Below are 41,581 nucleotides of genomic sequence, written 5' to 3'. Positions count from 1 at the left end.
TTCCGACGTCTTTCTGTTGACTCTTCTCAGTCGCCCGCTTGAGCGCTTTTTCTGCTTCGGGGTTCAGCGATAGTTCTGCCTCGTGGTACTGCTCCCGTGCTTCTTCATCCACGACCCGGCCAATGTCTTCCGGAGCATCGCGAGCGGCAGTCGTTGGGTCCCTCGTCCGGGAGGGCTCTTCATACGCGGTCGCTGCTTGTTCGCGCAACTCTCGGATATCTTCCCGATCCATCTCCAACTCTGCGCGCTCGCCAGTCGCCGCGATGTGTGCGTGGGGAAACTCTGTGTCTCGGTGGACCCCATACACGTAGTCAGTCGTCGGCTGCTGGGCAAACTCACTGTTCATGAAGTCCCGAGTGTTGGCACGGACTTCTTCTGGCGAATATTGTCCCGTAGGATCAGGGGAGACGATCATGTGCCGCTGGAATCCGAACTCACGGCTCTTGTCGACAAACCGATTCACCTTTGAATCGGACAGTTCTCGACCAGCGGGATTCCGTAGGTCAACTGTCGCGCCGGCGTCCTGGTCCCGGTCGCGCCGGATGTAATCAACGAGATTCCCTGCACCACCTTCTCGGTAATCTGTTTTCAGCATCATGCACTCTCACCTGCCGATTCAGCAGCAGTCGAGGCATCTGACTCAGAGTCGCCTTCGGCTCTCGATTCAAGACCCGGATCTTGTCCGACGTGTTCACCAGCAAATTTCAGCGCAAGCCGTCGCTGCTCAGCTGAGTAGTCATCTTGAAGCAGTTTCCAGATCGCAATGGTGTATGCTGTTCTGACCTCCTGAATGGTCTTCACCTCCTCCATTGTTCCAGACTCAAACTCCGCTACCAGCTCTTTCACCTCGCGCTGTGCCTCTTCCAGCAGTAGCTCTATGCTCGTGTCAGTGTTGTACCGACGATACTGGTTCTCCCCAGTTTCCCGGTCAATGTGTTCCTCAATAACCTCGTGTCCGTATTTCGAGGTAGATGTCCCCTCATCGTCAGCCAACTGGTCAAACCATTCTTTGTACGCTTCGGTGGTGTAAATCTGGAGTAGAGTGTCTCTCTCAGTCATTCCTGACCCTCCTTGTTTCGGATGTTTTCAACCTCTTCTTGGACTTTCTCCGACGCTCCTTCCATCGCAGCAGCGCGCTTGTCTGCCGGGAACTCAGAGGAAATTAAGTCCCACAGAGCGACCGAGTAGAACAGTTCCTGATCCGTGTCAATGTCTGTTGCTCCGTCAACCTCTGCTGCGACAATATCTGCTAAATCATCAAGTTCCGACTCAAGATTCAATTCGTTGGCTCGTTGCTCTTTCAACTCACGGTCAATGCGCTGTTCCGTAGCCTTCAGAACGTACTCCGATAGCTTTTCATCTGCTTTCTGCGCCTGCTTTACAACCTGTTCTCCCTGTTCTGGGTTCAATCGAATCGAGATGACGTTACTCATTTGAATTCTCCGTAGTGTCGAACTCCGCATCAGTCTCTGTCTCGATACCACCGTCAGCGACAACTGCTTCTGGCTGTGTCTGGTCAAGTGCTACAGACACCACGTCCACCAACTCGTCTTCGCTGAGTCCGTTGAGGACGTGTTCAGCCTTCTCCGGGGACAATCCACGATTCGCTAACTCTTGCTCGACTGCCTTCGAGCGTACGAACTCTTCGAAGTCAGCAGCGCGGGAGTCAGCCTCGTGAGCAACAACGTCGAGCGCATCTTCCGCGTCAGCGTCGAGGTCAATGATCTGCTTTTCCTCCCACGACGTCTTGATCGTCAGCGGGTAGTCTCCGTGTTCGTCGACGCGAACCAGTGCTTGCGAGTAGCCCTGACCGTCACCCAGTGACTCCTTGCCGGCTTCGGCGTGCTGGATGTAAGACTGCTGTTCGTCCGTCAGTCCAGCGCTTGTTGCTGTCTCGTCGCCTAGCTCTGGCTCGCGGTGATGCACCTTGATCGGGCACATTCCTGCGATTTCCTCGGCTGCGCCCTTGTCCTCGAACTCCGAGAGCGTCTGGGACAGCATCACCAGTCGCAGTCCGGCGTGGCGCTGGTGGCGAGCAATCTGGTTCAGCGACTCCAGATTTGCGTCGTCGTTGAACAGGTAGTGAGCTTCGTCGATGATGATCTCGACCTTCTGCTGCATATTCTTGGCCTGCTGGTACAGCGTCGACAACAGCAGTTGCATGATGAACGACTGCTTGCCGAGGCCACTGCCCGAGCCTTCGACCTGCTGGAGGTCCAGATAGACGGCCTTGCTGCTGTCGTCGATCAGCCGCAGGTCCGACTCTTTCGAGAGGTTGCCGAACGTACTCCCCGGTCGGAACGGATGCAGCGCAATCGAGAGTTCGTTTGCGTACTGCTGGATTTTCTGCTGGGAGGACTCCGTCGTCGCTCCGGGGAACATTTCTGGCTCTTCCTGGAGACGGTCGACCACTTCGAGGAAGTCACTCAGGTCCGGCGAGTTCTCCGGCGTGTGCGTCGACGGGTCCGCTGGGTCGATATCCGATTCAGTGAATATCTTGTCGATCAGGAACGTGATGAGGCCGCTGTGCATCTCCAGATCGACATCCCGGGATTGCAGGAAGTTCTCGATGACCCCGTACACTTCGTCTTTCTTGGCGGAGACGGGCTGCATATCCGGGGACTGTTCGAGGACATGCGGCGGCGTCGGATGCATCTCACACGGGTTCAGCGGCGTCTCGCCGCTGATCGTGATTGTCTTTGCATCCAGCATCTTCGCGCTGCCATGCATATCCCCGACCGGGTCGATGTAGATCTGCTTGACGTCCGACCGCTTTTTCAGCATCCGCATCGCCCGAGCCTGCGTACCGTGCGTCTTCCCGCCACCGGGCATCCCAGTGACCAGCTCCGAGTGACCGGTTTCCAGTTCCCACGGGTCGATCAACAGCGAGGAATCGTTGTGTCCGTGCAGTCCGTACTCGATGCCGTCCTCCATCCGGAGGTAGTTCGACGAGAACGGGAACAGCGACCCGAGTGCTTCCCCGGTCATTGAGGAGAGTCGGTTTTGTCCGAGTTCGTTGGCCCCGATCGGCGAGACAGTCACCAGTCCTGCTTCCTGCCGGCGGGTCGTTCGCTTGACCCCGCAGTTCGACGGTGAGTCTCGCAGGAGCGTTTCGAGCCGGTTCGTTTGCTTCCGGAGGTCTTCTTCGGTCTCAGCGGTCAGTCGGATGAACGCCCCGACACGGAACAACGACGTGTGGTTGCGCCGGACCATTTGCCGGATGTACTTCGCTTGGTTGACCTCCTGTTCGATATCCTCCGCTTCCAGCTCCCCCTTGTCGTTTTGCAGCATCTTCAGCGAGGAGATCCACTCCTTCATCACCGACACTGCTGTATCAGCGTCGTATGGGTCGATGTGGATTGAGACGTCGACGGCAAGGTCCGTATCCAATAGCAGTTGCTCCAGCATTCCACTGGTCGGATGCTCGGGATACGTCTCGATCCAGAAGCACCGGGTGTACGTCTCTTGGTCGATGAGGGCGTGGTCGGCTTCCCACTCGATATCTGTTGGCGCAACCAGTGACCGATGGTTCTCTCCCGGCCTATGCAACTGGGAGACGAAGTCGGTCTCGTCAACCTCGTAGTCGGTCCCACCGACGTCGTCGGTGTCCATGCCCTCCGCAGCGTCATGGGCTGTGGCACCCTTGCCGTGCTTGATGAGTTCCCGAGCGGAGTACGTCACCGGAGAGACGGAGGCCGCCTCTTCGTACTCCCGCTCGGACCGCGTTTCACAGGCCCAGTAGTCCTCAGTCAAGTGCGCCAGTTCGTGGGGGCTGACCGACCGGCTACGGCACCGAAACATATTGTTGACTGCTCTGTCGACGGTTTCGAGCCGGTCGTGGAGCTTCTTCGCCTTGAATTCCTCTCGCTCAGCGTCAGTGAGCGTGTCACTGTCGAATCGAGTGAACAGCCGCCCAATGACCGGTATCCCAGTCAGGTAATCCGCGATGGAGTCGCTGTTCATCTGGAGGTCGTGAATGTCGTCGTCAGTCACCCAAACGACGATGTAGTACTTGCGTTGGAGTTCAGTCTCAGTCTCGACATTCCCGCTGTCGTCGATGTAGCGGTTGACGAACTCCATGAGGACGCCCCGGAAGATCGAATGGCTCTCCGCGTCGGGGTCGTCGAGTCGGTCGACGTGTGCCTGTATGTGAGACTCGTTGTCGACCTCGGCCGTCGTGACGTGGAGTTTCGCCCGGCCAGTCAGCGATTCAGACAGGCGTGTGAGCGATGTGACGGCTTTGTCCCATTTCTCGTCGTCCTGCAGCGACATATTGGCGGGCTCGACCTCGACCGCGCCGACATACGCTCCGTCGACGCGCTCAATGCCGTGGGGCATGACCCGCTCTAGTCGCGTGACCTGCCGGGTATCCTGATTCCCTTGGCCGTGAGTGTACTGCTTCTTTTTGACGAGCCAGAACAGTTTGACCCGCAGCCACTCAGTCAGGCGATAGTGATCTGGCCGGACTTTGTGCAGGATGTAGAGGAACACTTCCACAACCGCTGTGAGAGCCAACGTTGGGAAGAACAGCGCCGCTGGCACGAACGGCATTCCCATCGCGACGAGGAAGCCAAACGGCGGGATGAGGAACAGGATGAGTTCCCCCAGCGTGTAGTCACCCCAGAAGTTGGTCGAATCTCCGAGGGATTCGTGGATGATGTTCGTATTGTATTCTTCTTCTTCTGAGTCAGCCATTAGTCGTCATCCTCCTTGTGAGGCAGGCCGTCGCGGTACACATCCGGCCCTAATATATCGTCATCAGTCGCAAACACATCCTTGAGCGAGTCGTACGACTCGGACTCATCGGACTCCGTGGTCTCGGTATCGTTCTCGTCGAAGTCGTCGTCGGAGAACGGCGGGTCAACCTCAGATTCGAACACTCTGGTATCGCCAGAGTTGATCTGTGTTTGGCGCTCCATCTTCGTCTGGCGTTCACTAATCGGGGTGTCGTCGCTCTCGGAGTCGCCAGACGAGCCAGACGAGCTGGACGAACCACCGTTGGTGAATCGGCTGTTGAGGGGACTTCCGGTAGATGAGCTACTGGACCCGCCAGAGGGTGGTGAGCCACCAGAGCCACCAGACCCGCTGCTGCCACTGCCGCCGCCAGAAGGCGGAGCGGAACCGCCTGACCCACCGGAGCCACCGCCGCCGGAGCCACTGTTGCCGCCACCTCCGGAGCCGTTGGGGCCGCTGCTGGAACCCCTCTTCATGCCAGCGGGGTTGGCTGCCATCTGGCGGTGGACCATCTGAGCACCCGTGGCAGCACTGCCGACACGCCCTTTTGCAGCGCCTGAGGCAGCTCGAATCGTGCCACCCGTCGCCATTGCTGCGCCGGGGCCACCGACCGCGCCAGCGCCGGCTGTCGCCGCTGCACCACCAGCCGCCGCACCGATCTTGAGTGGCTTTTTGCCGCCGGCGAGTGCCTGTTCGCTGACTTGGATTGCCACGCGGCTACTCCGCTGGATGAGGACCTTCTGGGACTTCGCCGCCAAGTACAGCGTCACGAGGCTGATGAACAGCGATAACTTAGAGGGAAGTCCCCAGTTTGTCGCTTCAAAGCTCATGCGGATCAGGATCGCAGGCGGGATGCCCGCAGCGAGGACGCCCGGGTACGCGCCGGCGACCTGTTTCGCCAGTCCCGAGAAGCGATTCAGCGGCCAGACCTCCACTGCCCAGAATGTCGCGACCAGTGGCATCGACAGCGTCAGCAGGAAGACCAGCAGCCATCTGGTGATGAAGATGAACGCCGCCTTGAGGTAGACGTACAGTCCGACAATGATGAGGACGACGAATATCCCAAGGCTGAACGAAGCGATTTCTTGAACTGAACCGATCATTGCGGCGATCTCAGTCCTCGACTGACCGGAGCGGTAGATTGCTTTTCCGATAGCATCGAAGAATTGCGTCCCCAGTGAGGCCACTGGGAGCCAGAAGAACAGCGAAAGGAAGGCAACTCCGAGTCGGCGAAGAAGCTTCTTCCGAATAACCGGGTTCATCGACCCGTACCTGAGCCCGATCATCGCCAAGACGATGAACTGCAGTCCGAGTGCCAACCCAACGATTCCGTCGAAGTAGATGCCCGATATTAACGAGTTCCACGGGGTATTACTCGCAGATTCGAACGCAATGTCGACGGGGGCTGCTGAATTCGGCCCTTCAGGAGCAGGCGTCCGCACCATCGGGTCGATAATGCTCTCGAAAAACCCCTCCAAATACCCGACTATATCTGTTCTGAGGTTATCGAGGAAGCCGCGGATACCGGACGCGATTGCCGATGAGAGTTCTCCAACCAGCCTCTCAGCGATTTCCTTCACGACATCTCCAGCAAATCCCGACTGCATTGCTACGCCTCCGTCTCCGTCTTTGTCGGGGTTGTGGTGACCTCTTCTGGCTCACCAGCTAGGGTTCGTTTGCACCCGTTACCGGTGCTGTCAAACCTGTCAGTATACTTGATAGGTTGGATGACGATAACCGGGTCACTCCAGAGGAATCCAACAGTCAATTCCTCCTCTCTTAGAGTCGTTTCTTCGACTTTTACGCATTGTGAGCCGTTGGCGAGGAGAAAAGTAAATTCAACAATACCGGTTTCACCCGGCTCTATTGGTTCGAACGGATCGCTGTCTTTGTTTTCTCCATTGAGGATTGTCCGGGTTGCTGCGCCGGTTCGCTGGCCCACATTCCGGATAACTACCCCTAAGCTATCGTCGCGGATCTCTTCATGCTCAGTCCCGGGAACGGCTTCTTCAAATTCAAACGTGGTGCCAAGTTCGAGTGGGAGTTTAGTTTCGACGTCGTCACCACGGAGATAGAGCGTGTGCTGGCCCCGAGGCAGCGGTTCATTCGAGTCCTCGCCCTCTGTTAGCGAAAGGCGTGTCCGGGTTTCACCGGGGCTGAAATAGTCGCTGACGAACTCCCGACCGGACTCTGTGATGATGCTGACCGATGAGGGCTCGATCTCATCGGTCACAGCCACGTCCAGAGCCAATTGGCGGCCGTTCTTGACAATCTCAATCGACGTCTCTTCGATGTAGTCGGACTGCTCTTCTGGCGGGCCGGCGCTTCCACCGTCTCCGCCGCTGTCATCAGACAGCCCGCCACTGCAGCCTGCAAGCGCGGCAAGACCCCCGCTAAGGAGTCCAAGCACTGTTCTGCGGTCGATACTGCTGTTTCGTGGTATAGTCTTGTGTGTCATGGATTATACCAACCAACAAATTTGCCTCTCGTCCAGACGTCGTAGCCATACAGCGCCAGCACAGCTGGAAACAACGTCAGGAGCGTCACTACAGCGAGGTCGATGAACTCCGCAAAGTCTGGGAGGTTCACTTCGTAGGCCACCCGCTCTTGGGTGTCTCGTACCGGGACAGCACGCCCTTGCTCCCACCAGATCTGAGCCGGGCGATACGTGACTATCGCAGAGGAGACCTCACCCTGGTCGACGGTGACCGTAATCTCATCATCGCCAGACAGTGACCGTTCGACTCGGGACTGACCCGTTGCGACGGTAACGTTCCCTGCCGCAATCGGGAAGCCAGCCGTCGGTTCGACCCGGACCAGCAGGTCTGTCGAGTTGTCGGTCGAGTTGACGACCTCAGAGGTGATATTGACCTCGCGGATTAGCGTCGGGTTCGTCGAGTCCGCTGGCTGTTCGATGCTGTTCCCACGGACGAGCCCGTTGATTTCGAAGTTCTCCGTCCGGAGTTGTTCCGCACTCCGTATCGTGAACCGATCTGCCGTCGTGAACGTCTCCGAACGGTTGATCCGAATCTCCGGCGGGAGCGTCGTCCTATTGGTCGCGTTTGCCGTCGTGTTTGCAGTCGCATTCACCGGATACGTCGCTTCGAGCGATGGGACGAACCGCCAGCCGTCGGAACTCTCGTTTTGGACGCGGTTGACCGTGACTGCCGGGCCTTCCGTCGTTCGGACAGCGTGGGTTTCGAGCGGTCGCACTGGCGTCGTCGTGTTCTCCGACCAGTTTTCCCACCCGGGCGGTGAGCGAGTATAGAACCGCCACTTGCTCTGGACTTCGTATCCGCCATCGAACTGGACGCTCTGCCAGCTGCCGGGGATTACAGTCCCGATGCGATAGTCGTCGGTCGTGGCCCCTCTGCCGTTGGGGACGACACCGGGTTCGACGACCATCTCCCGCTCGGAGAGGTTTTCCACCTGGACCGTCCGCGAGTCCGTGACCGTCAGTTCGTACTCGTCAATCTCGTCATCGCCTATCTCCGAGAGATTCGTCGAGATCGTCGTGACCAACTGGAGTTCGGTGGTCCCGTTGATCTCCGTGTAGTTGAGCGTGGGCTGGGCGGCAGTGCTGTTATCCATCGCAGTGCCGTTGGCGTACAGCGTCGTGTTCGTCGACGTGTTCAGGACGCGGAAGTCGTCCTCGAAGAACTCCGAGATGAATACTCGATAGTCGTGGATGGCACGAACGGTTCCGTTCGGGCGGACCAGACGCTCCGTACCCGACTTTTTATGGACGACCGTCGATGGCTCGATGCTGAAGACCGCGACGTAGGCGTCACGAATCCAGAGTCCAGAGCGAGTGTCCGTGACGTTTACTGGGTAGGAGGCGTTCTCGATGCCAGTCCGGAACGAGTCGTGTTCGGGCCGGTTCCACAGCGTTGTGTTCGATGGCTCGCGAGACACCATATCTCCCGTGCATGAGGGGAGGACGGCCAGCGTGCCGTTCTCAGCCTCGGCCCGGTCAGCCCGTGTGAGATTCGGATGGTCAGGGTCGCCGGACCACAGCGCACGGAAGAACGTGTGGTTGTGGTTGTAGGACCGGTTCGGGGGCACAACGCCTGCTGTCGCGTTGTCCCCGACAGAGGCATTGGCCGGCGGGTCCGAGGCGTTCTCGTAGCACGAGACTTTCGCGCTGAGGTTCTGCCTTGCTCCGAGTTCGACGGACCTATTCACGCCTGTCTGGTTCGCTGCTGGCCCTCGATCAACGGACTCGTTGCCCTCGGTTCCGTTGCCTGCTGTCTCGTTGCCTACTGAGTCTCGGACGCTGGAGTCGTTGTTGTCAGTGCGATTCGTCTGTGTTCTCTCCCTACTGGAGCCATTCGGCGCGGTGGCGTTTTGTTGGAGTATCCCCACGCCACCGTGACTCGCGTCGGTGTAGGAGTGTGCCGTCCCCCGCTCAATCTGGGCTGGGTTGCTGCCAGTGGACGCCGGCCCCGCAGCTGCGGCTGTCGAGAGCAGCGAGCAAAGGGCCGCGATCATCAGCAGTGAGCGGAGTGGTGGCATCGTATCTTCAGAATGGCGTCACGCAGTCCGAGAAGCCGAAGCCGACGTTGTCCCCGAACTTCGTGATGAGTTCCGGAGCCACGATTGCCAGTACGACGACGCCGAGGCCAACCAGCGAGAGGATGAGGTCCCGGCGAGCCTCGTTTTGCTGGTTCGGGTTGCCAGAAGCCCGCATATACGACAGGCCACTGCGACCGACGAACACCATCGTCGCTGGCAGGCCAAGACCAGCCAGCGCGCCAAAGACGACGTTGACGCCATCCTCGACAGCAGTATCACAGTAGATGTTCCCGACGTCGGTCTGGCCCATCGCCGAGCCAGCAAATAGCGTGAGGATCAACAGCAGTTGGGTCGCCTGTCGCACGCCGGGCGTGAGCCACGCGTCAGCGAATCGCCGCTTCGCGTGAGTGTAGAGTGTTGGTTGTGTGTTCGATGCGTTCGATGCGTTGGTTTGAGTTGACATGGATGTCTCTGGTTCTGGTTTCTTGCTTGCCCACCGATGCCCCACCGGTAATCCGCTACCGATTCTGTGTTAGATTTCTAATACTATTGTTGAACCCTATCTTGGATTTGGCAGCAGATTATGACATTGGAGTTAACTAAAAACTTGTGAGACAAACAAACTCTATCTCTATATAATACTTTCGTATTATATCGGGCGCTTTGTGCCCTCGCCATTGCTTGATTTTTAATGCATCCTCAGGATAGAAGAAGGACGGCAAATCGGAGATAATATAGGATTTCTTATATCATACAAATCTAGACAATATAGTCTATATAGCTGGTAACTAAATCGAAAGTAGTACCACTTTGCTTACATGATAAGATATATAAGGTAGACCTAGATTTTGTCTTTGGAATAGGTGAACAGCTCAACGGGGCCCTACGAGACGGGGACCTCTCCCCGTCGACAGCTGGGGAGGGCAAAGCCCACGAAGCCGAAGTTGAATAGAATCCAGGTGGGAAGCTGACGAGCAGTCGAATGACCTCACGGACAATGTCTCGTCGAAAGCAACGATCACGAAGCAGATCAACGGCAGACGCTGCTACTGGGAACTGGGGACAAGAAATGAAGTCGAAGTATGATGTGCCGGCCAATCCGGAAAACTACTACCTGTCTGGATAGAGTATTCAGTATTGGTCGGCCCGCCCCCGGGTGTTTCCGCGTAAATTGAAAGATGGGCAAATAGGGCCGAATGTTGGGCGTTAATAGCGTAATTCGCCTTCCAGACTAACGACTCCGCAAACTACACCCCCGGGTGTTTCCGCGTAGTCTTATCAGTCAAGATATTCTTCGATTGACCGGTTCGTCGTGATGAGATCAATAGCGTCGCCAAGTCGAGAGTCTTCGGAGAGGATATCCAGTGTCATCCCGAGGTCGGAGCCAAGTTCGAAAACATAGTGAGGGCCACCACGATTGCCGGTTTGTTTCTTTGTCGCGTTGACAACCCCCATCAGATCAAGTTCAAGCAGGTGGTCGCGGACGCTCCGTTGGGTTCGAATGTCCGCCTTGATCTCCGTAGCGATATCCTTGTATCGAGCGTAGAGTTCGGTCGTCTTCGCTGGGTTCTGGCCCTCTACCTCTAGTGCGACGACAGCTGTTAGCGACAGTTGATCCTGCATCGTCATCTCGCGAATTCCCTTTTCGATGTTTTTTCGATCAATGCGTTCCTGTGCCGTCCTCACATGCTCTTCGGTGACGACATCACTCCCGGTGTTCGACGCCAGTTCACCGGCTTTGTACAGGTATCGCAGTGCCTGCCTCGCCGAACCCTTATCTTGTGCTGCATGCGCGGCACAGAGCGGAATGACGTCACCCTCTAAAACACCCTCTTTGAATGCCTGATCGGCGCGCCGCTCTAAGATAGATCGCAGTTGATTCGCGTCATACGGTGCGAAGTGAATTTCCTCATCAAACAGGGTATCCTTGACTTTTGGAGAGAGATTGTCACGGAATTTAAAATTATTCGAAATGCCGATAACACTCAGATGCATATCATCGGGGATATTACCGTTGGACTTAGCGCGAGGGATTGAGTACAAGATTTCATCTGAGGTCCCGATGTTATCGATTTCGTCCAATACGATGATAACCGTTCCACCAATGTCACTCACAGCATCGAAGAATGCATCGGTGATTTTACTCATTGGATGCCCGTTCAGATTCTCACCAGTGAGACGCTCAACAAGGTTGATCAATACGTGGTATGAAGATGAGTCACCGGCACAATTGTATTGAGTTGTTGTGATATTCAGTCCTGCGTCATCGGCAGCTGCGACGAGATCCTCAAGTTTGTACTCGACACCTGCTGTTTTCCCTTGTCCCGTTTTACCGAAGAGAAACATATTGTGTGGACCGACACCGGTATTGCGAATCGCAGGTGCGAGCGCATTATGGATCTGCCCTAGTTCTTCATCACGCTCGGGCAGTTCCTCTGGATCCCAATCATCTGTGAGAGGACGTTCATCCTCGAATATCGGAGAGCCGCGCTCAAACGTCCGTGACATACGGTGCTTCTTTCACCCCAAGCACATAAGACTAAGTGTTCGGACGTATCGGTTGGTTCGCCTACTACGGTCGGTACAGGTATTTCTGCAACCCCCGGGTGCTTCCGCGTAAATCTGGTCAAGCAGATCAACCACGACAAAGATAAGATATCCTCCCCGGGGGCCCGGGTGTTTCCGCGTAATTCTATAGATGGTGTGAGGTGCGGAAGAGCATAATGAGTCTCGGCAGGAGAGGATTATTGGCGATACTGCGATTAAGAATGCCCTCTAACGCGGGTTTTCCTATCAGCATAAACTGAATCAGCTCCTGTTTCTTACGTTTATTATATCTCTTTCTTTCTAGCTAGTTATTGCCTAGAGTAGAAGAAAGAGAGAAACGGTCTGCTATCCGTTTCAAACCTCTGTATCAGCTTTCTGCTCTCTCTAGAATTAAATATCTCTTCTAGTATTTTCCTGTATTTATATGTGTATCTTGTTTATTCTCATTTAGCCTGTCTTGCCTATCTAGAGTTTACGCGGAAACACCCGGGGGCGGGGGTCCCAAATCATAAGGATGGATTTAGCTGCCATTCGGTGGCGAGGGCAGCAGTTCGCAGGCTCTACCCCCAGCGCTGACGTGGACATCGACGCCTACGGACTGGTGTTCTCCGATGAAATGGCTGTCATCGCCGAAGTTCTCTATGATCTGGGGCATCGGAAGATCAACTACGGCGATGAATTGACGCTGGCTGTGACTGGACGCGCTGATCGACTTGAGGAGTGGCTGGCGTTGCATCCAGATGTCAGGCCGGTGCTGTCGCTGATCGCTCACTTGCGGGGGACGACGCTGGAACGGCTGACCGACGGGGCCGAATCAGTGCGTTACCAACCCCCCAAATCGGTCGTGCTGGAGATTGATCCCGACCCGATGACGACCCAGACTTCGCTCGTCAATTCTGCAAACTAGAGAGCAACCCGTCGATCTGGATGATTCCCTCTACGCGGTTGTGATTAGCGCGATAATCACGACCATTCTAAAGCGTCAGCGTCGAAGACAGAACCGATCAATTACTATCGACTGCAACATATGACATCTCAGATGTGCCAAACTGATGTACGACGGTAGTATGTGATTTTATAACTGTCCATTAGAAGTTATATGTAAATGGTTACTACTTCTGACGATACGTACTCAGTTGATGATGCGAAAGAAGAAATAGACATTCTACGGCGTGTTGAAGATGATGTCGTCGACGCTATCAACCATGCAAAGAATGAAGAGGTACTCAAGTACCTCATCGAAAAAGAAAAGCTGGACACCCGTCATGACGGGCAGCGAGGACTTGGTGCGGTCCGACGTGCAGTCCTGCAGTCTCCGATTGCCTCCGACCGTCTCAAACGCGTGGTCAGTCTCCGTGGCGACGAAACGCCGGAAGACATCCTAGTTCCAAAAGACGTGATGCGGAACGCCAAAGTAGCTCTCGAAGCGGGGAAGCCGGTTGTTCTCTATGGTCCGACAGGGACGGGCAAGACGACGTTTGCCAAACAACTTGCGCGTGAGACTGGAATCGGTTACGCACTTCACACGACCACTCCGTCTTGGACGCCCTCAGACATTATTGGGGGTATCAGTCCCGACTATACTGGCGACTCGCTGAGCTATCGAACCAAACTTGGCTGTGTCTCTGAAGCCGTCCAACGCGCTCGGGAGTTCAATGTTGAGTATGGCGTTATTTTGGATGAAATCACCCGAGCAGATATCTCCAAAATCTTCGGCCCACTCTACACTGCCATCGAGAACCCTCACCAAACGATATTTGAGACCGATGAGGGCGACACCATCGAACTCGACGAGCGGGTCAACATCATCTGCACGATGAATATGTCCGATCGGACAGTCAATGAGCTTGACAACGCCATCACCCGTCGGTTTGCGATGATTGAACTCGACGAGTATGAGGAGGGCAAGCGCAGGCAACTGTTCAAAGACTGGATCACCACGCACGTCAGCGAGCAGACCGACTTAGAGGATAGCGAAATCCTCCGGTTGTTCGAACGTGACTATGAAGGTATCAACCACGGACACGAATCGACCTCTCAGGGCTCAATCATGCGATTCGGACCAATGCATTACCGTGATGTCGCCGTGTTCCTCGGTGTCGGGTGCCGAGAGGGCGGGGAGTACGAACATGACCAGACTGACGCCGTCGCGCAAGCCTTCAGGACGTATATTGTCCCTCGGTTACTGAATTCCGCAGCCTTCCCACAGGTCGAGCGAATTGCAGAACACTACCGTGCACTGAACGGAGAGTTCGAAGACTTCGACCTCTCGCCGGCGGCGGAGCTCGCAGAGCGCGAACTTGAACAGGAACGTCGGCAGATGGGGTCCTACGAATCATGAGCACTGTCGACGAGGTGTATCAGTACGGGCAGGACACATTCAACGTCCCCGAGCGCGGCGAAATTCGGATAGAGGGGTGTCCATCATCCATCACTGACCAGCTTCGTCGAGCGTCGTTCACGCGCGAGAGTCCGGGTGTCTACACCAAGAGTCAGGCAGCCCTCGATGACGATCAAGAGTATCAGGTCGTGACTGTAACGGTCGACGGAGAAGAAGACGAGGTTCTCCACGTCGAAGCCACAGACATCATCGGTGTGGTGAGCCTGACGCCGTCGTCGAAGGTTCAGGTTGACCCCAAGATCGATTGGGAGTACATCTTCGATATGCTGCTGGCGGTCTACGACCAGAACCGTTCTATTGAATACCACGGCATCCCGTTGCAGGATTTCCTCTCGGACGATATTCACCTCGACGACGTGTTCGTCGTGCTGGCAATCAACTATCTCGATGGATTGGAGACGATCCAGCGCAACGGGTACATTCGGGATCTCATCATCCGTCGGATCGACAGTCTCGATGGCCGTGGCGAAATCGATGTCGAACAGACCCTCATGAACCACGCACGAGGGAATCTGGAGCCACATTGGATACGTAACGAGACCGAGTACAACAATGCCGCAAACTCTCTGCTTCATTATGCAGGGAAGACGCTCCTCCGGCTGTTCCGGGAGAACGCCGCTGAGCACGACCACCCTGCACACGACCGTATCTTCTCGGAAGTTCACCGGGAGGTCGAGCGCTTAGAGAGTATGGGCGTTGGGAGCGGGCTGGACCGGATGGGCGAGTATCGACAACTCTCACTGTACGACTTACCGAAGCAGCGTCGGTACTATCGGAAGGCATTCGACGTCTCCAAAGCTATCCTGTCGTCCTCGCTCGGCCAGCAGCTCCGGGACGGACCGCGAGAGCTCGTCGTCGACTACGTACTCAACATGGAGTCGCTGTTCGAGCAGTACTCGCAGGTCGTTATCGAGCGTGAGCTCTCGTACATCAAGTCCTACGATCACCTCAACGAACTCGACGACGTGACGCCGGTCAGGTCGCCGTCAGTCAATCCGTTCAAGGATGAGGGGAAAGTCTCTCACCAGCCCGACCACGCGCTGCAGGAGGGCGACGAGACGCTCAGCGTACTTGACTCGAAGTACTATGCGGAAGGACACGACCCGGTGAAAGACTCGTCGTCGCGGTCGCGGCTATTCAGCTATGCTTATCTTCTCCATGCTGATCGGCTTGCATTCCTGTGTCCGCTATTGGAGCCGAAGCGTCGTCGCGTCGTACAGACAGGTGCTGAACTACAGATACTCTCACCTGAAGAGTTCTCCCTGGAGGCGTACGACGGCGTCATCCACGAGTATCTCCACGAGGTACTCGTCAAGGAAGTCCCCGAACTGGAAGCGTTCCGAGCCGTTGCCGAAAACAAACTGTGTCTTGATGGTGTCGATGAATCGGATCTTCACAAGGCAAAGCAGTTGAGCGGCCCATTCACGTTCAAAGATACTCGGGACTTCTCGCTTCGCGTGCTCAAAGCTGCCGCTGACGAACACTCCTTCAACGTTCGGAATCGATACGACCTAGAGCAAGAGGGCGATTGGACGCGAGAGCAAATAGAACTCAAGTGTGACGACCGATACGAACACGCCACAACGTGTGTTCCCGTGTTCTGTCGGGAAGATGGGCAGGAATGGATTGACCTCTACTTCTTAGTGAATGGTTCGGGTGAAGTGGAGAAGGAAGGCCCATTCAAACTGTTATAACGGGAGTATACGGAATGGGGAAACTCTACCCACGGTTTGTTTATCAGCGTGGGAACTGACCCACAGCCTATTTATCGACGTGGGTGCCGAACCCACATCTATTTCAGCGTGTGTCTACAACGTTGTAGTAATGAGTCAGCACAAGCCGGGGCCTGATGGGGAAGACGGTTCCCATGCTGATGAACTAGAAGAGCGCGTTGATGACTGTTTAGACGGTGATGTTGCCGACGCCGACGATGTTGTAGGCGCGTTCCTCTCCTCGTAGCGTAACAATACGTTTACTGTACCGTAGGTTGCAGTATTTTCCACTGTGGTCCGAGAGCATTCGTTGTCTACTGACGATACAGCTGTTGCGATTTTTCACTCAGAAGCGGAGAGAGAAATCGGTCGGTTGGATGCTACTGATTCAAATGATGCCCTGACCGCAATCATCAACTGTCTTTCACACCCGGTCCCCGAGTCCGTCATAGAGAAGGGCTACGAAAACTGTAAAGAACTACAACAACTCAGACAGGGAGATCTGCGGCTGTACGTGACTCTAGTAACCGACATACTGGACTATACTGTGCTGTGGGTCTTCGCGGTCAAGAAACACAGATATCGGAACCTACAGAAATTCGATGCACGAGCCTGTGGGAAAGTCCGAGCGCTTCGAGAGATTTCCTCTGACGAGATTGAGGGATACCTCCAACGAAACGAGGCCTTGACTCTTGAAAAACTCCGGCAGACGAGAGAAAAACTATAGAGCAACTCCTGTCGACAACGGCCACCCTGAGCAGTCAAAACGGCGCGAGAAGCCAATTCCCGTCTTCCTTTCGTTCCAACTGCGGACCAAACACTTCCTGTAGTGAGTGTAGTTCCTCGCCGTCGCGAAGGTCGTAGGTCTTCCCACTCCGGTGGAATGACCCGTCGACGACGAACTGTACGGTCGGACTCTGGTACTCAAGATCGTTCGCTCGGCGGTCCATCTCTTGGGCAAGGTTCACGGCGAGATCACCATCTCGGAAGGCGTCGGCGAGACCAACGACGCTCACCTCATTGGGGACGTTGTCGTCTTTGAGTCGCTGGAGGAACTCCTCGACCGGTATCTGGTGGTCAAACGCCTCGTACTCATCGGCAATGATGAGATTGTAGCGGCCGGGGATTTGGCCTGGACCTGCCATTGCTTAGTTGTAGTCTCTTATTCACGCATATAGTAGTTTGTCACACGTTTTTCCACCATTTCGAAGTGGCTACAGTCAGCCCCACCCCAATAGTGATAGTATGCGATATTGCTACGCTCTTCCGTAGAAGATTGTTGGTGAGTTGGAGCAGTAGCTGGAAGTCACAGCGGGCAAGGGTGGCGCGGCCGCGCCACCCGACGAAGCATGATTCCACTCAAGACGTTCGTCTCGGAGCGTCGGGCCGCGAATCTGCTGGCACAGATTCGCTGGCGTGACGGCGTCTATTGCCCGCGCTGCCGTGCCGAATCCGCGATTCGGTACGGCAGCTATCGGGTGTTTCAACGGTATCTGTGTAAGGATTGCGGCCGGACGTTCAACGACAAGACTGGCACGGTTTTCGAACACTCAACGATACCGCTCAGGAAGTGGTATCTCGCCGTCTACACGTATATCCGGCTGAACACGAGTATTCGGCAACTCGATGCAGAACTCGCCGTTTCGTACAAGACGGTCTACCGGCGCGTCCAGCGCTTCCTGCGGGCGCTGGACGCGCCTCGGCCACAACTCGAAGGGCCAGTCGAAATCGACGAACTGTACGTCTCTGCCGGACTGAAGGGCCGCGAGCGCGACGGCTGGTCGCGCTCGCGTGGCCTGTCCACGCGCGGCCGTGGAACGTATCACGAGGACAAGCCACCAGTGTTCATCCTCGCTGACCGTGGCACGGGAGAAACGTACGTTCATCCGGCGAAAGCCGCGGGTGAGTCAACGATTCGACTCCTGCTTGACGACCGCAAAGAGGAGTCGCTGACAGTCTATACTGACGGCTTTCGAGCGTACGAGCCACTCGACGAGGACGACGCATTCGACCGCCAGTACGTCGTCCACGGAGAGGGTGAATACGCTGATGGAGACGTGCACGTGAACACCTGCGAGAGCCACGCGTCGCTGGCGCGACGGTGGCTCTCGCCTCATCGAGGTGTCTCCAAAGACAAACTCACACCCTATCTCAGAGCGTTACAGCTTCGAAAACGCGTCCGCCGAAAACCCGGCGACGAAGCGCTCAAAACCATCCTTGAAACAGCGCTATGACGCCACCAACAATCGCTTACCCAAGAGCGTATTGCTAATTCGACCAGGGTTTCAGCAAGCAGTATTTCATCAAGCGGCCAAGGAACGACCCGGCTGATATAAAACTCGAAAACGACGCTAATCGCTGTCGCCACTGAACCTGAGGTCAACAGACCCAATAGAAAAGTTAGCAGCGAGAGGACGGTGCCGCCGTAGATATACATATTCACTAATCCTACCCGAGAAGTAGCCATTCCACCTGCGTACTTCACAGCACCCCTATTTCGCCGCATAACTATATTTGAGATCTAACTAACAAATAACCCTAGTCAGTTAATGATATACTGATTGAATTGAGAAGGGTATATGAGATGCAGGACACCGCTGAAATTCTTGCCGCTCGATGGGAAATAATGGCCGAACTCGAAAGGCAGGGAGAGCTACAGCCAATTAGTGTCCGGACGACAGATGCGACAATTGCTGAGTATGCTGAAATTCTGATTACGTCTATCAAGATATTCCAAACAGCTCGGCAAGCAATTTTCGCCGCTGAAGAGCAATATAACCGAGATATTGAGAGACGGATAGAAACAGATGGCAGGGTCATCGACCCCTCCATGCCAGTACGTTTTAGCGGTGCTATCACTGATATTGCTGCTATCATAGAAAGAGCAGGATGTGAACTAAATGAACTAAATCAGCGTATGGAACAGCTGAGTGATTCTGCCACCTTCGGCCAATCTTCATACTACGAAGAACAAGCGCGGAGTGCGCTAACGAATGCCAGAAAAATAATCGAGATTGCCGAGTTACATCCTCAAACGCATCTTTGGCTGGTCTGGATTAACGAAAGCCTGAGTCAGGCTTCACAGATTCACTACAAAACGATGGAACAGAATAGATTTGAAAATCACAATGACGGTGTGTTCACATATGTGGCACACCCACCCCTCGTCGTAGCAACAGTGGGCTGCACAGCAACTATCGAGGAAGTTGGTGCTTTTTATTTGAATAAATTCACTGACCGAAGTCACGAACCAGACAACACCAGCAGCAAGGAAGTACTTCGAGATCTCAAAGCAACGTACGAACGCGCTGAACCCGAATTGGTAGACGAAATCATCGAGACAGTTGTCAATGCACGGAATGACCTGTCCCACTATGTTACTAGGAGAGAGGGAGCGGTTCCGATTGATGATATGGGGCGGTATATTGAAATCTGTCAAGCGTGTGTTAAGATGACCGGAATATTAGTCAGAGAGATGGCTGATTTGAGACTTGAGCAATTTCATCAGCAGGTAATTTCGTCCCAATAATCGGCAAAATCGAATTTGTCTTCAGGAGAAAGAGCCGTAAGCTGCTTCGACAGCCTCAGTAGCTCGTGATATCCCGGTCCCCGAGCACTCGCGTGTAAGTGTCGTCGCCGGTCACGTCGGCGAGTCGGCCGGCGAGCTCACGCATATCGTCGTCGACATCCCATTTCTCGACATAGTTCTGGACGGCCCGGCCCTTCTCGTAGCGGTAGCGAAGGAACTGGAGCTTATCGAGGTTCGAGAGATGGTCGTCGCCGTCGCCGTTGACACGCTCCTGGATGTACGCCTGGCGCTTCTCGTTGTCCCACGTGCCGAGTTCGAAGTCGTCGTTCTGGTTGTACAGGCGCATCTCCTTGAGGTCCTCCGGATTGGCGTTGGTCCCTCGTGAGAGCTTGTTCACGTCGTCGTAGGAGACGTTCCCCGTGTCCAGCAGGTCGATGAACACGTCCTCGACACCGATGTCGCTAGCCTCTTGGATGATGCCGTAGATTTCTTGGACGACCTCTTTGGCGGACATGATCTCGCCGTCGCGCTGGACCTTCCCGTGGTGCTTGGAGTACTCGCGGAAACACGCGCCCATCTCCATCACGCCGATGTCGCCTCGCGAGAGGTCGCGGTTCTCTTCGAGTTGCTTGCGGGTCCGTCGTGCTGTGCGGTAGATATCCCGACGGAGGGACTTCCACGAAGCAGGGTCAGTGTCGTCGATAGGTCGGGCGACGACAACGATGTCAAAGGAGACTGATTCTCCACCAATGAATTTGCTAATATCTGCTGTAACAGGATAGGTAGCAGTCACTTCAAAGCCAACATCGCAGAGGGATTCCAGAAGTTCGCCCCATGAGTCTGAGTCGCTATGATGGTAGGTGAACGACAGAGTCCCATTCTCTTTCAGAGCCTTTCTAATCACGGTGAACGCCTCATGCAACTCTGATTCGAAATCTTCTGAATCCTTCTCTAAATACGGGTTAGCAACGATACTTTCTGCTCTAGGAGTCTTCTCCTGATCAAAGCCATCATAACGGTCTTTGAGCAACGTCTTCAACCAGACATAAAAGTAGTCAGCTACCTCAGAATAGATAATATTGTCATAGTATGGAGGGTCTGTGATAACTGCATCAAATTCGTTCTCCCTGTTCAGTTTGCGCATGTCTCCCAAATGGATTGAGGAGTTTTCCCCGATTGGCTTAGAAAACGGTTCAGTTTCTACTGTCTCGCCATTGGAGACATACCGCTCGGTCGGTGCAGCAGCATATTTTACACCACTTCTCATCATATCAAATGAAGACTGGAAAGTGCCGCGTCCAAATTCTGTCCCCCAAACGTTGTTCTCTACCGGATACATCGGTGGATCAAATGAATTTGTCCTGAAGAAGTCTCCAATCTTGTTGTAGCCCATATCATACGAGACCATCATCGTATTCGTACGGAGAGAATCTGAAAACGCTAGTAGGAGGTATTCGGCAGCATTCTGACTTTCTAAGTTCTCAATAGCTCTTAAAATCTTAGAGAAAGCCAACAATTGCCGCTCATTATACATGTCTGTCCACTTGGTGTACCCGTGTTTGAATACGTCATTTCCGCTAATAGATGATGCAGCAGTAATCGCTCCTTCGGGGATATCTTCTTTTGGCACATAGTCATGGAGATTAGAACTTTGTTGCCACTCCTCTTTTGCCTCGGAGAATAATTCTATATCCGCTTGTTCCACTTGCTTGTAACCCTTGTGTACACTCTTTGGTTCGCCAGCTTCGTCACAATGGTCACAATAGTATTCGACAGCATACAGTCGGACTTCTGGTGGCCCTTGTTCCTTTACTGCATCAACGATTCCGTACTTTTGGCCACAGTCAGGACAGTTGTATTTCCCACCGCGAGAGACGTTGCCTTCCTTCGGCACAAATCCATGACCACAGTCGTTACAGATGCTTTCTGACTGCCAGTCGTCTACCAGAGTGATCGATTCACAACTTGGGCAAAGGACGTTATATTTATCATCATTCTCATAGCGCCCTCTGGCAATTCTGTAGTCCTTGAATAGCGGAACGGTGTGTCCACAGGAGACGCAGTCCAGTTCCTTCACCCAAAAGTTGTACATCACGTCAGCTTCGTGGTCGCCATTCGGACACGGTGTCTTGTAGTATTGCGTAATCTCGTCGGCGACCTCTGCTTCCACCTGCTCAAAGGCTGCTTCGAGCTCTTCGACGTCGGTCTGGCCGGCTTCGAGTTCCTTCTTGGTGACGAACCACGCGACAGGGTTGAGATCGTTGCCGACTACCTCCGCGCCGAAACGGGAAGCTTCAACGAGCGACGTACCGCCGCCCATGAACGGGTCGAGCACCTTCTTGTCTTCAACGCGCACGTCCTTGGGGTACAGCTCCCACAAGCTCTCCGGGTCGGACATGTCCACGCGCTCAAGCAGCGATGCGATGTCCATCTCTGCGGTTCCGTCGGCGTCGTCGCCGTAATCCGCCAGCGTCCCGCCTTCGTGGCCGGGTTCGAACACGGAGACCTTTTCGGGGTCGTCCAGCAGAGTGTAGAGAGAGATAGTGCGGAAGACACAGCCAAGCCGTCGCGCCCACCATTTGTGCATCGTGTAGATGGGGCGATAGTGCATCTTCGCCCGCCCCTCTTTCGCAGCGATCTCGTTAACGCGCTCGATGGGGAACCCACGTTCGATGGGGAGTTCCGTCCGCTCGCGCTGGCCCGATGAAGATCCGGATTGCTCAGACATGAGTCAGTATGTAACAGGGATTACCGACGACCCCCATAAGTGTGCGTTCTCCCGGTCAGGATAGTTTTCCTAATTACAGGGCAGTACGGGTAATCTTCATACCTTAAACTCAGTATTGTAAGAATATGAGTGATGAGTCAGAATCGGCAGGCGAAGGGTCGACGGATGATAGAACTGAATCCCCCTCAGGTGACGATGAAACAGATTTGCCGCCCGGCCTCCCTTATCCAGTCGCCTATCGGAATACCGTATGGACAATGCCGTCAAATCAGATGGTGATCCGACGCTACACTGGATTCAAGTGGTTCAAAAAAACAGCGGAGGAAGGAGAATTGTACTTTGGTCCCGCAGCGAGTTATGCCGATGATGATCCCAATGAGGGGCAGGTGACAGACGAAGTTCGCTCCAGAGAACAGACCCAATCTGCAGGTGATCAAGTCACGCTGCAGGATGGGAGTGAAATGAATATTTCGAAGGGTATGGAGAGGTTCCGTCAGAATACTCAATCACAGTATTTTCTTTCCTGCTGGCGACTCGGGACAGATGAGAACCGAGATCATTGGGAAAAGTTTGGTTCTGATAATCTGACCGTTGCTATCGAAACAACTGTCGGACAGATATGGAATCATCTACAGTCTGAGAGAGAAGTTCACATGGGAATGGTACGGTATATTGATCGCCAACAGGATACGATTCCCAATGCTCCACCGGAGACGTACTTTTTCAAGGGTTTGGACTATTCTTGGGAGAAGGAATTTCGGTTGGCACTAATCGGTGGTGGTAATCCAATAATGGACATACGCGACGACCCCGACGAAGAATTTCAGCTTCCAGATTATCAGGAACAGGAGTTCGCGTCGTTTGATCAAGATGCTGTAATCAACCGAGTACTGATTGAGCCGGAAGCTACAGATGAAGACCTGCAACGGGTAGAAGAGATTCTATCAGAGAACTCGATTCAAGCTGAGGTTGAACATTCTCGATTGGATAGCGATTCACAGCAGTGTCCAAGCCGGTTCGTATACGGAAATGCAAATCTCCAAACCTCAGAGGAAGAACTGAATAGGCGATTGAAACAGGAAATTGAGTCAACGGACTGGTCAACCTACGATACTGTAGATTGGATACAAATACTACCACTATGGGCGGCAGATAGAGCTGAAATAGTCGGGTCGCATTTTGAAGTCTACCAATACCGTCCAGAAGAGACGCCTCCAGAGCCCGAAGAATACGGACATTCGCGTCTAAAACAGTTCAGGAGAGTATCTCGCTTCAATGACGGAGAGCACATACAGACTTGGGACATAGACCCTCAGGATGAATCGTCCAGTGGCGATTAGACCAATTTGTTGCTTTCCTTAATTATATGTCTGCGAAAGCAAATTACGAAGTCACCCAATGGTGACATACGATACCGCTGGCGGCGCTGGTTTCTACAAAGCTGACCTCCACGTTCACACACCCGGCTCGTATGATTATGCTGACAGCGATGCGGAGCCTGAAGATCTCATTGAGCGGTTTGAGGAAGAAGGTATAGAGCTCGTCGCGGTCACCGACCACAATACTGTAGAGTACTATGAAATGCTCCAGGGAGCCGCAGAGGATTCCAATGTAACAGTTCTACCTGGTGTAGAGATAACGACGGGCCAAAGTGGAGAGCATCAAATACACATGACGGCTATCTTCCCCCCTGAGAAGGCTCAGTCGATCACATCGGGTTAGAGTAAGCGTCTGCTTGGAGAGGATGTGCAGTCAACCCAAGCAGACAGCGAGATAGAGGAAGAGCACCTGCTTAATTTTGTCGTCAACAGTCTCGAAGAGGAGCTCACGGTAGACCTCGACGAGAACGTAGAGGTCACGACAGAGACATTGTGCGAGGTCCTCGCCGGCGCCAGCGCCGGCGGGACCTCAATCAACCACGTCTGCGAAACGACTGACGACTCACCGCACGCCAATACCGTGCGTGGACATCTTACCGATCAGTTTGAGCTTGATTCGGTTGAGGCGGTTGGAGACACACTGTTACAACGAGATGCGCTTGCGACACTGCCAGATCGACCGGTGGAGGTCTGCGCAGACCTCCACCTCGATCCCTACTACGGTGATGAGGACGAAACTGAGGCTCTGTACTCCTCACAGGCCAAGCGTGGAACAACGACGTTTCACGCCTATGCGACGCTCTACGTGCGCGTACGCAACAAGCGGTACACGCTGGCGGTTCGCCAGCTCGTCGCTGGCGAAACCACCAGCGATGTCCTCGCCGAGTTCCTGGAACTCCTTGACGGCCTTGACCTCGGCGTCAAGGCCGTCTACCTTGATCGGGGTTTCTACAACAGCACCTGTCTCAAGCTGCTGTACGCGCACAATTACGCCTATGTGATGCCGATCGTCAAGTGGGGTGAGACGATTCAAAACAAACTCAGCGAAGGCTGGAGCCGCGAGATCGAACACGATCTCGCTGGCGAGGTGGAGTTCCCTGTGTTCATCGACTGCGTGTACCAGCAGGGACGGTACGACGAACACGGGGTGGCGCGTCACGGCTACGCCGCTGACGCGCCCTTTATCGACACGCCACGAGATGCACGAGAGCACTACAGCAAGCGCTTCGGCATCGAATCAAGCTACCGATTAGCCAAGCAGAGCCTCGCTTTCACTAGTTCTCAGGATGCTGGACTGCGGTTGGTAATGTTTGTAGTGAGCCTACTGCTTCAGAACAGTTGGCGATATCTCCACTGGAGGTACGTGGCGGCGCCCCGCCGTGGGGGCCGCCGCCTCTTGCAGTGGTCGTTCACGGAGTTTTGCGAAATGACGCTCCGCGCAGCTTGGACAGCACTTGGTGTCCGCAGGACTGTTCCAGCGAACCAGCCACTTGACGACCGGTTCTTCCGGTAGCTGTCCATCTGTCCGGACAGCGGTCGTCAGTGGTGACACTGTCGCGTCGGCGGCAGTCCGCCGCCGACAGCGACGGTCCATCCCGAAAATCATGCTCACTAGCGGTTCGAAGATGCTCCACAGCTAGTTCGGTTTGGTTCACCGTCATCAAACGGGGTTACGCGGCTGTCGATGTGATCGACTGAGGCTGATTCTTTGGTTCCGTTTCTCCATGATATCGGTATCACGGAAGACCCTGAACACGCAATTGCAAAAGATACAATTCCAAAAATATGCGATAAGACGAAAGAATACGGTGGTCTTCCAATCTTAGCACATATTGACGCCCATGCGGGCGCTGACTACGAGTTAGAAGATCGTAGAAATCCAACTCGGGAAAATGTGTTTGACGATGAGAGGGTTGCCGCACTGGAGGTAGTGGATGAAGAGACTGCTGAAGACTTTGAGGACTACGCTCATATACGCTCTTCTGATTCCCACTCACTGGCAGATATTGGAGACCGCTACACCTTCGTCAAAATGGATTCTCCGTCATTTGAAGGGCTTAGGACCGCATTTGCAGATCCCACTTCTCGGCTATCACTGACTGAGGAGCCTACTACTCATCCGAGTGTGGATGGACTGCTGGCTCATAACGGCTTCCTGCAAGAAAGACACCTTCAGTTTAACAAGAATCTCAACTGCCTCATCGGTGGCAAAGGCACGGGTAAGTCTACAGTCATCGAGCATATCCGTTATGCTCTGGATATTGAGCCACGTTCGGACGGTATCAAGGAAGATTACAACGCGCTCATTGAGAATACGCTCCGGCCCGATGGAAGTGTCGAACTGATCGTCACTGCCTCAAATGGAGACCAATATCGAATTACGAGAGATTATGATGAGATGCCAGAAATCGAACGCTTGCCGGCGGATAGTTCAGGTACACCTCAAGTAGTCGATATCCCAATCGAACAGTTCAAAGCTGAATTCTTTGATGTCGAAATCCACAGCCAGCGAGAGCTGATCGAATTAGCCCGAGACCAAATCGACCAGCTTGATCTTCTGGATTCGTACTTTGATATCACTGACGAGCTTGATACCCGAGAAGACATCAAACAGGACATTCAGACGAAGAACCGTGAGATAGCAGATTTACGTGACCAAGTGTCATCACTGAAGGCCGAAGAAGAACGGTTTGAAGCACTGAAACAGCAGGTGGAGGTGATGGAACAGAAGGGTGTCGGTGAGTACGTAGAGGGTCAAGAAGAGTGGGAACAAGAACGAACTGCTCTCAGTAATCTTATTGAAGATGTAGAGACGGTAGAACAAGCAGTCTCTTCGCTCAGTTTAGCAGACCAGCTCTCGACTACTGATATTGATGATGGACCGAATGCAGATCTGCTTGATGAGGCTGATGAAGCCGCTTCGGAGCTAAAAACCGAACTCGCGGAATTTGAAGAAGAGTTAGAAGATGCAGTCGATGAAGGACGTAGAGAGATAGAGGATATACGACAGCGATGGAATAAGGAAAATGAACAGCGTGAGGATGAACACGAAGCTCTCGCCGACGAAATTGAGCAAGAGATTGGTGTCGACATCGAGGAATTCTTCGATAAAAAGGCTAATTTAGAGGATCTGAGAGGGGTTTCTGAAGAGCTGGAAGAGAAAAGAGACGAATTGGAGACTGCAAAAGAAGAGAAGACTGAACTCTTAGATAACCTCCAAGCGGCTCGTCAAAACCTAAGTGATGCTCGTAACGATGGCATAGAGGAGCTGAATACCCATCTCGGGAACGTCCGCGTGGCACTACACAGCCAGTCTAACAGGAGTGAGTACACTGACTGGATAAACCATGTATTAGAGGGGTCTGGTGTTTGGACCGAACACAAGGAACAAATCACGGAGGCTGTTGACCCACCGAAATTAGCCGAAATAGTGCGTAACGATGATACAGAAGCCTTGACAGAGATAGCAGATGTCACCCCGACCACTGCGGAGAACTTTGTTTCACATGACGATTTGAACGAACAATTGACCAAGTTAGAACTATTCGAGATTCATGACCGCCCTGTTATTGAATTGAACGACGGTGGGTGGAAAGATCTCACAGAGATGTCGGACGGCCAGCAATGTACTGCCCTCCTGTCTATTGCTATGATTGAGCGGGATGTTCCATTGATTATCGACCAGCCGGAGGATATGCTCGATAACAAGTTCATTTTCACGGACGTTGTCGATATCATCCGCTCAATCAAACAGGATCGGCAAGTCGTTGCGGCAACGCACAACGCGAATATTCCTATCTTAGGTGACGCAGAGCAAATCGTCGTGATGCGGTCTAACGGACGTGCTGGTTTCTATCGTGATTGTGGCTCAATAGACGACGAAGCAATCAAATCGCTAGCTCAAGAAATTCTTGAGGGTGGTGAGTTAGCCTTCCAGAGGCGGCGAGAGATGTATCGGCTGGCCGTCTGAAGCCAACTCCGGGTAATTTCCTCTATCTATTAACTACTGGAACCGAGCAAACAACTTATCCCGTACTCACAGAAAGATTGAGTCATCGATGAAAGCGGACACACTGGACCTGAAGGACATCTTTCGGAAGGACACCCGATACGTCGTCCCGCGCTTCCAGCGCCCGTATGTCTGGAACCAAGAGGAACACTGGCAGTTGCTGTGGGAGGACCTTCGACTCGTCGTCGACGAGCTGATGGAGCGCCAAGCAGAGGCCGCGGACCAGTTCGAACGCGACGAAGCACAACTGGAAACCTCGCCCCACTTCCTTGGAGCCATCGTCCTCGACCAGCAGTCGACGCCGACACAGAAGCTTGAAACCCGCGAAATCATCGACGGCCAGCAGCGACTCATCACGCTGCAAGTGCTCCTCTCTGCGGCGCACTCTGTGTCTACGGAGCTCGGCAGTGATGAATCGGCGTCGATGTTCGAGAAGTTGATGTACAACGATTCGGACCTGATTCGGGACGAAACGGACCGCCTGAAGGTGTGGCCCATCGAAGCCGATCAGGTAGCCTTCACCGACGTCATGTCTCTCTCTGACCCCGAGTCGGACGTCACCGAGATCGACGGCGACGAAATTCTGCACGAGTGTTTCGAGTTCTTCAGCAAGCAAATCCACGAATGGGCCGAGGATGGACCGGAATCGCCCGGGGAGCACCTCGACGCGCTCGTGACGACGATGTGGAAGCTGCTTCGTGTAGTCGTCATCGATCTCGAATCGAACGACGACGCACAGGTCATCTTCGAGACGCTGAACGCTCGTGGGACGCCGCTGCTCGCCGCCGACCTGATCAAGAACTACCTCTTCCGGGAGGCGACGCTCGAACAGAACGACCCCGGAGAACTCCACGACAAGTACTGGAAGCAGTTCGACGAGGACGAATGGCGTGTCGAAGTCTCGCAGGGACGGCTCGAACGCCCGAAGATTGACGTGTTCATCATGCACTGGCTCACGATGCAGATGGGGCAGCAGGTCCGAGCGAAGAAACTCTTCCCCGCGTTCCGGAAATATCTCGACCGGACAGACCTGAGTACCGAGGAGATACTCCAGCGCTTCGATTACTACGCCTCGATATACGAGGAGCTCACCGAGCCCGACGACCAGTCACGTGAAGGTGTGTTTCTCCACCGCTTGGACGTACTCGACACGACGACGCCGTTCCCGGTTCTCCTGTACCTCTTTGGGCAGGAAGACGTTCCGAATGACCAGCTGGTGAAGGCCGTCGAAGCAATCGAGAGCTGGTTGATGCGTCGGATGCTCTGCCGCCTCACCTCGAAGAACTACAACAAGATCTTCATCGAACTGCTTGAAGAGCTGAAACAGACTCCTGACGAGGAAGTCGGTGACACGGTCGTAGAATTCTTCCAGAACAAGGACGGCGAGAGCGATTACTGGCCCACAGACGACGATCTCTCGAACGCGATGGTCGAACTCCAGTACTGGTCCAGAATCAACCAACGCCGCTTGAAGATGGTGTTCTCCGCTATTGAGCGCGAGCTCCGTGATACGGGCTACAGCGAGACGCTGGAGTTTACACAGGACCTCGAAATCGAACACATACTGCCACAGGAGTGGTCTCACCACTGGTCGCTCCCCGGTGAGCGGCCCGCCGAAGCTGAGCGTATCGAACGGGACGAAGTGAAGAATACGGTCGGGAACCTGACGATACTCACCGACAAACTGAACCCCTCGATTTCGAATGCAGCATGGGATGACAAACGCGAAGCCATTCAGGACCACACTGTCCTGCTCCTTAACAAGCACCTCATCGACACGTGGCCCGGTGAGTGGAATGAAGAAACCATCGCCGAGCGAGGGGCATGGTTGGCAGACCAAGCGAGCGATATCTGGTTCGCGCCGGACTCCTCGCGCTGGTCTTGAGAACTTAATTCTGCGATTTTCTCTAGTTATACTCCTTATTCCACCCATTGCCGACTGTCTGTCCGTAGTGTTATTACGGTGCATTACATAAATTTACATCGTAATGCCGGTCGATTTCGAGAGCTATCACCCGACGGACCTTCCCGACGAGGACACGAACGGTCGTCGCATACTCGAATTTCTCGCTGATGACCCGGACCTCGGTTTCCGTCCCGGCGAACTGGCCGAGGAGCTCAATATCCCGAAGGGGAGTGTCGGAACAACCCTCCGCCGGCTCGAACAGCGAGGATTCGTTCGTCACAAGGGCGAATATTGGGCGATAAACGTGGAAGCGTACGACGCTCACACCGCGAGCGAAATCGGGCTGCACGCGGTGGCCCAACGGTTTGAGGGCGATTACTACGACCAGAATCCCGATTGGGACGACGACCTTCCAGATATCGACGACCAAGCTCGGACCGAGTGATGTATCAACGCGGAACCGTCGTTGTCGCGTCGGACCCGTTCGGAAACACGCCTCGACGCCCGTATCTACTGGTCAGCGACGAGACCCATCCCTTCACCGGAGAGCAGTACATCGCCGTCGGTATCTCGACCAAGGAGTACGATGATTCGATTCCGCTCGCCGAGTCATTTACCTCAGGAGAACTGACCCGAGAGTCGTTTGTCTCGCCGTGGGCAGTCGTCTCACTGCTTGAGAGCGACATCGAACGGGCCGTGGCACAGGTCGAAGATACAGTAACTGATGAGGTAGCAGAACGACTGACAGCGTACGTCGAGTGAACGGTCGCTACTTTTGGAAGCTAATCTCGACCTTCAGACTCGACGCCTCGTCCGGCATCCGTTCGAAGAGGTCCTGGACCTTCGCGTAGTCTTGCTCGGACCGCAGGGTCAGGCTCACCTGTGTCCGGTCGACATCGGCAGTGCCCTGCAGCGCGCCGGGAATTCCCTCCTTGTCGGGAAGCATGAAGGTGACGTCACCGTACTCGACGGAGCCGCTCTTGTGGTTGTTACGCCACTTGGTCCGCATCGCGGCGACGTCGTCGCCATTGTACTCGAAGCGCCACGTCTCGGCGTCGGCATCGGCCTTGCGGAACGGGTAGCCAGGCACCCAATCGGAGGCCTTGTCCGAGCCCGTCGTGTTGACGACATACTCAGGATCGTCTTCCTTGCCGATGTTCTCCAGCAGGAACGTTCGGACCATGTACTCGGTGACGCTGCTGTCGAATCGGTCGGTGACCTTGTTGACGGTGAACTGTTCGCCGGCGTCCAGTCCTTCGATGTATTCCAGAATCTGGTCGCCAATGCGGTCCGAGACAGTCGGGACAATCTTGACCGTCGTCGGGTCGCGGTCACCGAGTGAGTCCAGATACCGGCCGCCAGCTTCGAGGACGTACTCGTCGATGAGGAACTCGTTGACTGCCTCTCGGGCTGCGGCTTGCGTCTCGTCCGGTGGGAGGAACACCGTCTCGTCGGCACGAACCTCGCCGATGATGGTGTCGAGATTCGCGTACCCGTTCTCCTCTATCTCTTCGGCGATACGGTCAGTCAAATAGGACGCCCCGACGACTGTCGCACTGCCCACATCGCGGAGCGTCGCGTCGGACTGTGGCTTGTCGAGTATCCCGTTCCCGTGGACGATGACGTACTGGTCCTCCCGGTTCAGTCGACCGATGGCCCGCATGACTACGTCGAGTGTGTCGCCGTCGATCCAGATTTCGCCGTCTTCAACGAGGTCAACCTGGAAATCACCGATGTCGATGGCGGTGGTCCCGCTCCCGAATCGCTGTCGGAGTTCCTCTTCGACGTCGTCGACGCCCCACACATCCACAGCGTCCGTCTGGACGAGCACCGTATCGAGTGAACTCCCGGCGAGATCATCTCGGAAGCCTTTGGAGTCTCGTGCGAGGACTGGCTTGCCTTCCAGCGCTTCTACAGTCGCGTTCAACACGTCGTTCGCACTCCCGGGGATGGGAAGCTCAGGGTCACGAAGGAATTGCTCGTAGATGTCCTCAACGGAAATCTCGCCGCGACGTTCGAGCAGGTCCTCAGCGATATCCCAAATATGCGGCTGGAGGTCTAGCGAGTCAGCAGCTGCGGAGTCAGCGATGTTCGCCGCGTCGAGTTCAGCCCCATCCATTACGTAGACGTCGAGGTCCATTGGTTCCATCCTGTCCCACTCATCCTCGTCCAGTAGATTGTCTCCGTCAACGGCTTCGCCATAGAGTAGCTGTAGCTCCTCGCGGAGTTCGTTCTCCTCCTGATCCTTCATCCCGCTAATAGACTCGCGGATTTCGTCGTCCAATGACTCGTCGGCAAGAACCTGCCGTGCACCCTCGATATAGCGAGCCTTGTCGATGTACCTGGTCCCGGACTCGATGGCCTTGTCGCCCGATGGCTGGACAAACACGAGGGTGTTACGCCACTCGCGGCCGCGCCCGTCGTTCGTGATGACCTGCTCGACCTCCTCCTGCGTCCACTGATCGTCCTTCACCACGACCTTGATATCGCGGTCGTCGGGGATATCTCGCATATCGTTCGTCCGGAACCCGACAGGCGAAGCGTTCGAACCGAAGATGTCGGTGATGAAGTCGGCTATCTCGGCTTTCGAAGCTGTCTCGGAGACGTCGACCGCGGCGTTGCGAATCAGCGCATTCGGGTTCTGGCGGTCACGGATGGCGTACTTCCCGTTGAGCTTGTGGAGGTGCCACGCGACGCCGTGGAGCCGTTCAAGATTGAGCACCACGTCGGAGACGAGGTCGCCGGTCTGGTACGCGCCCATGACGATTTCTGAAACCTCGGCACCTTCGCCTTCACTCGGCTTTAGCGAGTAGAGCAGAATCGTGTTCAGGATGCGGCGGCCGTGAGGGACCTCGTCGGTATCAATACGGCTCTTGATGTCCCCCGTCGCGGCGTTGAGTCGCTCGTAGTTGATCTTCGCCAGCTCGTCCTCGAACTCGATGGCGTCGATGTCACCGTGGGTAATGAGGTCCGTCTGGTCCTGCATCTCTAGCAGAACCTTCGAGAAGAGGTAAATCATCCCCCGAGTGTTCTGGTTGTCCTCGTCGGCGTAGTACCGCGTTTCGAGGGCATCGAGAAGCACAGGATGGAACGGATAGAGGTCGTGCATCTCCGACAGCAAGTCGTCAGGCAGAGAGACGTGGTCGGACTGGTCGTAGGCATCAAAGTATCCGTTAACAATCTCTCGGGCTGGCTTCTCCTCAACAGAATCAATCAGGCGGTGGCGGAGGACCTCGCGCTTGTCCACCTGGTTGTTCATGTTTACCTCGACTGCCTGCTCTCGGTTCAGAATATCGTGGACCTCAGAGCCCTCTCGGAGCACAGAGACGATGGTGTAGAGTTCGAGGTCCGAGAGCGCTGTCGATTCGAGCAACGACTGGAGGAAGGCCTTGTTCGCGCTTTTGCGGTCTCCCTGGAGGGTATCGAACCAGTCCTCAAGCTCGTCGACGAAGAACCCGACCGTCTCGTCGCCGACGGCATCCTGAATCGTTTGCATATCTGGGTAGCCGCCAGACTCGAACGTTCCGGGGTCGTAGTCCAGCGCCTCGAAGAACGGTTCCCACAGGTGCTCGTACTGCTCATTGTGCATGGCGACCGTGATGGGAATCGCAGACTCCGGGAGCGAATCCTCAAACCCTTCGATGGAATCGGCAGCCCACGTCCCGGCTGCACTGGGGTCGTCGAAACAGTGATACAGTGCCACCATCTGGTGGGACTTCCCGCTCCCGTATGGTCCATAGAGAATATGCGTCCCACGGGGATCTTCACCGGTCAGTGAATCGCGAAGAATCGACAGAGCCTCTCTCAGCCCCTGTGTCATCAGCGTCCGCTCAAAGAAGAGATCGGCGTCGGACTCGAACTCCCCATCGTCGTCGACGTTGTAGAGTTTCACCTGCCCGTCGATTTGCCCTTCCTCTCGTAACTCACGGCTCAGGGTGACCGTATCGGCGAGAGTCTGGGACAGCGCCGTTGTTTCTGCCATCTTGATACTCAAATACACATCAGTATGGCGCAATAAACACTATGGTCGTGATTTCGGCTGCAGATACTGACTTGACCGACTCGGCGGGATACTCACAAAACGTATTTGACAGTCACTGGACTTTGAGTGACCATGGATGGCTACGACCTCGTCGATGTCGAGGTCACCCACGAGTCTGCGGACGATATTCTTGATAGCTTGTCCCAAGACGCTACCGACCACATACAGAGCGTCCAAGCCACTCGCCTCCAGGCCGGCCAGCCGGACTCTGAACTCCGTGCACTGAAGCAGTTAGACGAGAACTCGGTGAAGATGCTCGAACACCAGGTAGATGCTGCGTATCGAGCACTTTTCGAGATGGACGGGAAAGCGCTGCTCGCCGACGAAGTCGGTTTGGGCAAGACCATCGAGGTCGGGATGATTCTGAAGGAGATGCACTTCCGGGAGACGAACGACTCAGTCCTCATCCTGACGCCAGCACAGTTGGCCAAACAGTGGCAGGCCGAACTCAGAGAGAAGTTCGGTCTCGACTTCGTCTGCAACTACGACGACGAGTTCAGCGGTTTCGACGACCACGACTACATCATCGCCAGCATCGATACCGCAAAAAGCGACCGGCAGCGCTCGACGGTCCTCAAGCGGGATTGGGACGTGCTTGTCCTTGACGAGGCTCACTATGTCAAGAATGAGGATACGGACCGCTACGATCTCATCGACCGACTTACCTACAATTACGCGTTCTTCTTGACGGCGACGCCGATTCAGAACGAACTCACCGACCTCTACAATGTCGTCTCATTACTCCGCCCTGGCCTCTTCGGAACGCGAGATGTCTTCCACCAGTACTTCATCGATAGTAGTCAGGAGACGCTCGTCAACCGGGACGAGCTACACGAGCGGTTGCACAAGGTGATGATTCGGAACAGACGAGCCGAAACAGACATCGACTTCACCGACCGAACAGTCGATACGCGAACGTTCGATCCATCGCCGGCAGAGCGAGAACTCTACCAAGCAGTCTCGGACTATGTGAAGGGTGCGTACGGGCAAGAGCAGGGTCAAAAGTTGGTCCTGATGCTATTGCAGAAAGAGGTCGTCAGTAGTCCTGCTGCGCTCAAACATACTATCGAGAAGCGGCTGGACGAACAGACAGAACTCACCCACGCCGATGAGCTGGAGTCGATTCTTGACCTCATTGAGGGGATTGAGACGGTAACCAAGCAGGAACGCCTCCTCGACATCGTCGAAGAGGCCCGCAATAACGTCGAGAAGGGTCGTGTCATCGTCTTCACTCAGTTCCGGGCGACACAGCGCCAAGTACTCGACAGACTCACTTCAGAGGGCTACACCGTCCACTCGTTCCATGGTGGGCACTCCAGCGAGGAGAAAGAGCAGATTGTGAAGGACTTCGAAGAGGAAGGCGGCGTTCTTGTCTCGACCGACGCGATGAGCGAGGGCCGTAATCTCCAGTTCTGCAATATCCTCGTGAACTACGACCTACCGTGGAACCCGATGCGTGTCGAGCAGCGAATCGGCCGTATCCACCGCATCGGGCAAAAACGCAGTGTCTATATTTTTAATATGGCGCTGAAAGACACGGTTGAGGAATATGTCCTGGACCGTCTGTATCATAAGATCGACCTTTTCCAGCAGAGTGTCGGTGAACTAAGCTCGATACTGAGCCGACTAGAGGAGTCTGGAACCAGCTTCGAAGATGAAATCTTCGAGCGGTTGGTCAACGCTGGCTCCGAAGTTGATCTGGAGAATGACTTCGACGACATGGCCGTGGATCTTCAGGAACAGCGCGAACTGGCCGACAAATTAGAGGAATTCAACAGTGGTGTCTTCGACGGATTCGACTTGGGGGCAAGTGATGACTGACGCTGCCGTGCCCGTGACGCAGTCTGCTGTAGAAACCTTCACTGAGCAGTATCTACGAACGCTCGGCTGCGATATCGACAAGCATGACAATCGATGGGCGGTCACTACTCCGAACGAAGTCGACAGCGAGCTACTAACAGACTCACTAACGCTCGTCTGTGGCAGTGACGTCGGCGACGGGACGGCCGAGGAACTCCATCCCGAGAGTCAATTTTTCCAGACACTTCTCACCGAGGCGAGCGAGCGGACACCGACGGGGAAAATCTCTCTCGAAACGGACGATGCTGCTGTTCAAATCCCTAAGTGGCTTCAGGGAAGCGACATCGAGGTGCGTTCAGCGGATTTCACACCGTACTACGACCGAACAGCACTCGTGGTGCTATTCCGTGTGAGTATTGAGACAGTCAGCGAGTACCAAACAGAACTCCTGCAGGCTGTGGCACTCGATACTCGATCCGAGGGATTCTTGCCCACGCTGGAGGAGACCTTTCTACAGATCGCATCGCCAGATAATGAAGCGGGAACGAGTGAGTCGATGGATATGCAGGCTGCCGACATCCGGCCTCTTCTTGACACTGCTCGAGAGCAAGTCGTCGGCCGAATCCAGGAGACTATCGACGAGGTCCATCAGGAAGCTTCCCGTGCCGCGGACGCCGAAGTCGAGGAGTTCCGTCAGATGCAACAGCAGCGTATCCAAGAGCTAGAAGAGCAACTATCGAACCTCTCTGCGAGAATCGATGATTTGAGCCAACAAATCAATAGCAGTGACGCAGGCGAACGCGTCGAAGCGCTCAAAGAGCGCAAAGAACTCAAAACCGAATATGAGGATGTCGAGACCGAACTCGATGATTTGCGACAATGTCGTGATCAAGGATTTCCTGAGCGACAGCGTGAGATTCGGGCAAGACATGCGCTGGATGTTCAGGTGAAGCCACTGACGATAACCGAAGTCGAATACGAAAGTGGAGAACTCGAAGTGGTATTGGCCACTGATGAACACACACGAGACTTTACTGCAGGATATGGAACTGGCGTCGGTATTACTGAGGTGGTCAATTGCAGTAAGTGTGAAAAAAAGCTCACTGAGACAAACCCTGTGCGGGATATCGCTCGAGGATTGACTTGTTTAGACTGTTATCGAGAAGAATAGATTCGGCGGTGGTACGTTGACCAGTCCTCGCAGGTGTCCTCATCTCCCATCGTCCCAGCAGACATCAGAGTACTAACCCCGTTCATGAGTGGGCACATCTATCAAACACTCTACTGACTTTCAGAACAAGAAGGTAGTGCTTTCTACGGTCCCGCGAAAGGGTGTACCGTTTATATACTCATCTCCTGCCGCAAGAAGTATGCCTGAAATCGGGATGTACGTCTGTGTCTCAAGAGAACCTACGGGGACAACCTGAGGAACTTCGCGAATTTGATCAAACCAGTATCTACTCCAAGCAGCGTGTCATAGAATACGTCTCACACCCTCTACCTGACGATCATGCAGCTCTCAATTCGCGTATAAGCCCGTAATTTCGTCAGTCATTAGTTTTGATCAAGATTGAGACTGTGAATACTGCCTGTTGAGAACCATTGTATGACACGCTCACTCCAAGGCCAAACAGCGAGCCTTACTCCTCCTCATCTTCGCCAGCACGCTCTACAACGGTGTTTGTGGCATCGACGATCTCGCTCGACTTTGGATTGTTGATGTTCTGAACTACTTCGCCGTTGTAATGAACTGAGGCACGCATATAGTATACGTCAGTGTGAACTGATACTTCTTCGTCAAAGTCAATATCCTCGTACGAAGAGCTTGACACTATGCTGTCACTACTATTCCGTATGCTTGCGGCAGTTGCTTCAGCGGTCTTATTTTTTCCGACACCCGGATTAGCCAACTTTGGAATATAGTCGGAGACTAATTCGGATACTGCTTCACTGATTGACGCGTAATCAGACGTAACAAAATAGATACTATCTTTGTATTCATACGACCAAATGTCGATCTCGACACCTATTGTCCGCCCGTCTTGCGAGCCAGTCACACCAGTCGACTCAGTCACATCAAGTCTCTTACGCAGTGCCCGCAACTCTTCTCTCGCTGACTCTATACTTCCGCTGTCAATTTTAGACTCTATATCCTTCAGTTCCCCTACTATGTCCTGTCTATTCTCATTCATTCCTATTTGCCAGGTCGGATGCACATTTATTTAAATTTGTTATAATAGCCAATATGTTTACGACTTGGTATCAAAGGCTAAGATGAAATAAATGAACGAACGTCAGTGCCCTGACTGTGATGTCGAGATGAAGAAGACAAGCGTAAGTGCAGAGGGTGTTGGGGATCTCTATGTCGAAACCGACAGAGATGGCGGTGTACTTGACCGCCTTGGTATCGATCATCAAACCCCCATTCATGCGTTCCTTTGCCCGGAGTGTGGATTAACCCAGTTCTATGCTGATCTCTCTGAATAGGCTCATCGAAATCGCTGATGGCCTGATATAAAAACTTTCTCCGCGTTTTGCACACTATTTAGAAATTGTATTAAAGCTTCAAGATTACTAAAGAACAGTACGCGCGCCTACCCAACAGCCTGTTCGTCCCCGCTGTGTTTGCCGACTACGCACGTTTATTGACCAGTCGTTTCATTCACTCACACGAGCAGCAAACCGTTTTCGCAACGACAGATACCGGTACATCTAATCGTTTTTGAGTGCTACCATCCCTGAAGCCAACGCCCTTGGATAAGAACTGATGAGTGAAACTGTATTAACGACATATGAGGCGTAATCGCCCACCTGGCTCGTTAGGAGCTGTCTATGATATGCTATATGAGGATATTAATCCCGGAGAGAGCATCGAGGTTGATACCGCCGTGACCAAAGTGCGTGAGACCGAGCGGTCAGTCGGTACCGCCGAGCACGTAGTTGAACGACTGGTCGACCGTGGCTACCTGTACAAGGTTGACGGACAGCTGTATATTACCGAACACCGGGATGGCTCGCAAGACTCGAAAAGCGAGCAGTAATCCTACGAATCGAGGTCGGTAGTACCGAAGTCGCCGATGTCGCCACCCGACTGTGACGTGTTGTCCTCATCTGTTGAGACCTCTGTGGCACTACCGGATGCGTCCTCTGCTGTGGTTGGTGTCGCGTCACCAGTTTGGTCCTGCGAGCTTGGGGCAGTTTCGGCGTCGTCGGTGAGTTCCTCAAGCGCTTGGATAACGGTTTGCCGGTACTGGTCAGGATCGGTGTCATACTCTTCGCGAGCCATGGCGGCGTACTCGTTGGTATCGTCGTCGAAGCGTTCGAGCCGCTCAAGAGTTCGCTTCGCTGTTTCTGTCACCCACCGATTGCGGGTGTCTGCATCAACAACGGTCAGGTGCTCTGGTCGGAGCGAGACGTTGGTGTCGCCGTCGTCGGTTTCATAGGTGCGGGGCTTGCCGACGAGCGCGACGAAGACGGGCGGATCAACCTCTCGTAGCATTGCGGCTGCTTCGGGCTGGTACTGGCCAGCATACGTGAAGAATGTCCCTGTGGGACCGACAATTCGGCCCTGCCAGTATTCATCATCGCTGCCGACATCGTCGGTTTCGGTCAGGGTGCCGACGACAAACACGCGGTTTGCTTTTGCGCCTGTCGGCAGCAGGGCATAGACGGGTGCGCGGTCATCGTCTGACTCCCGGAAGGTATAGCCTGCATCGTTGAATTCCCCAGCGAAGGCTCGCTGTGCGAGTTCGCGCATCGGGGCTTGTCCTTGGCTCATTTAGATCGACCTCGCAGTGATGAGGAGTTGTTCTGGATCGTGCATCTCGGCGAGTTGCTCAAACTCATTGACGAGCAAATACCGGCCCAGTTCAGGGCCTTGGACGCGATAGTAGTGCCCAAGCGTCACCTCACGTATCTCGTCGGCGACGACGCTCGTATCCAAAGCGTCCATGGCCATTTCTTGGGCTTGTGACAACGTGATGTCGGCGACCTGCTCAGTCGCCTCTTTGTCGAAGATGACCTCTTGGACTGTATCGCCATTGTCAATCACACCTTTGATTCGGAGGTCGAACTCGCCTTCGCCCTCGCCGTGTTCACTGCATCGCCCGTTTTGGAGGACACGTGTGCAGTCGTCTTCAGGACAGCGTTTGATCAGCCCGCTGCCTGACTGGATATCGACGAGCGCCCCTTCAGCGTCGGTGGTGTCGTCGCCGACTTCGATATCCCGATCGAGTGCTTCGATGGTGGTGGTGCGATTGAGTTTGACCGAGTACTGGCCCTGATACTCATCGGTGACGACATTTCCAAGGCGGTAGACCTGACCTTCGGTGAGTGTTTCGAGATCTGACTTGGCCCATTTGGTGAACTTGATGGTTCCAGTTTCATCACCGAGGAGGCCGACTTGTGCTATCGAATCACTGCGGGGCTCCCAGAGGTCGGCGACTTTCGCGGTAATGTCGACCCACTGTTCGGCTTCGGTAATTTCCTCGAGATCGACTTGTTGGTTGCCGTCCTCGCTGCTAACTTCGTCGCGGTCAACATCGCTGTCAGAAAGATAGGTACTCACGACACTGCGTCGAGCTTCGTCGAGTGGGACTCTGTAGTCATCGACAAGTGTGGTGAGCCGTTCCTCGATGTCGTCGAGGGAGGCATCGACTGACTCGGGTAACTGGTCGTGTATGTCTTGGGCTTCCTGCTGTATATCAGAGTTGCTCATAGTGTTCTCCGTCTCGTTTGCGATGGGAGACACCCGGCGGTACGCTTGGGGTGGTCTAAAACCCATGCAAATCGTGGCGAAAGTGAAATTGTCCCACTCCGCCCGAAGCGCTTCAATCACTGGACGTCGGTGGGCTGGCTCACAGTGTGGACCGTCTGGTCTCCGATCCGTTTGAAAAATTTTTGTGTTCCTCTGTCGGGTGAGAGGATGACTGACCTTTCACTCGGTACGTTCGGAGACGGAGACAGCGCTGACAACGACCTCGATCCCGATGCTGCAAGCATCGCCCGGTGCGCGACGACGTGTCGCGCTCCTGACCGCGACGATACCAGTTGGGCCGCCCCGGACGAGGACTGGGGGCTGACAACGCAGCGGCCGGCGTCGTCAATCAACACGTCGGCTGGTCGAGCAACCAAACAGCAAACGCGCTGGGTCGTCGGCGGGGATGTCGGGGCATATGTTGAGCAGTACGCGACCGGCGACCTGCTGCAAATCCCAAACACGTACGGCGAGTTCGACTCTATTGACACCCGAGTCACATTCGTCGACGGGCTCGCTGACAGCTACGGGTACGGCATCGACGCCCAAGCACTGGAAAAGGCATTGCGAGTCCTCACTGGCGGTGGCCGATACACTGCGTCGCAATATACCGCTATCCCGTGTGGGAAACAGCCGTGGATTCTGACGGGTCCAGAAGGGACGCTCTTGTGCAGCTGTATGCCCGTCGAGCGACCGGAGAACCCATACACGAGAGAGCTTCGGACGCCAGAGACAACCCTGCAGATTGAGGAGCAGAACCAAACAGTTCGTACGGGGGCTGCTGAGTTTGCTCACCTGCTGTCCGACGCTCTCGGTGTCGATATCGAGGGTGTAGAGTACGCAACAGTACGCGGGCAAACCCAGCACTCATTCATCGACGGGGAGGACAAGTTCCCGATCAGAGCTAGTGACTTAGCACAGTTGCACGGGTTAACGTCGGATCCATCTGTCATCCAAGGAGGAGTCAGCCGTGGAGTCCAGCCCCCCAGCGGTGGCGACCCAATCTCGGTTGAGTGGGACGGGCCGGATCATCCGGTCGGATATCTCGACGAGGGAGACGTGATCGCCGGCTACGAGTTTACGTGGGAACAACCCGAAGAGTCGCTGGAAGACGTTGCGGTGGTTCGCGAGTACCGGATCACACGGAACTACTCGCGCTGGACGGTTGACTACCACACCCATCGCCTTGCGTCGGTGGTCCCCTGACCGACGCCGCCAACGGCATATTTTGTGTGCCCTCCGGCAAGTGGAGGGTAAGCGAAATGTCACAGTCCACAGCGACCAGTAGTACCGAAGCAGCAACCACAGACGCCGAAACGAGCGTGCCAGAGACGGCGACAGACAGTGACGCAGAACTCGACACTGCGGACCTCCTGTCGCTCGATGCCCCGCAGCATCTTCGGATCAGCGGCGAGGTCCAGTTGTTTGAGTGGATCTTCGCGGCGGCTGGCACGGTCACAGACAAGACGCGACTCGGGATTGCAGAGTCGGGAATCGCCATCCGGGCGGCCGACCAGCAGGGG

Annotated in this window: 32 protein-coding genes and 2 pseudogenes; 19 read left to right on the top strand and 15 right to left on the bottom strand. The window is 54.7% G+C overall.

Annotated features, from left to right (window positions below; genetic code table 11):
- The 9 genes from ACYJ11_RS20505 to ACYJ11_RS20465 all read right to left on the bottom strand — a co-directional run.
- Positions 1-598: relaxase/mobilization nuclease domain-containing protein (locus tag ACYJ11_RS20505; protein ID WP_461649256.1), on the bottom strand; the 598-nt coding region annotated here is incomplete at its 3' end.
- Positions 595-1,059 carry a hypothetical protein gene (locus tag ACYJ11_RS20500; RefSeq protein ID WP_461649255.1) on the bottom strand — a complete coding sequence of 155 codons (465 nt, stop codon included), beginning with the start codon at positions 1,057-1,059 and terminating at the stop codon, positions 595-597. The genes ACYJ11_RS20505 and ACYJ11_RS20500, both read right to left, overlap by 4 nt.
- Positions 1,056-1,433 (bottom strand): hypothetical protein, encoded by a 378-nt coding sequence (locus ACYJ11_RS20495; protein ID WP_461649254.1) that lies wholly within the window; start codon positions 1,431-1,433, stop codon positions 1,056-1,058. The genes ACYJ11_RS20500 and ACYJ11_RS20495 overlap by 4 nt, the downstream gene beginning before the upstream one ends.
- Positions 1,426-4,695: a VirB4 family type IV secretion system protein gene (locus tag ACYJ11_RS20490; RefSeq protein ID WP_461649253.1), complete on the bottom strand. Its 3,270-nt coding sequence runs from the start codon at positions 4,693-4,695 to the stop codon at positions 1,426-1,428. Before ACYJ11_RS20490 ends, ACYJ11_RS20495 begins: the two co-directional genes overlap by 8 nt.
- Positions 4,695-6,341, bottom strand: coding sequence for a hypothetical protein (locus ACYJ11_RS20485; RefSeq protein WP_461649252.1), 1,647 nt, complete (start codon positions 6,339-6,341; stop codon positions 4,695-4,697). Before ACYJ11_RS20485 ends, ACYJ11_RS20490 begins: the two co-directional genes overlap by 1 nt.
- A gap of 2 nt (positions 6,342-6,343) precedes the next feature.
- A complete protein-coding gene (locus ACYJ11_RS20480; RefSeq protein WP_461649251.1) occupies positions 6,344-7,192 on the bottom strand; it encodes a hypothetical protein in 849 nt (282 codons plus the stop codon).
- A complete protein-coding gene (locus ACYJ11_RS20475) occupies positions 7,189-9,249 on the bottom strand; it encodes a hypothetical protein (protein ID WP_461649250.1) in 2,061 nt (686 codons plus the stop codon). The genes ACYJ11_RS20480 and ACYJ11_RS20475 overlap by 4 nt, the downstream gene beginning before the upstream one ends.
- A gap of 7 nt (positions 9,250-9,256) precedes the next feature.
- The gene (locus ACYJ11_RS20470) at positions 9,257-9,712 is read right to left on the bottom strand and encodes a hypothetical protein (protein ID WP_461649249.1); all 456 of its coding nucleotides are present in this window, start codon (positions 9,710-9,712) and stop codon (positions 9,257-9,259) included.
- Positions 9,713-10,527: 815 nt separating this feature from the next.
- Complete coding sequence (locus tag ACYJ11_RS20465; protein ID WP_461649248.1) at positions 10,528-11,757, bottom strand: Cdc6/Cdc18 family protein; 1,230 nt, start codon at positions 11,755-11,757, stop codon at positions 10,528-10,530.
- Positions 11,758-12,310: 553 nt separating this feature from the next.
- On the opposite strand from ACYJ11_RS20465, the gene ACYJ11_RS20460 reads away from it, so the two are divergent.
- The 5 genes from ACYJ11_RS20460 to ACYJ11_RS20440 all read left to right on the top strand — a co-directional run bounded on the left by ACYJ11_RS20460 (position 12,311) and on the right by ACYJ11_RS20440 (position 16,636).
- Positions 12,311-12,703: a hypothetical protein gene (locus ACYJ11_RS20460; protein ID WP_461649247.1), complete on the top strand. Its 393-nt coding sequence runs from the start codon at positions 12,311-12,313 to the stop codon at positions 12,701-12,703.
- Between the two features lie 198 nt (positions 12,704-12,901).
- Entirely contained in the window at positions 12,902-14,137 is a 1,236-nt protein-coding gene (locus tag ACYJ11_RS20455; RefSeq protein ID WP_461649246.1) for an AAA family ATPase, read from the top strand.
- Positions 14,134-15,891, top strand: coding sequence for a 5-methylcytosine restriction system specificity protein McrC (locus ACYJ11_RS20450; RefSeq protein WP_336330895.1), 1,758 nt, complete (start codon positions 14,134-14,136; stop codon positions 15,889-15,891). The genes ACYJ11_RS20455 and ACYJ11_RS20450 overlap by 4 nt, the downstream gene beginning before the upstream one ends.
- Before the next feature lie 130 nt (positions 15,892-16,021).
- Positions 16,022-16,156 (top strand): hypothetical protein, encoded by a 135-nt coding sequence (locus ACYJ11_RS20445; RefSeq protein ID WP_461649245.1) that lies wholly within the window; start codon positions 16,022-16,024, stop codon positions 16,154-16,156.
- A 63-nt stretch (positions 16,157-16,219) separates the two neighbouring features.
- Positions 16,220-16,636, top strand: coding sequence for a hypothetical protein (locus ACYJ11_RS20440; protein WP_461649244.1), 417 nt, complete (start codon positions 16,220-16,222; stop codon positions 16,634-16,636).
- 34 nt (positions 16,637-16,670) lie between these two features.
- Here ACYJ11_RS20440 and ACYJ11_RS20435 read toward each other — a convergent pair whose 3' ends face one another.
- Positions 16,671-17,054 (bottom strand): hypothetical protein, encoded by a 384-nt coding sequence (locus tag ACYJ11_RS20435; RefSeq protein WP_461649243.1) that lies wholly within the window; start codon positions 17,052-17,054, stop codon positions 16,671-16,673.
- 204 nt (positions 17,055-17,258) lie between these two features.
- Between ACYJ11_RS20435 and ACYJ11_RS20430 the strand changes: the two genes are divergently transcribed.
- Together ACYJ11_RS20430 and ACYJ11_RS20425 are read left to right on the top strand one after the other, a co-directional pair.
- Positions 17,259-18,143, top strand: coding sequence for an IS1595 family transposase (locus tag ACYJ11_RS20430; RefSeq protein WP_461649242.1), 885 nt, complete (start codon positions 17,259-17,261; stop codon positions 18,141-18,143).
- Between the two features lie 350 nt (positions 18,144-18,493).
- Positions 18,494-19,438, top strand: coding sequence for a hypothetical protein (locus ACYJ11_RS20425; RefSeq protein WP_461649241.1), 945 nt, complete (start codon positions 18,494-18,496; stop codon positions 19,436-19,438).
- A gap of 55 nt (positions 19,439-19,493) precedes the next feature.
- On the opposite strand, the gene ACYJ11_RS20420 is transcribed toward ACYJ11_RS20425, so the two are convergent.
- On the bottom strand, positions 19,494-22,166 hold the full coding sequence (locus ACYJ11_RS20420) for a DUF1156 domain-containing protein (RefSeq protein ID WP_461649240.1): 2,673 nt from the start codon (positions 22,164-22,166) through the stop codon (positions 19,494-19,496).
- 125 nt (positions 22,167-22,291) lie between these two features.
- Here ACYJ11_RS20420 and ACYJ11_RS20415 point away from each other — a divergent pair, with 125 nt between their 5' ends.
- From ACYJ11_RS20415 to ACYJ11_RS20385, 7 genes and pseudogenes are all read left to right on the top strand, one after another.
- Positions 22,292-23,506: a hypothetical protein gene (locus ACYJ11_RS20415; RefSeq protein ID WP_461649239.1), complete on the top strand. Its 1,215-nt coding sequence runs from the start codon at positions 22,292-22,294 to the stop codon at positions 23,504-23,506.
- Between the two features lie 58 nt (positions 23,507-23,564).
- Positions 23,565-23,876: pseudogene (locus ACYJ11_RS20410) on the top strand (PHP domain-containing protein); the annotation flags it as partial.
- A 36-nt stretch (positions 23,877-23,912) separates the two neighbouring features.
- Complete coding sequence (locus ACYJ11_RS20405; protein ID WP_121302321.1) at positions 23,913-25,058, top strand: ISH3 family transposase; 1,146 nt, start codon at positions 23,913-23,915, stop codon at positions 25,056-25,058.
- Between the two features lie 195 nt (positions 25,059-25,253).
- Positions 25,254-27,515: a TrlF family AAA-like ATPase gene (locus ACYJ11_RS20400; protein WP_461649238.1), complete on the top strand. Its 2,262-nt coding sequence runs from the start codon at positions 25,254-25,256 to the stop codon at positions 27,513-27,515.
- Between the two features lie 88 nt (positions 27,516-27,603).
- A complete protein-coding gene (locus ACYJ11_RS20395) occupies positions 27,604-29,439 on the top strand; it encodes a DUF262 domain-containing protein (protein WP_461649237.1) in 1,836 nt (611 codons plus the stop codon).
- 103 nt (positions 29,440-29,542) lie between these two features.
- A complete protein-coding gene (locus ACYJ11_RS20390; RefSeq protein ID WP_461649236.1) occupies positions 29,543-29,905 on the top strand; it encodes a MarR family transcriptional regulator in 363 nt (120 codons plus the stop codon).
- A complete protein-coding gene (locus ACYJ11_RS20385; protein WP_151104335.1) occupies positions 29,905-30,222 on the top strand; it encodes a hypothetical protein in 318 nt (105 codons plus the stop codon). The genes ACYJ11_RS20390 and ACYJ11_RS20385 overlap by 1 nt, the downstream gene beginning before the upstream one ends.
- A gap of 7 nt (positions 30,223-30,229) precedes the next feature.
- Here the strand turns inward: ACYJ11_RS20385 and ACYJ11_RS20380 are convergent, their stop codons facing one another.
- Positions 30,230-33,442: a DUF499 domain-containing protein gene (locus ACYJ11_RS20380; protein WP_461649235.1), complete on the bottom strand. Its 3,213-nt coding sequence runs from the start codon at positions 33,440-33,442 to the stop codon at positions 30,230-30,232.
- A gap of 132 nt (positions 33,443-33,574) precedes the next feature.
- On the opposite strand from ACYJ11_RS20380, the gene ACYJ11_RS20375 reads away from it, so the two are divergent.
- Entirely contained in the window at positions 33,575-35,323 is a 1,749-nt protein-coding gene (locus tag ACYJ11_RS20375) for a DEAD/DEAH box helicase (protein ID WP_461649234.1), read from the top strand.
- Positions 35,316-36,473 (top strand): hypothetical protein, encoded by a 1,158-nt coding sequence (locus tag ACYJ11_RS20370; RefSeq protein WP_461649233.1) that lies wholly within the window; start codon positions 35,316-35,318, stop codon positions 36,471-36,473. The genes ACYJ11_RS20375 and ACYJ11_RS20370 overlap by 8 nt, the downstream gene beginning before the upstream one ends.
- 469 nt (positions 36,474-36,942) lie before the next feature.
- Here ACYJ11_RS20370 and ACYJ11_RS20365 read toward each other — a convergent pair whose 3' ends face one another.
- On the bottom strand, positions 36,943-37,494 hold the full coding sequence (locus ACYJ11_RS20365; protein ID WP_461649232.1) for a hypothetical protein: 552 nt from the start codon (positions 37,492-37,494) through the stop codon (positions 36,943-36,945).
- Between the two features lie 645 nt (positions 37,495-38,139).
- Here ACYJ11_RS20365 and ACYJ11_RS20360 point away from each other — a divergent pair.
- Complete coding sequence (locus tag ACYJ11_RS20360; protein WP_461649231.1) at positions 38,140-38,343, top strand: hypothetical protein; 204 nt, start codon at positions 38,140-38,142, stop codon at positions 38,341-38,343.
- Positions 38,344-38,345: 2 nt separating this feature from the next.
- On the opposite strand, the gene ACYJ11_RS20355 is transcribed toward ACYJ11_RS20360, so the two are convergent.
- Together ACYJ11_RS20355 and ACYJ11_RS20350 are read right to left on the bottom strand one after the other, a co-directional pair.
- Positions 38,346-39,059, bottom strand: coding sequence for an RPA family protein (locus ACYJ11_RS20355; RefSeq protein WP_461649257.1), 714 nt, complete (start codon positions 39,057-39,059; stop codon positions 38,346-38,348).
- A gap of 21 nt (positions 39,060-39,080) precedes the next feature.
- Positions 39,081-40,019, bottom strand: coding sequence for a replication factor A (locus ACYJ11_RS20350; protein ID WP_461649230.1), 939 nt, complete (start codon positions 40,017-40,019; stop codon positions 39,081-39,083).
- A gap of 207 nt (positions 40,020-40,226) precedes the next feature.
- Between ACYJ11_RS20350 and ACYJ11_RS20345 the strand changes: the two genes are divergently transcribed.
- Complete coding sequence (locus ACYJ11_RS20345; protein WP_461649229.1) at positions 40,227-41,264, top strand: hypothetical protein; 1,038 nt, start codon at positions 40,227-40,229, stop codon at positions 41,262-41,264.
- Between the two features lie 56 nt (positions 41,265-41,320).
- Positions 41,321-41,581: pseudogene (locus ACYJ11_RS20340) on the top strand (hypothetical protein); the annotation flags it as partial.

The sequence above is a fragment of the Haloarcula sp. H-GB5 genome (assembly GCF_054850705.1).
This window is presented reverse-complemented; position numbering and strand designations above follow the sequence as displayed.

Excerpts from the sequence above, each read along its gene's own strand:
- ACYJ11_RS20500 (WP_461649255.1), bottom strand. The coding sequence starts at position 1,059 with ATGACTGAGAGAGACACTCTACTCCAGATTTACACCACCGAAGCGTAC.
- ACYJ11_RS20495 (WP_461649254.1), bottom strand. The coding sequence starts at position 1,433 with ATGAGTAACGTCATCTCGATTCGATTGAACCCAGAACAGGGAGAACAG.
- ACYJ11_RS20490 (WP_461649253.1), bottom strand. The coding sequence starts at position 4,695 with ATGGCTGACTCAGAAGAAGAAGAATACAATACGAACATCATCCACGAA.
- ACYJ11_RS20485 (WP_461649252.1), bottom strand. The coding sequence starts at position 6,341 with ATGCAGTCGGGATTTGCTGGAGATGTCGTGAAGGAAATCGCTGAGAGG.
- ACYJ11_RS20480 (WP_461649251.1), bottom strand. The coding sequence starts at position 7,192 with ATGACACACAAGACTATACCACGAAACAGCAGTATCGACCGCAGAACA.
- ACYJ11_RS20475 (WP_461649250.1), bottom strand. The coding sequence starts at position 9,249 with ATGCCACCACTCCGCTCACTGCTGATGATCGCGGCCCTTTGCTCGCTG.
- ACYJ11_RS20470 (WP_461649249.1), bottom strand. The coding sequence starts at position 9,712 with ATGTCAACTCAAACCAACGCATCGAACGCATCGAACACACAACCAACA.
- ACYJ11_RS20465 (WP_461649248.1), bottom strand. The coding sequence starts at position 11,757 with ATGTCACGGACGTTTGAGCGCGGCTCTCCGATATTCGAGGATGAACGT.
- ACYJ11_RS20460 (WP_461649247.1), top strand. The coding sequence starts at position 12,311 with ATGGATTTAGCTGCCATTCGGTGGCGAGGGCAGCAGTTCGCAGGCTCT.
- ACYJ11_RS20455 (WP_461649246.1), top strand. The coding sequence starts at position 12,902 with ATGGTTACTACTTCTGACGATACGTACTCAGTTGATGATGCGAAAGAA.
- ACYJ11_RS20450 (WP_336330895.1), top strand. The coding sequence starts at position 14,134 with ATGAGCACTGTCGACGAGGTGTATCAGTACGGGCAGGACACATTCAAC.
- ACYJ11_RS20445 (WP_461649245.1), top strand. The coding sequence starts at position 16,022 with ATGAGTCAGCACAAGCCGGGGCCTGATGGGGAAGACGGTTCCCATGCT.
- ACYJ11_RS20435 (WP_461649243.1), bottom strand. The coding sequence starts at position 17,054 with ATGGCAGGTCCAGGCCAAATCCCCGGCCGCTACAATCTCATCATTGCC.
- ACYJ11_RS20430 (WP_461649242.1), top strand. The coding sequence starts at position 17,259 with ATGATTCCACTCAAGACGTTCGTCTCGGAGCGTCGGGCCGCGAATCTG.
- ACYJ11_RS20425 (WP_461649241.1), top strand. The coding sequence starts at position 18,494 with ATGCAGGACACCGCTGAAATTCTTGCCGCTCGATGGGAAATAATGGCC.
- ACYJ11_RS20420 (WP_461649240.1), bottom strand. The coding sequence starts at position 22,166 with ATGTCTGAGCAATCCGGATCTTCATCGGGCCAGCGCGAGCGGACGGAA.
- ACYJ11_RS20415 (WP_461649239.1), top strand. The coding sequence starts at position 22,292 with ATGAGTGATGAGTCAGAATCGGCAGGCGAAGGGTCGACGGATGATAGA.
- ACYJ11_RS20395 (WP_461649237.1), top strand. The coding sequence starts at position 27,604 with ATGAAAGCGGACACACTGGACCTGAAGGACATCTTTCGGAAGGACACC.
- ACYJ11_RS20390 (WP_461649236.1), top strand. The coding sequence starts at position 29,543 with ATGCCGGTCGATTTCGAGAGCTATCACCCGACGGACCTTCCCGACGAG.
- ACYJ11_RS20385 (WP_151104335.1), top strand. The coding sequence starts at position 29,905 with ATGTATCAACGCGGAACCGTCGTTGTCGCGTCGGACCCGTTCGGAAAC.
- ACYJ11_RS20380 (WP_461649235.1), bottom strand. The coding sequence starts at position 33,442 with ATGGCAGAAACAACGGCGCTGTCCCAGACTCTCGCCGATACGGTCACC.
- ACYJ11_RS20375 (WP_461649234.1), top strand. The coding sequence starts at position 33,575 with ATGGATGGCTACGACCTCGTCGATGTCGAGGTCACCCACGAGTCTGCG.
- ACYJ11_RS20370 (WP_461649233.1), top strand. The coding sequence starts at position 35,316 with ATGACTGACGCTGCCGTGCCCGTGACGCAGTCTGCTGTAGAAACCTTC.
- ACYJ11_RS20365 (WP_461649232.1), bottom strand. The coding sequence starts at position 37,494 with ATGAATGAGAATAGACAGGACATAGTAGGGGAACTGAAGGATATAGAG.
- ACYJ11_RS20360 (WP_461649231.1), top strand. The coding sequence starts at position 38,140 with ATGCTATATGAGGATATTAATCCCGGAGAGAGCATCGAGGTTGATACC.
- ACYJ11_RS20355 (WP_461649257.1), bottom strand. The coding sequence starts at position 39,059 with ATGCGCGAACTCGCACAGCGAGCCTTCGCTGGGGAATTCAACGATGCA.
- ACYJ11_RS20350 (WP_461649230.1), bottom strand. The coding sequence starts at position 40,019 with ATGAGCAACTCTGATATACAGCAGGAAGCCCAAGACATACACGACCAG.
- ACYJ11_RS20345 (WP_461649229.1), top strand. The coding sequence starts at position 40,227 with ATGACTGACCTTTCACTCGGTACGTTCGGAGACGGAGACAGCGCTGAC.